We start from the raw sequence: 56,414 nt of genomic DNA on the forward strand, positions 1-56,414 counted from the left end.
AGATCAAGCCGGTCCAGTTCGGTTGCGAGCTTGGCGCTGCCTAGGAGCACGCCATTTGGCGTTGCGTCCTTGAGCTGCTGTACGCCGGGACGCAAGTTGCCCACGATGTGGTGGCTGTTGGCCCAAGGAAAGTCATTTCGCATCGATGACACCACGTACTTCCGCTTGGCCTGTAGTTTGACCGCCCATTCGCGCATCGCCGGCGGCGCCTCCATCTCGCCGCGGGCGACCGCTGGCCAGTAGCTTTCCATCATCTCGTAGGTGACGCGCCCCCACAGCATCGCCCCGCTCTCGTCCATGAGACGGGTGAAGAAGGCGTGTGTCTCGTCGTCGGCGATTCCTTCTTGGTGGTCGACGCAGCCGTCCAGTGTGAGGTTGATGCTGAAGGTCAGGATTCCCATGAAGTCCTCTGCCGGAGATACACGACAAGCTGCGCGCAGTCTAGCTGGAAGGGAGCGAGTGCAATTCGCAAAGTGCCCATGCTGAGTCGCGTGACTTTCCATCAATTATAAAGTGTCAGCTAACCATCGCAGCTTGTCTTTCAATACGAAGTCCGACCGCTGCTGCCCTAACTGGCGCGAGGGAAAGCGAAGTCAATCCAACTTTCGGCATGGCGACAAAAGTGCCTCGAGCGCCGCAGCCGTGCCAGAAGTTGCAATGTCTGGGTGCATTGCATGCGCGCAATGATCGTAGTTAGGTCAATGTCCGGCTGTGCTGCCAACTGACGCTGCGGAGATCGACGGGCACCCGGTTTCAGCGATCCGTCTAGCGCGGCCTGCAATGCATCCGCAATCCGCAAAGAAACTGACCGGCCGCGCACGACCAATCACGGCAAGCGGATCGGCAAATTTTCATCTTGCCTGGTTTGAAACTAGGACAGTTTGTCTCAGGGGTGAGAAAAAGCCCTCATGTAAAATGCCCTGGGACGTGCAGCAACATCATCTTCACATGGCAGTCGCTGACGTTTTCTGCGCTCTCAACTGCATTCGGCGATTCGCCATGCTGGATGCGATTGTTATTTGATGGGTAGATGTAATGAAAGATGCAAGCAGGATATAGGAACGCTTGGCCCCACTGACTAAGCCGGAACGCCCAATAGCACTCGACCATATTGCTCTGGCAATGCGTGTCTGCACCTACGCCATACACATGACGCGACTCGGTTCTGACCGCGTTCGTGATGAACTTGCCCTTTGCTCAAGAACCACACTCGATGTTGGCGAGCGAAATAACCAGGCAACTGGCTTCGCTGGTTTGCGCAAACAAGGAAGCTGGGGAAGCAGCGTTTCGGGGCAGTGCTCCTCACGATAGACAGTGTCAAGTAACAGCCTGGAAATACGCAAAAAATGGAATGGATTCCTATAGTCCTGGTGACATTCAAGGTACTGGTGTTGGCCATGGGCATGTTCTTCGCCATCAAGTGGCATTACGATCAGGGGAAGAAGCCGGATGAGGAGAGGCGCGCAGTGCTGCGCGCAGCCGGCAAGGTAGCCGCAGTCTTCGTGCTATCAGCCTTAGGCCTGGGCATCGCCACCTTCGTGCTTATTCGGATGCTCGGTTTGGACTGGATGCTTGGTTCAAGCTTTTAATCGGCAAGCGATCAGGCATTGCGTTCAGGTAATTCATGGCGCTTGTCTTACGCATTGGCAGATTGCCGCTGGATTTGCGTTGGCGCCCTGTTTTCGGCGCGGGTCTGCTCGGTGTCATTTAATTGACGGTGTCCGACATGAGGCGCGCTACCGGACACCGGATGTGGTGATAAATGAGACCGCAGCGGCGCCCGACCTTAGCGCGTATCAATGGCAGCAGCAGCCTGAAAGTCAGAATGCTGTGCGAACACGTCGCTCACCCACGCGATGAAGGCGCGCACCTTGGGCGCCGATGACCTGCCCTGCGGATAGAGCAGCGACACCGGCATTGCTGCGGGACGCCACTGCGGCAGCACTTCCACCAGCGCGCCGGACGCCAGGTGCGCCGCCACCTGATAGCGCGCCGCCTGGATCAGGCCCAGCCCCTGCAGGCCGCAGCTGACATAGGCGTCGGCATCGTCGACCGCGATGGGGCCTTTCATTTTGACCGGCACAACCCGGCCATCGACCACGAAGTCCAGGTCCAGCGCACGCCCGGTGCGGCCTGACAGGTGCACCACGGTCACATGCCGCTCCAGATCGTCGAGACCGGCCGGCGTGCCATGGCGCTGCAGATAGGACGGCGCCGCGCAGCTGGCAAATTGCATCGAGCCGATCCGGCGGCCGACCAGCGATGAGTTCAGCAGGTCGCCCACGCGCAGCGCGCAGTCCACGCCCTGGCTGGTCAGGTCAACCAGCCTGTCGCCCAGGCTCAGCACCAGTTCGATTCCCGGATACAGCGCCATGAAGCGGCCCAGTTGCGGCAGCACCAGATTTCTGCCCAGTGCGCCCGGCAGGTCCACCCGCAGCTTGCCGCTGGGGCCGTTTGCAGCCTGTAGACGGAATGCGTTTTCCGCATCGTCGATTTCGCCAAGGATACGCAGGCACGTGTCGAAGTATTCGGCGCCGTCGGGCGTCAGAGAGATACGCCGCGTCGTGCGATGCAGGAGCCGCGTGCCAAGGTAAGCCTCGAGGTTTTGCATGGTCGCGGTCAGCGACGCGCGTGGCAGGTTGAGGGTCTCTGCTGCCTTTGAAAAACTGTTCGCTTCAACAATCCGCACAAAAGTTTGCATCGCCTTGAGCCGGTCCACGGTCTTCCCCCGCCTAGCCTATTGTTCATAAAAACCGAATCGTAAATAGGCATTATGCAGTAATTATCTTTATTGCCAACCGACTTAGACTTGGCGCCATCAATCCGACAGTCACTTTTTTGAAAGGTCAGGCCATGTCACCATTACCCATCGCTACCGATACCAGCAGGCTGCTTTCACCGGTCCGGCTCTTCCTGTTCGCGTTGGCAGCCGGCGTCCTCGTCGCCAACCTGTATTACGTTCAGCCGCTGACGGCCATGCTGGCTGCGTCGTTTCATATCAGGCTCAGTTGGGCCGGTTACTTGGTCACGACGACCCAGATCGGCTACGTGCTGGGCGTGTTCCTGCTGGTGCCGTTGAGCGATGTCCTCAACCGCCGCTCCCTGCTTTCGATGATGCTGGGCGCGAACGTCGCCTCGCTGGCGCTCGCTGCGCTCAGCCCAAACTTCACGGTATTCGCCCTTGCCGGACTGTTCACCGGCATTTCATCCAGCGCGGTCATGGTCATCACGTCAATGGTCGCATCGTATGCGCCGGACCAGAGCCGCGGCCGCATGGTGGGCAGCGTCATGACCGGTCTGTTGCTCGGCATCCTGCTGGCGCGCACCGTCGCCGGCGCCGTCGCCACTGTTAGCGGCGGCTGGCGTTCGATGTACGTGATCGCCGCACTCGGTGTGGCCATATTGCTGGTCGTGCTGCGGCAGATCCTGCCGGCGGAAGCGCCGCGCGGCAAACTGGAATACGTCAAGCTACTGCATTCGCTTACCGACATCGTCCGCGCCGAGCCGCTGCTGCGCCAGCGTGCGCTGTTCTCCGCGCTCGGACTCGGCACCTTCAGCATTTTTTGGACCGGCTTGACCTTTCTGCTCTCCGGCGCGCCCTACCATTACGGCGAAGCGCAGATCGGCTTGTTTGGCCTGGTCGGCGCCGCCGGTGCGCTTGCCGCCAATACCGTCGGCCGGCTCACCGACCGGGGCCATGGCAATGCTGCGACCTGGGCGCTAGCCCTGCTGACGCTGGCGTCGTGGGTGTTCATTGGCTTTGGTGGCCACACGCTCGTCGCCTTGCTGGCTGGCGTGCTACTGCTGGACATCGGCGTGATGGGACTGCAGGTGGCTCATCAGTCCGTCATCTATCAGCTTGCGCCGCAGGCGCGCGCCCGCATCACTACCGTCTTCATCGGCTCAGGCTTCATCGGCGCGGCTGCCGGATCGGGCATTGCAAGCGCCAGCTTTGCCGCGGGCGGCTGGTTCGGGCTTACCCTCGCCGGCGCGGCAATGCCGCTGGCAACGCTGCTGCTTTGGGCGGGTTATAGGCTGCCGAAATTCCGCGGACTTAGCGTTGCGCGCCCCAGAGATCTTCCTTGATCCATATGTATCGCCAAATGCCCTTCTAAAGTCTGCTTCCAGTGTGAACTTTCGGTTTTCGGAAGCAGACAATCGCAGTGAGTGGTGGCAGGGTCTGCCGGACGTCAATAGCAGGATGGCGCTGTCGATTCTGCTGGCCTGCGCTGTTGTCCTGGGATTGATCAACATCGCGTCGAAATCGATGCGCACGCAGGTCGCGCCGATAGTTCAGCCAGAGCTTCCGGTTGCGCCTGTCATCCAGCCACCCCGATGCCGACGCGAGTGCCCGTCACGGCCATGCCTGTACCCCAAGTTCACTTGCCCGATGCGGGCCAGTCATCCCAAGTCTTTAAATGCACCGTCAATGGAAGGACCGTGTATGCCGACTCACCCTGCGGCGCGCCGACCCAGACCAGGCGCCTGGCCTTGTGCGATGCTTCATCAGGGTTTGCGAGCCCGCCTAGGAGAAGCCTGGAAGACTTGACGGCACGGCGCCTCGCCTCGGAGCAGGTATACCAGCGCAGCATGCAGGCCCTGCCAGTGCTGACACAGGTCGATATGCGGAAGATGGAATGCGACGATTTGGCCAGGCGCGTTCACTGGCTCGATGAGGTGTACTGTCAATAATGAACACTCTCGTGTCAGGTGGCCTGCAGATGTCTGAAGGTATTAGCAAACGCTGCAGGGGACAGGTAACCAAGGCGTGAATGACGCCGCTGGCAGTTATAAAAGATCTCGATATACTTCTGGACCGCTGCCTTGACATGGGCACACGTTTCGTAGTTCTGATGGTGTGTCAGCTCATTCTTGAGGCTGCCCAGAAGCTTTCCATCAGTGCGTTATCGCAGCAATTTCCCTTACGCGACATGGATGCCTGCATGCCAAACTGGTTCAGCAGCTTGCGATTGCCATGCGCACAATATTGCGATCCGCAAAGCCCATGGCAGCGGGGAACGAACGAAAATACGAATCGTCTGCTGCGTCAGCACTTTCCAAAAGGCACACCATTATCGGGTTTCTCTCAACTGGAGCTGAACAAAGTCGCGTTACAGTTAAATCAGCGCCCACGAAAAACGTTGGAATTTCGGACGCCCGCAGATAAACTTAATGAAGTATTGCAATGACCGGTTGAACTCACCGTCGCTTTTTTAGCACATCCTTTTCCATGCGCTCGACCGCCAACTCACGGCGCAATCTGGCGATCTCTTCTTCCAGCTCGGCCACGCTGTGGCTACCAGGAGCAGATGCCAGTGTCGTCCACCCACGATTGGCAGCTTTGCCCCAGTTTGCCAGCGTTCCCTTGTGCACTAACAACCGCTGCGCCGCTGCTTCCAGAGGTAGTCCCTGTTCCAGTACGACCTTGACCGCTTCCGCACGAAACTCGGCGTATAAGTCCTCACATCTGTTCTTGTCATGTGTCCTCCAATCGATTTAGTTTATCAAACGGGAGTGTCTACAAAAGTCAGGCTACCTCAGTACTGGTCGCGGTAGGTATCGATCAATGCGTACTTCACCGCGACCCCTTCGCGAAGTACGCCGTCGCCTTTCGAAGAATCTCGATATCGAGCTTGGCGCTAGCCAATTCCTTGCGCAAGCGGGTGATTTCAGCTTCCATCTCGCTTGCTGGACGCTTCGCCGACGTTGCTGGCATAGCACCATCCGTAGACGTTGCCTCTAGAGTGCGCTGCCGTCGCGTCCAATTGCCCAGGGTGGCTACCGGCACGCCTAGCCGGCGAGCGGCTTCGTGTTGACCGACCGACTGCGCCAGCCTAACCGCCTCGGTCTTGAACTCTTCCGTGTGGTGCCGTTTCGGCACGGATTTCTCTACCATTCGTTCCTCTATACATACAGAAAGCTATCAAATTTTTTGCTGTACGTGGAATCGGGGCAGGGTCACTCCACCTCACGCTCCGTCTGGATTGAGATGAACCACTTACCACATGCGTGGCTCATCGTCACGTTCTTCGGCGTGCCTAGAACTTTGCGGCTGTTGCGGTAACGGAGCCAGCCCAGCTTTGGGAGAAAAATGCGGCTGTTGGTCTGATCCAGCTTGGAGCCTTGCGGAAAGCGAAAGCTATCGTGCTAACCGCGTTTCCTAAAGGTAGGATGCTCACCAATCTTGTCGAAGAACCGCTGATAAGCCATATCGAGATTTTTAAGCGATTGCTGCAATGCTTGCGAAGGTGCCATTTGAAGCCAACGGGTCAGCGGATCCTTTTTCCATTCGACAAGATATCTGGCCAACTCCTCGTATCGGATGAACTTTCCGCCATCCTTAGAGTTCTGCTGCTGCAGCAATAGTGCTTTATTAAAGACGAAACGACAGGCTCCAGCGAAGCGGCGCGCATCGCGCTCCTGACAGCCGTTTGCCATCAATTCAAATTTGTATGCCTAGCGTAGTTTCATAAAAATATGTTAACAAAATTTACCGTGAAAGACATCGACCAAGTTTCGGCTGAAAAGTCGAAAAAAGCATAATTAAATCTGGAACTTTGCCAATCCTTCATCCTCATATACTGTACGTATAAACAGTAATTTGGAGAATCACATGGACAAGCACACTCAAGATCAAGCCGACCACAGCAATATGGTGAAGGACCCCAAGGACTGGACCACCGGCGACGAGCCGATGACCGGGGCGCAGAAATCCTATCTGAAAACCCTATCGGAAGAAGCCGGCGTGGAGATGGACGAAACGCTCAGCAAGGCCGAGGCGTCGAAGCGGATCGATGAACTGCAGCACAAGACCGGTCGCGGTCTGGAAGAAACGAAGTAAGTGTGGTAGCTAGGCGGGTATGTGATGCATTCTCTCCCGGGTTGCTGGGCAAGCAGCCGAGCCTGACAAACGCTCAGGCTTCATTAAGGGGGATTAAAGAGCAGGGCCTCCCTGCCCCCCTGGATCCTCACCTGTCCGCCAGGCAATTCCCCACGTTCCAGCCGTACAGCCATTCCATCGCGTCATAGAAACGTTCCGGCGTGCGGCCTTTCCACAGGTCGTTGCGCACCAGGCGCTCCACGCCCCTGGCGTGGAAGATGCGGCCCATTTCCCTTGCCGACAGCACCACCCGCGCGGTGCGCGCTACCCGCGAGCGCTGGTACAGATCGAAGGCCTGGCCGATGTCGTTGCCGTTCACGCGCAGCGCTTCGCCCAGCGTGACGGCGTCTTCCATCGCCATGCAGGCACCCTGGGCCAGGTATTGCAGCGTGGCGTGGGCGGCGTCTCCCAGCAGGGTCACGCGGCCGAAATTCCATTGGGCGATCGGCTCGCGGTCGGCGGTGGCCCAGCGCTTCCAGTCCTTGGGCAGGTCGATCAGTTGGCGCGCCCTGGGGCAGATGCCCTCGAAATAGCCTTGCACTTCCTCGCGGCTGCCCTCGCGCACGCTCCACTCCTCCTTCTCGCGGCTGTGGAAGGTCACCACCACGTTGTACTGCTCGCCGCCGCGCAGCGGATAGTGCACCAGGTGGCAGTTAGGGCCGACCCAGATGCTGGCCGCGTTCCAGCGCAGGTCGGCCGGGAAGTCTTCCCGGTCCACCACGGCGCGGTAGACCACGTGGCCCGATACCCGTGCCTCGTCGCCCACATACTGGCGCCGCACCGCCGACTTCACGCCGTCGGCGCCAATCAGCGCCAGGCCGCGGTGCTGCTTGCCGGCGCCGTCGAAGACAGTGACGCTCGCATCGTCCTGCTCCACCCGCTGCACCGCGCTGGACGTCGCCAGTTCCACCAAGCCAGACTCCAGCGCGCCTTCCAGCAGCGACTTGTGAACGTCGGCGCGGTGGATCACCGCATACGGATTGCCGAAGCGCTGCCGGAAGGCCTCGCCGGTGGGAATGCGACCGACCAGGGTTTCATCGAGCGCATCATGCATCACCATTTCGTCGGTATAGACGGCCCGGCTGCGCGCCTTCTCGCCGATGCCCAGCGCATCGAATGCGGAAAAGGCATTCGGCCCAAGCTGGATGCCGGCACCGATTTCCCCCAGCTGTGCCGCCTGTTCTAGCACCTTGACTGCAAAGCCCTGGCGCACCAGGGCCAGTGCGGCCGCCAGGCCACCAATGCCGCCGCCGGCAACCAGTACGGGAAGGGATTCGGATCTCTGCTGCATGCTGTCTCCAATTGCCGCGGTGGGCGGCTTCGTGTTCCGGGTTTGATGGGGAGCGAGTTTCGGCCTGACCTATTATTTCGTCAAGCGCGTGGCTTAATATGCCAGATTGCATTTTTAAATACTGGTGGCAGAAAGGAAGCGGCATGGCCAAGCTGGACCTGGAATGGCTGAACTTGTTTGACGAGATCTACAAGACGGGCAGCGTATCGCGCGCGGCCGAGCGGCGCGGCATGGCGCAGGGTACGGCCAGCATCGCGCTCAACAAGCTGCGCCAGCATTATGGCGACAAGCTGTTTTGCCGCACCTCACGTGGCATGGAGCCGACGCCCTTCGCCACCGGGATCTATCCGGCGCTGCGGGACGCGATGGCGATGCTGGAACGCACCCATGGCGCGCGCGAGGCATTCGACCCGGCCAGCGCGCACCGCGTCTTCCGGCTGCTGATCACCGACATCAGCGAGATCGTGCTGCTGCCGACGCTGCTCAATCACTTGCGCAAGACGGCACCCGGCGTGCATATCGAGATCGGGAAAATTTCCACCGACAGCCCGCGCCGGCTGGAAAGCGGCGAGGCCGACATCGCGGTGGGTTTCATGCCCGACCTGGAGGCGGGCTTTTATCAACAGACGCTGTTCACCCAGGACTTCGTCTGCCTGGCGGCAACGAACCATCCGCGCATCCGCGAAAGGCTGAGCAAGGCTGCCTTCCTGAAGGAAGCCCATATCGTCGTGAGCAGTTCCGGCACCGGCCACTCCATCGTCGACCGGATGCTGGACCAGCAGGGCCTGCAGCGGGAAGTGGTGCTGCGGCTGCCCAGCTATCTGGGTGTGGCCCGCATCGTGGCGCAGACCGAGCTGCTGGTGATCGTGCCCAGGCGGCTGGGCAACACCCTGGCGTCGCAGGAAACGATACGCCTGCTAGCGCCGCCGGTGGAGCTGCCTTCCTATGCGGTCAAGCAGCACTGGCATGAGCGGTTTCATGCGGATGCGGGGAACGTGTGGCTGCGGCGCACGCTGGCGGCGCTGTTTGGCGGGCCGGCGTAGGCAGTGCAGCGTTGGAGCGTTTTGGAAGCGGTATTGCCGGCGACGCCGGGAAGTCAGGGGATGTGGCAGGCACGGCTGCGGGCGGGTGAAAGTTGGCGTGGGCACTGTGTCTTGGAGTGCAATACCGGAAGGGGATTGCACCTTGGGTGCTTGCCGCGGTCTTATTGCCGACCGATTTACATGATCGACCAACGCGCAATGCCCCTGCGGGGGTATTGCACCCTACAGATTGCTGTGGGTGAGGCAGACACGGCGTTGGTAGGGTGCAATACCAGAAGGGCATTGCACCGTGGCCACTTGCTGGGGTCGTATTTTTGGATGGCCTACAGGAACATTCTGCGCGCAATGCCGCCTAGCGCATGCAGCGTGCGCAGCCGGCGGCTGGCTAGCTGCCTTAGCGCAACTAGGGCAGCAAGGAGGGCGTGACCAAGAACGAGTCCGGGAACGGCCTGGACGCTGCTTTGGACTAGGACAAACATCCCTGCCACTTCACCTCGGAAATAGCCTTGGCGAGCGTGGGTTGGCGCCAGGACGGGGAATGTCGGGATCGGCTTGACTGGCATGGTTTCCGCCGCTTGCCATTGCAAACCAACGCATGCCCCGCATAGGTTAAACCGCATGCGGCCACACCGGGCTGGCCCGGCGCGCGTGCGCTCGCTTAAGCAGGGTTAGCGGGAAAGCCGTCCCGAACGCAGCTTCAGCCCTGCGTTAGCGCGCCATCCTTCAGGCGCCACAATCCCTGCGGGTTGGCGTCGCGCAGCGCTTCCGGCAGCCATTCCTCTGGCAGGTTCTGGTAGCACACCGGGCGCAGGAAGCGGTTGATCGCGGTGGCGCCCACCGAGGTGCTGCGGCTGTCGGAAGTCGACGGGAACGGGCCACCATGGACCATCGCATTGCACACTTCCACGCCAGTCGGGAAGCCATTGACCAGCACCCGGCCGGCCTTGAGCTCCAGCAGCGACAGCAGGCGCTGCGCAAGCCCGGCATCTGCAGTGCGCTCGGCTTGCACGGTCGCCGTCAGCTGCCCTTCCAGGCTGTCCGCAACACGCAACAGCTCGGCTTCATCCTGGCACAGCACCAGCACCGACGACGGACCGAACACTTCGTTTTGGATCGCATGGTCGGCCAGGAAGGCCGCGCCAGTGGTCTCGAACACGACCGGCATGGCCTGGTGCGGCAGGCTGCCCTCAACGCCGCAGCCAAGCTGGTGCACGCCCTCAGCGGCCTTCAAATCGGCCACGCCGCGCTCGTAGGCAGCATGGATCTGCGAGGTCAGCATGGTGGCCGCCGCACGGCCCCTGATCTCTTCCGCCACAGTCGCTTTCCAGGCATCGGTGTCGGCGCCGGGCAGCGCCAGCACTAGGCCGGGGTTGGTGCACAGCTGGCCTACGCCCATGGTCAGCGAGTTCACATAGTCCACCGCCAGCTGGGGCGCGCGCGCCTTGAGCGCGCCGGGCAGCAGGAATACCGGGTTGATGCTGCTCATCTCGGCATAGACCGGAATCGGCTCGGGCCGGCTGTTGGCCACGTTTACCAGCGCCAATCCGCCGGCACGCGAGCCGGTGAAGCCCACCGCCTTGATCGCGGGATGGCTGACCAGTGCGGTGCCGATGCGGTTGCCGGCACCCACCAGCATCGAGAACACGCCTTCATGCAGGCCGCAGCGAGCCACCGCGCGCTGCACGGCGCGGCCGGCCAGCTCGGACGTGCCCAGATGCGCCGAATGCGCCTTGACCACCACCGGGCAGCCCGCCGCCAGCGCCGAGGCGGTGTCGCCGCCGGCCACCGAGAAAGCCAGCGGGAAGTTGGATGCGCCGAACACGGCCACCGGGCCGAGCGCCACCATGCGCATGCGCAGGTCGGGGCGGGCATCGCTGCCGCTGTCCAGCGTGGCATTGAGCCAGTGGCCACGGCGCACCACGTCGGCGAACATGCGCAGCTGCTTGCAGGTGCGGGCCCGCTCGCCTTCCAGCCGCGGTCGCGGCAGGGCGGTTTCCTGCATGGCGCGCACGATCAGCTCGTCGCCCAGCACTTCGATCTCTTCCGCCACCGCGTCGAGGAAGGCGGCGCGTTGCTGCGGGCTGGTGTTGCGGTAGTCGTCGAAGGCGTCCTCGGCCAGCGCGCAGGCGCGCTCGACATCCTGCTCGTTGCCGCCATGGAAAGGCGGCTCCAGGCTTTCATTGGTGGCGGGATTCATGCAGCGGAGAATGGCCTCGCTGCCCCTGACGGCGCTGGCGCCGATGAGCATTTCACCTGTAATGGTCATAGAGTATTTCTGGGTATACGTAATGAGAAAAGGCGCCACCCCGGAGGCTCTCCGGCGTGGCACGACATGTATCAGGAAATGGGAAAGAGCGCGCTGCCCGCAAGCCGGGAGCTTCAGGCAGCGGGCTGCGGGATCAGCGGCCGTTGGCGGCGCGCCAGGCGGCGAAGTCGACGCGGGTCTGCTCGTCGGTGGCCGGGTACAGGCCGATAATGCCGCGGCCCTTCTTGACTTCCTCCATCACGAAGTCCTCGAAGGCCGTCATCTCAACCGCTTCATCGGCAATCTCGTCGGCGATCGCCGCCGGGATCACGATCACGCCTTCGCGATCGCCCACCACCACGTCGCCCGGCCATACCGGCACGTCGCCGCAGCCAATCGGCACATTGATGTCCAAGGCCTGGTGCAGCGTCAGGTTGGTCGGCGCCGACGGCCGGTTGTGGTAGGCCGGCATGGCCAGCTCGGCGATCTCGGGCGAGTCGCGGAAGCCGCCGTCGGTCACCACGCCAGCCGCGCCGCGCACCATCAGCCGGGTGATCAGGATCGAGCCGGCCGAGGCCGCGCGGGCATCCTTGCGGCTATCGATCATCAGCACCGCGCCCGGCGGGCACTGCTCCACCGCCACCCGCTGCGGATGGTCGCGGTTCTGGAACACGGTGATCGGGTTCAGGTCCTCGCGCGCCGGGATGTAGCGCAGCGTGAAAGCCTCGCCCACCATGTTGGCCCCGTTCGGGTTCAGCGGACGCACGTCCTGGATGAATTGGTTCTTCAGGCCGCGCTTGTACAACGCGGTGCACAGGGTTGCGGTGCTGACGGTCTTCAGCTTGGCGCGGGTTTGCTCGTTCATGGTCATGCTGTCTCCTGGATGGGTTCGAATCAGAAAATGTCGGGTTCACGCACCGGCGCGCCAAAGTCGGTGCGCAGGAAATCAAAGTCGCAGCCTTCATCGGCCTGGCCGATGTGGCGCGAGAACATCCAGCCGTAGCCGCGCTCGAAATGGACCACGGGCGGCGTCCATGCCGCCTGGCGCTGCGCCAGTTCCTCGTCCGGTACTTCCATGCGGATGCTGCGGGCGTCGATGTCGACCGTGATCAGGTCGCCGGTCTTGAGCAGCGCCAGCGGCCCGCCCACATGCGACTCCGGCGACACATGCAGGATGCAGGCGCCATAGCTGGTGCCGCTCATGCGCGCATCCGACAGCCGCAGCATGTCGCGCACGCCCTGCTTGACCAGCTTGGCCGGAATCGGCAGCATGCCCCATTCCGGCATGCCGGGGCCACCCTGCGGGCCGGCATTGCGCAGCACCAGGATGTGGTTCTCGGTCACGTCCAGGTTCTCGTCCTCGACCGCGGCCTTCATCTCTGGATAGCTGTCAAACACCAGCGCCGGGCCGGTGTGCTTGTAGAACTTCGGCGCGCAGGCGCTGGGCTTGATCACGCAGCCGTTGGGCGCCAGATTGCCTTTCAGCACAGCCAGCGCACCTTCATGGTAAAGCGCGGTGGCTTCGGTACGGATCACGTCGTCGTTATAGACTTCCGCGCCCTCGATGTTCTGGCCCACGGTCTTGCCGGTGACAGTCAACGCATCCACATGCAGCTTGGCGCGGATGCGGTTCATCAGCGCCGGCAGGCCGCCGGCATAGTAGAAGTCTTCCATCAGGTAGGTGTCGCCGTTGGGCCGGATGTTGGCGATCACGGGGGTGGTGCGGCTGGCCTTCTCGAAGTCGTTCAGGCCGATGTCAAAGCCGGCGCGGCGGCCCATGGCGATCAGGTGGATCACCGCATTGGTGGAGCAGCCCATGGCCATGGCCACCGTAATGGCATTCTCGAAGGAAGCGCGCGATAGCATGCGCCTGGGCGTTAAGTCCTCCCACACCATTTCGACGATGCGGCGGCCGCATTCGGCGGCCATGCGGATATGGTTGGCGTCGGGCGCGGGAATCGACGAGGAACCCGGCAGCGCCATGCCGATCGATTCGGCGATCGCGGTCATTGTGCTGGCCGTGCCCATGGTCATGCAGGTGCCGTGGCTGCGGGCGATGCCGGCTTCCACCTCGACCCATTCCTCCTCGCTGATGTTGCCGGCGCGGCGCTCGTCCCAGAACTTCCAGGCGTCCGAGCCGGAGCCGAGCACCTTGCCCTTCCAGTTGCCGCGCAACATCGGGCCGGCCGGCAGGTAGATGGCCGGATAGCCGGCCGAGAGCGCGCCCATGATCAGGCCCGGCGTGGTCTTGTCGCAGCCGCCCATCAACACGACGCCATCGACCGGATGCGAGCGCAGCAGTTCCTCGGCTTCCATGGCCAGCATGTTCCGGTACATCATGGTCGTCGGCTTGACGAAGTTCTCCGACAGCGAGATGGCAGGCAGTTCCAGCGGCAGGCCGCCGGCCTGCAGCACGCCGCGCTTGACGTCTTCGACACGCTGCTTGAAGTGCGCATGGCAGGGGTTGATGTCGGACCAGGTGTTCAGGATGGCGATGACAGGCTTGCCCTCCCAGTCGCCGGGCGCATAGCCCATCTGCATGATGCGGGAGCGGTGGCCGAAGGAACGCAGGTCGTCCGGGGCAAACCAGCGGGCGCTGCGCAGTGTCTCGGGAGTTTTTCTGGGATGGGTCATGGCGGGTCCGGTGTATGGCATGCGGCGCCTGAAACGACCCGCACGGCCTGAAAACAAATTGTGGAAGGATTAAAACACTAAAATATTAGTGCGTCAAGCTGGCTGCGGCGGTGCTGCTCTGGTTTAATACGCCCTATCGCGCATTGCCGCTCCCAGACCAACAGATGAACGCTCAAATCACGCCTTTCCGCCTGGAGAAGTCCCGTCACGCCGCACCGCAGGTGTTTGAATACCTGCGCGAGCAGATCATGTCGCTGACACTGGCGCCGGGCACAGTGCTCTCGCGCGCCGACCTGGTGGACCAGTTCGGCGTGAGCCAGACCCCGATCCGCGACGCTCTGATGCGCCTAGCCGAGGAAGGCCTGGTCGATATCTATCCGCAGCATGCCACCGTGGTCTGCCCGATCAATATCGCCCTTGCCAAGCAGGCCCATTTCCTGCGCCGCTCGGTGGAGTTGGAAGTGGTGTACACCCTGGCCAGCCTGGCCGACGACAGCCGCACTGCGCTGGTGACACGGCTGGAAGCGGTGCTGGCGCGCCAGACCGCCATGCTCGGGCTGGCCGACTACATGGAATTCTCCGCTCAGGACCAGCGCTTTCACCGGGAAATGTATGAAGCCGCCGAAGTGCCGGACCTGTGGCCCCTGATCCGCCGCCAGAGCGGCCACCTGGACCGGCTGCGGCGCCTGCACCTGCCGATCGCCGGCAAGGCCGAAGCCATCCTGGCGGACCACCGCGCCATCCTCGACGCCATCGCCCTGGGCGATCCGGTACATGCGCAAAACATGCTGCGCGCCCACCTGTCGGGCACTCTCGCCAACATCGACGAGATCCGGGCGCGCTATCCAGAGTATTTCGACAAGGGCGCGATCGCGGCCTAAACCCGGCCGCCGGCAGTTAGTAGGGGACAATACCCGAAGGGCATTGCACCGCAGTCGGTCGAAAAGCGGCAAAGGTCGCACCTCAACAGGCTTGCCCGCGCGGTGGAATGCCCCTTCGGGTATTTCACTCGACGGTAGATGCCGCACTTTCCCCCCGCGCATGAAGGCAGATCAAGATCCACTGGATTTTCTCCTTTGCGCACGCCTGCGTTTTTGCCTATAACGGTTCAGCATCGCCCTTTTCCTTTCGCGCAGCGGACGGGTGTCTTTCTTGCGCAGCGGATTTCCGGCGATGCGCGAAAGGAAGGTCATGGGCAAATATCTGCTGGAAGCCGACTATGTCGGCCCGGGCATCGCCGGCCTGATCAGGGAGGGCGGCAGCCGGCGCCGCGCCGCTGTCGCCGAACTCTTCCAGTCCATGGGCGGCTCGCTGGAAGCTTTCTACTATGCGTTCGGCGAGCATGACGTGCTCACCATCGGCGAACTGCCCGACGACGCGACCGCGATGGCGCTGGCGCTCCAGATCAATGCCTCTGGCGCCGCGTCATGCCGGGTCACGGTGCTGGTGATGCCGGAAGCGCTGGACCACTCGGTCCGTAAAACCGGACGCTACCGCGCGCCGGGAGCGAATGCCGAGCAGGCGGCGCTGGCGAAGTGGGACGATGAAGGCGGCCATCCGGCACCCGACGACGCATCCGACGACATCCCCTGAGCAGCATCGCCACAGCGCTCTGCCGCCGGAACTTCAGCCCGGCCGTACAACTCCAATTTTCTGTCGCCACGGCAGAAATGCGGGCAGATGAAGGAGGAAGCGCCGCGCCCGCATCTAGGCGCTGCGCGGGCTGGCCATGAAGATTGCACAGGTTTCGCCGCTCTTTGAAAGCGTCCCTCCCAAGGCTTACGGCGGAACGGAACGGGTTGTGTCCTATCTCACCGAAGAGCTGGTCGGCATGGGCTGCGACGTGACCCTGTTCGCCAGCGCCGACTCCGCTACCCGCGCCAGGCTAGTTCCCGCCAGCGGCGCCAGCCTGCGCGCCACAGGACAAAGCGCCGCCGCGCTGGCCTGCCACACGATACAGCTGGGCATGCTGGCAAGCATGGCGCGCACCTTCGACGTGATCCATTTCCATACTGATTACCTACAGTTTCCGATGGCGCGCGGCCTTGCCACCGCGCATGTCAGCACGCTGCATGGCCGGCTGGACCTGCCCGAGCTGGCGCCGCTGTACCGGCAATTCATCGACATGCCGGTGGTATCGATTTCCAACAGCCAGCGCGCGCCGCTGCCCTGGATCAACTGGCAGGGCACGGTCTACCACGGCCTGCCGCAGGACCTCTACGACTTCAACCCAAGGCCCGCCAACTCCCTGCTCTTCCTTGGCCGCATCTCGCCAGAGAAGCGGCCCGACCGCGCCATCGAGATCGCGGTGCGCAGCGGCATGCCGCTGACCATCGCGGCCAAGGTGGACCCGGCCGATGGTGACTATTTCGATGCCCGCATCGCGCCGCTGCTGCGGCATCCGCTGGTGCATTTCATCGGCGAAGTCGGCGAGGCCGAGAAGCGGCGCCTGCTGGGCAGCGCCCGGGCGCTGCTGATGCCGATCGACTGGCCCGAACCATTCGGCCTGGTGATGATCGAAGCCTTCGCCTGCGGCACGCCGGTGATTGCCTATCGCCACGGCTCGGTGCCCGAGATCGTGGCCGACGGTGTAACGGGCTTCATCGTGGACAACCAGGAACAGGCGGTGCGGGCCGTGGCGCGCCTGGCCGGGCTGGACCGGCAACGCTGCCGCCAAGCCTTCCTGCAGCGCTTCACCGCCCGCCACATGGCGCAGGCCTATCTGCGACTGTATGAAACACTGCGAAAACAGGCGTTACGGAAACGCGCCGCGCACCCTGCCCGTCTGGCAGGCGCTGCCGGGGCGGCGGCAATGCATCAGGAGCATCATGGCTGACCGAATCAGACTGGGCGAAGAGTGGTACATCCTCGCCGCCTCCTCGCCACCCGATGAACGCCGGCGCGTTTTGAAGGAAGGCAAGGTGTTCGCCACTTTCAACCGCTTCGGCGACATCCAGCCGATCGGCCTGCACGAGGATGGCATCTATCATGGCGACACCCGCTTCCTGTCGCACCAGGAGCTGCGCCTCAATGGCGTGCGACCGATGTTCCTGAACTCCACCGTGCGCGACGACAACGGCCAGATGGTGGTGGAGCTGATGAACCCCGACCTGAATGTCGGCACCGAAGATCTGATCCAGAAAGGCCTGCTGCATGTATTTCGCGCCAAGCTGCTGTGGAACGATACGCTGCACGAGCATATCCGCGTCGCCAACTACGGCCTGGAGCCGGTCTGCGTGACGCTGTCGATGGACATGGATGCCGACTATGCCGACATCTTCGAGATCCGCGGTTTCGAGCGCAAGCGCCGTGGCGTCATGCTCGCGCCTGAACTGCAGGCCTCGGGACTGACGCTGGGTTACCGTGGGCTGGACCAGGTGGTGCGCCGCACCCGCATCCGCTACGACCCGGCGCCGGACACGCTGACCGCCGGGCGCGCCGAGTTCCGACTGTCGCTAGCGCCCAAGCAGGATGCGCATGTCTATCTGGCCGTCGCCTGCGAGCCGGACGCGGCGGAACCAACGGCCGTGCCGGCCGGGGAACCGTACCTCTCGGCCTATACCCGCATGAACGGCGCGCTGGACGCCCGCATGCACGACCTGTGCCGCATCGTCACTTCCAATACCCTGTTCAACAACTGGATAGACCGCTCCACCGCCGACCTGGTGATGCTGTCGACCGAGCTGCCCGGCGGCCGCTATCCGTATGCCGGCCTGCCCTGGTATGCCACCACCTTTGGCCGCGACGGCATCATCACCGCGCGCCAGGTGCTGTGGCTGGACCCCAGCCTGGCCAGGGGCGTGCTCGCGGTGCTGGCCGACACGCAGGCGGCCAGCCAAGACCCGGCGCGCGACGCCGAGCCCGGCAAGATTCTGCACGAGGCCCGGCTGGGCGAGCTGGCGGCGCTGGATGAAGTGCCGTTCAGGCGCTACTACGGCACGGTGGACGCCACGCCACTGTTCGTCGGCCTGGCCGGCGCCTACTTCGAGCGCACCGGCGACCTCGACTTCATCCGCCGCATCTGGAGCAACATCGAGCGCGCGCTGGACTGGATCGACCAGTACGGCGACCGCGACGGCGACGGCTTCGTCGAATACGCGCGCCGCACCGATGTCGGCCTGACGCAGCAGGGCTGGAAGGATTCGCACGACTCGGTATTCCACGGGGATGGCCGGCTGGCCGAGGCACCGATCGCGCTGTGCGAGGTCCAGGGCTATGTGTACGAAGCCAAGCTGCAGGCGGCCCGGCTGGCCGATTGCCTGGGCAAGCAGGCGATGGCGCAGGAACTGCGGCGCGCCGCCGAACGCCTGAAGCAGCGTTTCAACGAAGTGTTCTGGTGCGAGCGCATCGGCAGCTATGCGCTGGCGCTGGACGGCGACAAGCGCCAGTGCGCTGTGCCGTCCTCCAACGCCGGGCATACGCTGTGGAGCGGCATCGCGCTGCCGCAGCATGCCGAGCGCATTGCGGCGCAGCTGCTCTCCGAGGAATTCTTCTGCGGCTGGGGCGTGCGCACTTTGGGCTGCGGCGCGGTGCGCTACAACCCGATGGCGTATCACAACGGCTCGGTCTGGCCGCACGACAACGCCATCATCGCCACTGGCATGGCGCGCTACGGCAATACCGCCGGCGCGATGAAGATCTTCGAAGCGCTGTTCGACGTCAGCATGACCATGGACCAGCACAGGATGCCGGAGCTGTTCTGCGGCTTTGCCAAAAGGCCGGACGAAGGACCGACGCTCTACCCGGTCGCGTGCTCGCCGCAGGCCTGGGCCGCCGGCAGCGTGTTCTACCTGCTGCAAGCCTGCCTGGGCCTGTCGTTCTCGCCGGAAAAGCCCGAGATCCGCCTGCGCAACCCGCGCCTGCCGCCCTTCGTCGACCAGATCGAAATCCGCGCGCTGTCGATCTGCGGCAGCAGCGTCGACTTGCTGCTGCAGCGTTATCCCAACAATGTCGGCGTCAACATTTTGCGCAAGGATGGGCCGGTGGACGTGGTGGTGGTGGCATGATGACCGGCATGGCCAAACGGGTGCACTTCAAGGGGAGAGCAACATGGATGCGAAACTGGACGAACTGGAGCAGTTGCTGGCGGAACTGACGGATATCGGTGCGGCTGCCGAGGAGCGCGGCATCATCGCCGCGCCACCGCTGGAAGCCCTGGCACAAAGGGCGCGCGACCTGGGCGTGGCGGTGCCGCAAGGCGCCGGCCTGGATGCGTTGCGCGACGCGGTGGAGGCCGCCTGCGCCGAGCGGGGAAACGGGGCAGGCCATCAGGTCGCGCGCGAGATCCTGGGCAACGAGCGCGGCGTGCCGGGCGAAGGGCCCTGACCCCTGCCGCCGGGTTCCCGGCTACTCCACCACGACATGGAGTGCCTTGATGGCGGCGCCCCATTTCCGGATATCGTCGCCGACGGTGCGGGCGAACTGCCGCTGCGTCATCTTCTGGATGTCCAGCCCCTGCTGGCTCAATTTTTCCAGCGTGTCGGCATCGGCCAGCACCTTGTTCACCGCGGCATGCAGTTTATCCACCACGGGCGCTGGCGTGCCGCTTGGCGCAAACAGGCCGTACCACGGGGAATAATCAAAATCCCTGATGCCCGCCTCCTGCAGCGTCGGAAGATTGGGCAGGGTGCGCGAACGCGTCCTGCCCGACGTGGCGATCGCGCGCACCTTGCCTGACTGGATATAGGGCATCACCGCCGGTATGGTCTGCAGCATGGCCTGCACATGGCCGGCCGCCAGGTCGGCCATTGCCGGTCCGGCGCCGCGGTAGGGCACATGGCTCATCCGGGTTCCGGTCGCCGCTTCCAGCACTGCCATCGGTATGTGGCCGGCGCTGCCAATGCCGCCCGAGCCGTAATTGATTTCACCCGGCCTGGACCTCGCCAGCGCTAGGAATTCGTTGACCGTGCGGGCAGACAGGGCGTTGCTAGTGACAAGCACATTGGGTGTGGTGCCGATGTGGGCCACCGGCAGGATGTCGCGCGTCGTGTCGAACGGCGCTTTCTCGTACAACGAGGCATTGAAGGCCAGGCCCATGTGGTGCGCCAGCAGCGTGTAGCCGTCGGGATGCGCATGGGCCACCGCGGCTGTGGCGATGGTGCCGCCGGCGCCGGCACGGTTTTCGATGATGACGCTCTGGCCCAGTTCAGCACCCAGCTTCTGGCCGACCACGCGGGCGACGATATCCACCGTGCCGCCCGGCGCAAACGGCACCAGGATGGTGATGGGCCTGGCGGGCCAGTCGCCCGCGGCCACGGCCGGCAGGGTGACGGTGAAAAGCAGCAGGGACAGGCCGCGGCCGATAGTGGCAAGCGCTTTCATTCTCATGCCCCGGCAATGACCGCATCGCCCTTGATCTGGGTGCGGTGCATGATGCGGCGCGCATTGCCGTCGAAGGCGTCGCGGCGGTGCAGGGTGCAGCGGTTGTCCCACAGGATCAGGTCGTGGAGCTGCCATTGCTGCCGGAAGGCAAACTCGGATCTGGTCGCATGGGCCCATAACGCATCCAGCAGCGCTTCGCTGTCGAGCAGGTCGAGGCCGACGATGTAGCTGTTGCGGCGACGTCCCAGGAATAGCGCAAGCCGGCCGGTGTCGGGATGGCGGACCACCAGCGGATGATGGGCGCCAGGCGCCTCGCGCGGGTCGCTGATTTCCTTCATGCCCTTACGCAGCATGCCTGCGCTGTTGTAGCTCGCATCGTGGATCGCCCGCCTGCCAGCGATGCGTTGCTTCAACCCAGCCGGCAGAGTCTCATAGGCCAGGTACATGTTGGACCAGTAGGTGTCGCTGCCGCCGTCGGGCAGTTCGAGCGCATGCAGCAGGGCGGCACGCGGCGGCCGTTCCACGTAAGTCATGTCGCAATGCCATGAGGCCTCGCCATCGCCGAGATTGCCGATCGGCTGGCCGGCCACTTTCACGTTCGAGATCACATTGATTTCGGGAAAGTCGGCCAGAAAGGGCTTGCCGTAAGGATTGGGACCGGGCGGATCGAGCTCGCCGAACTGGCGGCTCAGCGCCAGCAGCTGCGGGTCGCTGAGCCGCTGACCACGAAAGCGCAGCACCAGGTGCTGGTGCCATGCCTGCTCGATTTCCAGAAAGGTTTGCCTGTTGATCGGCTCGCGCAGGTCCATGCCGGACACTTCGGCGCCGAGCGCCGGCGACAGCGCTTGTACGGTGATGCGGGACATTGTGACGGTTCCTTTGCTTGCCATGCTGAAGCGGCAAGATAGCAACCCGGCCCGGTGCGCGACAACGACAATTGCCGCATAAGCTTATGCACGGCCGGCAGCCCGCGAAAGATTTTCAGCCATCTGCAAACAGCGCGTTGCCCGGCACCCCCAGCCCATAGTGCTCGCGCAGCGTCGATCCGGCATACTCACGGCGGAACAGCCCGCGCCGCTGCAGCAGGGGAATCACCTGTTCGACGAAATCGTCGAGCAGGCCAGGCAGCACCGGCGGCATCACATTGAAGCCGTCGGCCGCGCCGGTGTCGAACCAGTCCTGTATTAGGTCGGCGACCTGCTCCGGCGTGCCGGCCACCGCTAGATGCCCGCGCGCGCCCGCCAGCTTGCGTAGCAACTGGCGCAACGTTGGCCTCTCGCGCGCCACGAGCGCGGTAATGACGCCGGCCCGGCTCTGCGCGGCCTGCACTTTGCCCGGATCGGGAAAATCGTCCGGCGACAGCGCCTGGTCCAGGTCGAGCCGGGAAAAATCATGGCCGCCGAAGCGATTGGACAGGTGGGCGAGCCCGGCCTGCGGCGCGGTCAGATCGTCGAGCTCTTCCTGGATGCGGCGTGCCTCGCTCTCGGTCGATCCGATCACCGGGCTGATGCCCGGCAGCACCAGCACGCGGCGCGGATTGCGGCCATAGCCTTCCGCGCCCTGCTTGATGTCGCGATAGAAGCGCGCCGCCGATTCCTTTTCCAGATGCGCGGTGAAAATCGCTTCGGCGTATTGCGCGGCGAAAGCCTTGCCGGTGGGTGACGATCCGGCCTGCACCAGCACCGGCCGGCCCTGGGGCGAGCGCGGAACGTTGAGCGGGCCGGCGACCTGGTGATACCGGCCGAGGTGATCGATGCTCCTGATGCGGCCAGGCCGAACGTAACGGCCTGCAGCGGCATCGTCGACGATGGCGTCGTCGGCCCAGCTGTCCCACAGCTTCAGCGCAACCTCGAGGAATTCGCGGGCACGCGCATAGCGCTCCGCATGATCGGGCATTTGCACATAGCCGAAGTTCTCCGCTGCGCCCTGCACCCAAGACGTGACGATGTTCCAGCCGACCCGGCCGCGGCTGATATGGTCGAGCGATGAAAACAGGCGTGCCAGATTGAACGGTTCGTAATACGTGGTTGAGGCGGTGGCAATGAGGCCAATGCGCGTGGTGGCGCGGGCCAGCGCGGCCAGCAGCGTCAACGGCTCCAGTCCGCCCTTGGCGACGAATTCCATCTGACCGCCGATGGCAAGCGCATCGGCGAAGAAGATCGAGTCGAAGCAGCCGGCCTCGGCCTTGCGGGCAAGGCTTTCGTAATAGTCGATGTCGGTCAGCGCCTGCGTCGACGCGCGCGGATGGCGCCAGGCGCCCTCATGATGGCCGCGGCCCATCACGAACAGGTTCAGGTGGAGTTGCCTTGTCATGTGTTTTTCCCCAGGTTCAGGTTGGTGGCGGTTGGCTCAGGCGTCGACCTCGACGCCGAGGGCAGCCAGGAGTTGCGCCCGCAGGCGGTCGAATGCGGCGCCGGTCTTCCGGCGCGGATGCGAAATGGACACCGGCACGTCCAGCGCGATGCGGCCGCCCTCGATTACCAGCACCCGGTCTGCCAGCAGCAGCGCCTCGTCGACGTCATGGGTCACCAGCATCACCGCCGGCCGGTGGATAGACACTAGCCTGCGCAGCAGCCCGTGCATGCGGATCCTGGTGAGCGCGTCGAGCGCGCCGAACGGTTCGTCCGCCAACAGCAGCGCCGGCTCGCGTGCCAGCGATCTTGCCAGCGCCACCCGTTGCTGCTCGCCGCCGGAGAGCGTGTTGGGCCATGCCTGTGCGCGCCCGGCAAGGCCGACATCGGCCAGCGCGTTGAGGGCGCGTTCCCGCGCATCGCCGCCGCGCAGCCCCAGCATCGCATTGGCCAGCACGGTTTCCCATGGCAGCAGGCGGGAGTCCTGGAACAGCACCGAGCGGTTGTCCGTCACGGCCAGCGTGCCGCCACCGTCGACGTCCTGGTCCAGCATGGCCAATGCGCGCAGCAACGTGCTCTTGCCCGAACCGCTTTTACCGAGCACCGCCACGAACTCGCCGGCGGCGATGGTCAGGTCGATGTCATCGAGCACCGTGCGCTCGCCGAATTTCCGGGTAAGGCGCCGCGCCCGGACCGCATCATCGCTAGGGTTCATGAGCCTATCGCCTTCCGGTAGACGAGCGTCCTGCGCTCCCATGCCCGAACCAGCGCATCCGAGGCCAGGCCGAGCAGCGCATAGAACACCAGGCCCACCACGATGACGTCGGTCTGGCCCATGTCGCGTGCGCGGCTCATCACATAGCCTATGCCCTCGGTGCTGTTGATCTGTTCCAGCACGACCAACGCGGTCCAGCAGGTGGTGACCGCCAGCCGCAGGCCGGTGAAGAAGCCCGGCAGCGCGCCGGGCAAGGCCACCCGGCGGATGAATTCGGCCCGCGACAGGCCAACCGTTTGCGCCAGTTCGACATGGCGCACGTCGATGCCGCGCAGCGCCGCATGCGTGTTGATGTAGATCGGCACCAGCACGCTGAGCGCAATCAGCGCCACCTTCATGCCGTCGCCGATGCCCAGCCACAGGATGGCCAGCGGTATCAGCGCCAGCGTCGGCACCGCGCGCTTGATCTGTATCAGGCTGTCGAAGGCGGCTTCGCCCCAGCGCGTCAGGCCGGCGGCCAGCGCCAGGCACAGGCCCAGGAACACGCCCAGTAGCAGGCCGGAATAGGCACGCAGCGCGGAAGCGGCGAGATCGCCGGCCAGGCCACCGTCGCGCAGCATTGCGTAGCCAGTAACAACCGCTGTCGCCGGCGAAGCCAGCAGCCGCGGCGACAGCCATCCCAACGTGGATGCCGCCTGCCACAGCGCCAGCAGCGCAATCGGCCCGGCATACAGCCCCAGTAGCCCCAGCCGGGCCGGCGCAAGCCGCGGCTGGCGACGAGATGGCGCAGCACGGCGCGTGTCAGCGGACTCGGGCGTGTCCTCCGTACGTGGAAAGGATGCGACGTAGTTGTTCATCTCGATCCTCCCGCAGAAGCATTGCGCTCAACGAACAGCGTATCGAAGCGGAGATCGAATTCCTCTTGCGCATCGAGGCGACGCGGCAACTGGCCGGCGCCATGGAGCAGGTCGATCAGTTCTTGCTGCCCGCGCACCGTATCGCGCAGCGGGGAAAAACGCAGCTCACCGTCAGCGGCGACGATGGCCGCGCCATCGGCTTCCTTCAGGCCCTGGCGCCTGACGTAATAGGCCCGGACCCAGTCCGCAGGATGGGCCTGGCTCCAGGCTACCGCCGACACCCATCCCGCCACCAGTTCCCGGATCGCGGCTGCCTTGGCCGGATCGGCCAGCGCCCTCCTGCTGGCATACAGATAGCGGGTGGAAGCGGGCAAGTCTTCATGCGCCGCCGCCGGCAGCGTCTGCGCCTTTTCCGCCGCATAGGCCTTCAGGTAACGGCTCAGATGAGGCTCGTTGAGCGGCGCCACGTCGACCTGGCCGGTCTTAATTGCTACTGGAAAATCGCCCACCTTCAAGGGAACCAGCTTCACCTCGTCCACCCTGAGGCCGGCGCGCTTGAGCGCGGCAAGGATGAAGGGCTGACGGGCAGTGCCTTCGGCCCATGCGATCTTCCTGCCTTTCAGATCCTGCAGCGAGTTCAGCGCCAGGCCGGGCCGCAGTGCCAGTCCGTAGGCTGGACGCGCGCTCTGCAAGGCAGCCACGATGGGAATCGGTTCACCGGCGGCATGCGCATGGATGGGCGGCGTGCTGCCTACCAAGGCGACATCGAGGGCGCCGGCGCGGAAGGCCTCGAAGATCTCGGGCCCGCCGAGAAAGTTGGCGAATGCCACCTGGGTAACAAGCCGGCTCCTGACGCCGGAAGCAATCAGGACGGTCTGCAGGTTTTCGTTTTGGTCGCCGACCACCAGCTTGCTGCCCGCGGGCACCGACAGCGGCAGTGATGCCGCATTCCAGGCTGGTTGTGCCGGTTGTGCCGGTTGTACCGGTTGTGCCTTGGCAACCGGCAGCATCGCGCACCATGCCATCACGCCGAGCAGGCTGCGGACCATCCATGTCCGACGAGTTCTTAATGCCATTGCCGACCGCCTTTCATCCAGTAATCATGGAGGTCGAGTATAGGAAGCAGCGCTAGCAGCGACAAAGAACCATTTCGGTTATGGATAGCAGGAATATGAATAAAAGGGCATGGCGGCCTGATTGTGGGAGATGCGCGCAGCGTAAGCACAAGAACGCATGGACATGTGGGCAAGCATGCCAGAGCTGATGTCCGGCGATCAAGCGTTGATGGCGCCCGCCACTTCAGGATGGGTGGCCGACAGAGGTTCGGGTTGATGTGTGAAGGGGAAGGAAAGAAGGTGAAAACAGGAAAGGGCCGATAGCGGCCCTCCCTGCAAAGGCCGCTACACGTCCATGCGCGTGATCTTGGTGCCTTCCAGCGTCAGGTTGGCCATCAACCCTGCATTGGTCATCACGAAGGCCGCCACCGGCGCGGTGACTGCGTTGACGTCGATCTGGCCATTGGCGCCAGCCCGCAGCACTGCCACCGAGGCATCGGCCCCGACGGACCAGCCCTTGGCGTTGCGGAACTGGTCCAGACTTTCCTGGGTCAGGAACAGGAACACAATGGCCTTGGACTGCGCGCCGATCTGCAGCCCCACCGATACCGATGCCAGGTTGTAGTAACCCAGCACCGACCGTCCCGAACGCAGCACGCCCTCGCCATACTGGCCGCCCACGCCAAAGCCTGCCGCAATCACCGATGGGAAGATCAGCATGCCGCGTGACTTAGCAACCAGTTCGCGCGCGCCCGGCGTCATGCCATACAGCCTGGTCAGGGTGTCGTTGGCACCGGCGTCGATCTTGTCGGTACGTGGCGCGTTTCCCTTGCCGGGGGTGGCGCTGGCGCTCGAGACTGCGCCGCAGCCGCTCAGTGCCAGCATGTTGGCCGCGCCGGCCGTAACGGTAATAAGAAATGCGCGTCGCTCCATGATGTTCTCCTCGATCAGGTGGGGATAGTGATATCAAATGCCAGCCGCACGTCCGTATATTGAGCCGCATTAATGCGCTGGCGCATGACGCAGAAAAACGTACAGCCAGCGATTAGGAACCGTTGCACCGGAACAATTGCATCCGTTTTTTTAACCCAAACACAAGCCATCCGCCGCTACTGCCTTGATAAGCCGGCGCGGCGCGTGATATGGATCCAGGAACGCGCCGCGCTTGTCATAAATGACAACACCGTTACAATGTGCGTCCTTTTTGCCCGCAAGGGCATGGCAACCTGACCCGCGAGGCATGCTGACCATGAAATTCGATGTCGCCATCATCGGCGCCGGCCTGGCCGGCCTTTCCGTTGCGCTCAGTCTGGCGCAGGGCCGCAAGGTCGTCGTCATTTGCAAGGGCGGCCTGCCCGACGGCGCCAGCAACTGGGCGCAGGGCGGCATCGCCGCGGTGCTCGACTCTGGCGACAGCACCGCCAGCCACCTGGCCGATACGCTCGATGCCGGCGCCGGCCTATGCGACGAGGCCATGACCCGCCACATCGTCGAACATGGCCGCGAGGCGATACTCTGGCTGATCGAACAGGGCGTGCCCTTCACCCGCGATGCTGATGCCGAACTCGGCTTCCACCTGACCCGCGAAGGCGGCCACAGCGCGCGCCGCATCATCCATGCCGCCGACGCCACCGGCCACGCGGTGCAGGCCACGCTGGAACAGAAGGTGCGCAGCCATCCCAACATCACCCTGCTGGAGCAGCATATCGCGGTGGATCTGATCCGCCAGCCCGATGCCCGCGGCCGCCAGCGCTGCGCCGGCCTGTATGCGCGTGACGCCGCCAGCGGCAGGGTGATCGCGATCGCCGCCAGCCACACTGTGCTGGCCACCGGCGGCGCCGGCAAGGTTTATCTCTATACCACCAATCCCGACAGTGCGACCGGCGACGGCATCGCGATGGCTTGGCGCGCCGGCTGCCGCGTGGCCAACATGGAATTCATCCAGTTCCACCCGACCTGCCTGTACCACCCGTATGCCAAGTCCTTCCTGATCAGCGAGGCGCTGCGCGGCGAAGGCGGCCTGCTCAAGCTGCCGGCTAGCGCCGGCGCGGCCGCCGGCCAGCGCTTCATGCCAGCACATGACGAGCGGGCCGAGCTGGCGCCGCGCGACATCGTGGCCCGCGCGATCGACTATGAAATCAAAAAGCGCGGCCTCGATCATGTGGACCTCGATATCAGCCACCAGCCGGCAGAATTCCTGAAGGAGCATTTCCCCACCATCCTGGCGCGCTGCCTGGAATTCGGCATCGACATCACGAAGCAGCCGATCCCGGTGGTGCCGGCGGCGCACTACACCTGTGGCGGCGTGGTGACCGACGGCGCCGGGCGCACCGATCTGCCCGGCCTGTACGCGGTGGGCGAAACGGCCTGCACCGGCCTGCATGGCGCCAACCGGCTGGCCAGCAATTCGCTGCTGGAATGCGTAGTGCTGGGCCGGGCGGCCGCGCAGGACATTGCCGCCCAGCCGCCGGCCGAGCCGGCGCCGGTGCCGCAATGGGACGAGACCCGGGTCACCGACGCCGACGAGGAAGTGGTGATCGCGCAGAACTGGGATGAGCTGCGCCGCTTCATGTGGAATTTCGTCGGCATCGTGCGCACCACCAAGCGGCTGCGCCGCGCGCGCGAACGCATCCGGCTCCTGAAGAGCGAGATCGACGAATACTACGCAAGCTTTCGCGTCACGCCCGACCTGCTGGAGTTGCGCAACCTGGTGGATGTGGCCGCGCTGATCGTCGATAGCGCGCTGCAGCGTCATGAAAGCCGCGGCCTGCATTACAGCCTCGATTATCCGGACACTCTGCCCAAGGCGCTGCCCACCGTGCTGTCGCCGGCGGCATGAGCCTTGCCCTTACACCTACTGACCTTTCGGATCCGCCATGCAGACTTCCGTGATCAAACCCGTTGAATTCGACGCCCCATCACAGGGTGGCGCCTGCTCGACCGCCTCCGCCTGGGCCCGCGTGCCCGACAGCCCGACGCAGGAGGAGCGCGCCGCGCTGAAGAACCGCGCCAAGGCGCTCCTGAAACAGCGCGGCGCGGTGCTGGTGGCGCACTACTATGTCGACGCCGACCTGCAGGACCTGGCCGAGGAAACCGGCGGCTGCGTGTCGGACTCGCTGGAGATGGCGCGCTTCGGCCGCGACCATGCGGCGCAGACCCTAGTGGTGGCCGGCGTGCGCTTCATGGGCGAGACGTCGAAGATCCTGAGCCCGCACAAGACCGTGCTGATGCCCGACCTCGACGCCACCTGCTCGCTTGACCTGGGCTGCCCGGCCGACGACTTCGCCGCCTTCTGCGACGCCCATCCCGACCGCACCGTGGTGGTCTATGCCAATACCAGCGCGGCGGTGAAGGCGCGCGCCGACTGGATGGTGACTTCGTCTATCGGACTAGACGTCGTGGCCCACCTGCATGCGCAGGGCAAGAAGATCCTGTGGGCGCCGGACCGCCACCTGGGCGGCTACATCCAGCGCGAGACCGGAGCCGACCTGCTGATGTGGCAAGGCTCCTGCCTGGTGCACGATGAATTTAAGGGTGTGGAATTGGAGCTGCTGAAGGCCGCGCATCCACAGGCGAAGGTGCTGGTGCATCCGGAGTCGCCGGCGGCGGTGGTGGCGCTGGCTGACATGGTGGGCTCCACTTCCCAGATGATCGCCGCCGCGCGCGACATGGATGCCGAGGAATTCATCGTCGCCACCGACAACGGCCTGCTGCACAAGATGCGGCTGGCCGCGCCCGGCAAGCGCTTCATCGAGGCGCCCACCGCCGGCAACAGCGCCACCTGCAAGAGCTGCGCCCATTGCCCATGGATGGCGATGAATGGCCTGCGCAACCTGGTGCGGGTACTGGAGCGGGGTGACAATGAAATCGTGGTGGATGCCGAGACCGGCCTCCTGGCCTATCGCTGCATCGACCGCATGCTGGCCTTTGCCGCCGCGAAGAAGGCCAATGTGCGGCCCGGACCGGACCTGGCGCGGGAACAGGCGCTGTTTGCCGGCGTGGGGCCGGCATGAACGGTCTGATTAATCCGCATGTGCCCTTCGACGCCGCGCTGCAGGCGGCGTTCGAGGCCAATATCGCCGCCGCGCTGGCCGAAGATATCGGCAGCGGCGACCTGACCGGCCTGCTGGTGCCGGCCGACCAGGAAGTGGAGGCCCGCGTCATCGTGCGCGAGCAAGCGGTGCTGTGCGGCGCGCCCTGGTTCGCGGGCGTGATGACGCGGGTCGATCCGCGCATCCGCATCCGCTGGCAGCACGCGGAGGGCGAGCTGATGCAGGCCAATGCCACAGTCTGCATGATTACCGGCCCGGCCCGCTCGCTGCTGACCGCCGAGCGCAGCGCGCTGAACTTCCTGCAACTGCTGTCCGGCGTGGCCAGCGCCACCCGGCGCCATGTGCAGGCGGTGGAAGGCACCGCGGCCCGCATCCTCGACACCCGCAAGACCCTGCCCGGCCTGCGCTTGGCGCAGAAATATGCGGTACGGGTCGGCGGCGGCGACAACCAGCGCCTGGCGCTGTATGACGGCATTCTGATCAAGGAAAACCATATCGGTGCGGCCGGCGGCGTGGTGGCCGCGCTGCGGGCGGCGCAGGCGCTGAACAGCGGCGCGCCAGTGCAGATCGAGGTCGAATCGCTGGACGAATTCAACGAGGCGCTCGACGCCGGCGCCACCTCTATCCTGCTGGACAACTTCAGCACCGCGCAAATGCGCGAGGCGGTGGCCATCAATGCCGGCCGGGCGCTGCTGGAAGCCTCTGGCGGCGTCAGCATGGCAACCCTGCGCGCCATCGCCGAAACCGGCGTGGACCGGATCTCGATCGGCGTGCTGACCAAGGATGTGCAGGCTACCGACTACTCCCTCAGGGTGATTGGATAGGGGGCTCGGTGCCGCTTGGTAGCTGGGCCATCTACCGGCGGTCGGTTTCTCGTATGGAGGCATGGTGAATTGCATTGATTGCAAGCAATCGATGCGAGGAAATTCCGTCTGTGCAGAAACAATGTGTCCCGAAATTTAGTAATGTGCGAAACACATGCGCTGATGCGCTCATGTGTTCTGCAACGGATCGGATCGATGGCCCAATACAGTCTGCGCACCCTGCTCGCCTTCTTCGCCACCGCGCTTGCGGTGGCGCTGACTGCCGTGCTGGGCGCCGTGATCCAGAATGCCGCCACCGCCGACCTCAAGCAGGGCATCGGCGAGCGCCTGGCGCAAACGTCAGCGGAACTGGCCGCCACGCTGGATCGCGCGATGTACGAGCGCTACCAGGACATTTCCCTGTATGCCGGCAGCCTGACCGACACCGCTCTGCTGGACCGTCCGACGGCGATCCGTGCCCACCTCAACGACCTGCTGCGTGCCCGCGAAGGCTATGCCTGGATTGGCTATGCCAACCCGGCGGGTACGGTAGTGGCCGCCACCGGCGCGCTGCTGGAAGGCCAGGATGTGACCAAACGTCCCTGGTTCGGCGAAGCCTCCAAAGCCGCCTTCGTGGGCGACCTGCATCGCGCCCTGCTGCTGGAAAAGAAGCTGCAGGCCGACGGTGGCGAGCCGCTGCGCTTTCTCGATGTCGCCATGCCGGTGAGCACGGGCGGGCGCTTCGCCGGCGTGCTGGGCGCGCATATCGACTGGCGCTGGATCATGGGCCTGACCCGTTCAATGGCGTCGGCCGCATCGTATGAAGCGCTGATCGTGGCCGCCGACGGCACCGTGCTGTTCGGCCCGGCCGCGTTGCAGGACAAAAAGCTGAGCCTGCACAGCGTACGGCGCGCGCAGCAGGGCCAGTCCGGCTACCTGACCGAGACCTGGCCGGATGGCAAGGCCTGGCTGACCGGCTATTCTCGCAGCAGGGGCTACCAGAACTATCCTGGCCTGGGCTGGATCATCATCGAGCGTCAGCAGATCGATGCCGCCTTCGCGCCGGTGGCCGCGCTGCAGCGGCAGGTGCTGCTATCGGGCGTGATCATCGCCGCGTTGTTTGCGTTGCTGGGCTGGTTGCTGGCCAGCCGCATCTCGCGCCCGCTCAATGCGATCACCCGCGAGGCCGAACGGCTGGACCGCGGCGAGGCCAGCACCGGCATGGCGCTGCAGCACGGCTACCATGAAGTGCAGGTGCTGTCGCGCACCCTGGCCCGCCTGATCGCCAACCTGCAGCAGCGGGAAGCCGAGCTGGAACACCAGGCCACCCATAACAGCCTAACGCGGCTGCCCAACCGGGCGCTGGTCAAGGCGCTGCTGGGACAGATGATGGCCGGCGGCGATGGCGAGGCGCCGCAGGTCGCGGTGCTGGCACTGGACCTGGACCGCTTCAAGACCATCAACGACACCCTGGGCTATGCCGCCGGCGATGCCGTGCTGCTCTGCGTGGCCGAGCGGCTGCAGAGCTGCATCGGTCCCGGCGCGGTGCTGGCGCACCTGGGCAAGGATGAATTCGTGATCGTGCTGGAACACCGCGAGTCCAAGCTGGCGCAGACCGAGCTGCTGGCCGCGCGCGCCAGGGAAAGCCTGGCCCAGCCCTTCCACAGTGACGGCACCGAGCTCTTCATCAGCGCCAGCATCGGCATCGCCTTCTTCCCCAGGGACGGACGCGACGCCGACGCCCTTCTCGGCCATGCGATCTTCGCGATGCAGCAGGCCAAGGCCGGCGGCGGCAACCGCATCGAGTTCTACCAGACCGAAACGAATGCGGCCGCGCTCGAAAAGCATGAAATGGAACGCGAGTTGCGCCATGCATTGGAAGCGCGCCAGTTCGAGCTGCACTACCAGCCGCAGGTGGCGCTGGCCAGCGGCGTGGTGGAGGGCGTGGAGGCGCTGATCCGCTGGCGCCATCCGCAGCGCGGCATGATCTCGCCGGACAAATTCATTCCGGTGGCGGAGGGCAGCGGCCTGATTGCCGCCATTGGCGACTGGGCGCTGAAGGAGGCCTGTGCCCAGGCCCGGGCCTGGCGCGAGCAGGGTCTGCCGCCGCTGGTCATGTCAGTCAACGTCGCCGCCCAGCAGTTCGAGGACGGCAGGCTGATCGACACGGTATCGGCGGCACTGGCTGCGAACCAGCTGGAGCCGGGCTGCCTGAAGCTGGAAATCACCGAAAGCACGCTAATGCGCGATATCGACAGCAGCGTCTCGATCATGGACGAGATCACCCGTCTGGGCGTGCATATCGCCATCGACGATTTCGGAACCGGCTATTCCAGCCTGGCCTATCTGAAGCGCTTCCCGCTGAGCGACCTGAAGATCGACCAGTCCTTCGTGCGCGACCTGTTCGGCCATGCCGGCGCCGGCGCCATCGTGCGCGCCATCATCGCGCTGGGCCGCAGCCTGCGCCTGTCCGTGATTGCCGAAGGCGTGGAGACCGAAGCGCAGGCGCACTTCCTGGCCGAGGCGGGCTGCGACGACATCCAAGGCTATTACGTCAGCATGGCCCTGCGCGCCGACAGGCTGGCGGCCTTCTTGCGCGAAGGCCAGCCGCTGTCGATGCGCCGCTGGCAGGACGAGGGCGCGAGGATAGCCGGGATAGAATGAGCGTCCGTTCATTTTCCTTCTTCGCATCATGGCCAGTTACCCTTTCCGCCTGCTGAACGTCTTTGCTGACACCACCTTCGGCGGCAATCCGCTGTGCGTGTTCGAGCATGCCGACGGCATGGACGACGCCACCATGCAGGCGCTGGCGCTGCAGTTCAACCTGTCGGAAACCACTTTTATCCTGCCGTCACAGCAGGCCAGCGCCCGGGTCAGGGTGTTCACCACCGGCTATGAGATGCGCTTCGCCGGGCATCCCACGCTGGGCACCGCTCACGTGGTGCGCGACCTGCTGGCCACTGGCGACGCGCTGACGCTGGAATTCCAGGCCGGCATCGTGCCGGTGACCGCACAGGGCGACGCCTGGACTTTCACCGCGCCGCATCGCGGCGCCCCGCGCACTGCCGATGCCGGCATGGCCGACGCCGAAGTGGCAGCGCTGCTGGGCCTGCGGGAAGAAGACCTGCTGTCGTCGCCGCTGTGGGTCGACATCGGCGCCGACCAGCTACTGGTGCCGCTGCGCACCCCGGAAGCGGTACGTCGCGCCTGCCCCGACGGCGCCCGCATCGCCGACTGGCCAGTCAGCAGCCTGGGCCGAAAGACCGCTTATGTGTTTGCCTTCGACCCGCAGCATGCAGGCCAGGTGGAAGCGCGCTACTTCTTCACCAAGCAGGGCGGCGGCGTAGCCGAAGACCCCGGCACCGGCTCGGCCTGTGCCAACCTGGGCGGCTGGCTGTGTGCCACTGGCAGGGCGCTGCCGGCGCGCTTCCAGGTCAGCCAGGGGGATGCCGTCGGCCGGCCAAACCGGCTGCATCTGGAAGTGGGGGCCGACGGCGCGATCCGGGTCGGCGGCCGGGTGCTTGAGATTGGCCGCGGCGTGGTGAATCTTTAGCAGGCTGGCCGGATTGGCGGGGCAAGTGTTGATTGGGATTTAGGTTGGCGATGCCGTTGCGGTTGCTTTGGCCATTGCAGTGGTCGTAGTTTTTGGAGCTATCTTTGACGTTGTCTTTGAAGTTGTCTTTGCCGTTGCCGTAAAGTCCCGTTGAGCGCGCCGTGTTAGCGGTGCCCGGAGCGGGAAAAGGTGCGGCGTCTGTTTGAAATTCTTTGTTCTGCGTCAAGCTGTTTTTCCAACAAATTGCGCATCGAAGCACTTCTGCGTCTTGTGCATGGCCAGGGCAATGCGCAGCATCTTGCGGGCAAAAATCACGATCGCTTCCGTCATCGTCCAGCCCCGTTCCCGGCAGTGCTCATAGGTCTGGGAATCACATGGTTGCGGATCCATGCCCGTAAAGGCCACCAAGGCATCGCTATTGGCGAACGGCACCCGGTCCAGCAGATTGGCCAGCCAGCATGCGGTTAGCGGTCCCACGCCCGGGATCGACTGCAGGCGCTCAAGTTGTTGGGCCCGCTCGGGCATGGCCTGCTGCAAGGTGGCCAGTTGCTGGTCGATCTGCTTGAGCAGGGCGGCAAAGCTCTTGAGCAGCCTGGCCGTTTCGGTGCGCAGGCAAGGCGCGTCGCTGCAGGTAAGTTGCAAGGCGGTCTTGAGCGTGACGATCTTGCTGCGCCGGCGCAGCAGCTGGTCGATCTGACGCTGCTCTGGCGTGGGAGGCTGGTAGGCACGCAGCCGTAGTCCTTCGTTAGCCAGGAAGCGGGCGATCATGGCGGCATCGACGCGCTCGGTCTTGGCGCGCAGACCCACGCCCTTGGCGTAGTGATACAGGTCCCTGGGTTGAGCACATACACGCGCAGGCGCTGCTGGTGGGCCGGGTTGGCCAGCGCCTGGTGGTAAGGGCCGGTGGCCTCCATGGCGATGCAGCACTGGGCTGGCAGGGAACGAAGAAAGGTTTTGAGCGCGGCCGTCTTGTTGGGATCAGCGGCACTTTTCAATGCTGCCGCACCGCTGCCTCCTGCCGGCTTTTCTTCCGAATCTGCAGCGCCCGGTCGCTCACCCCCCAGCCGCACGGCGGCGCGCTGGTTGTTATCGCCCTCCTCTTCCAGCACAAGCCGGATCGCAGTCTCAGCCGCCCCCTGGCTGATGCGCGTCAGCCCCAGGCCCAGCGCCAGCGCTGTGCGCAGTGCGAAAGGCCCAGCGACTCCTCGGGTGGCACGTCGCCGATCGTGATCGGCCCCAGCCCACAATGGCGGCACCAGATCCGTCCCACCGTCTGACGCAGCTTGAACGGCTGTATGGCCAGCACAGGGTGCTAGCGGTGGTGCCGTATTCAAGGGCGACCATGGGCTGCTGGCGCGCGGACAGTTCGATGGCGACACCGCGCGGCAGTACCGGGAGTCGTTGCGCGGGACGCCCAATCTGGCTGGCGCGGTGATGCGGGAAGTGCTAGGGCAATGGCTGGACAGGGAGCCGGCGGCGCAAGCAGATCTGCCGCGCGCCGCGCCGCCGCAGCCTGCGCGGGAACGGGAGCGCAGCCGCATGCGAGCACCCGGCCCGGCGCGTACCAGCCTGGACAAGCGCAGCCGGCAAGAGCCGTAGGAATGACGGGTGCGTCAACGTGTTGACACCGGCCAGCCAGCCGCACGACCCGCGTCAGCAGTACGGGTTCTGAGTAACAACTGCGCCGTGCCGGGGAGATTCAAACAATAGGTATCGAAGCGACATACCCAGGCACGCTGGAGCCGACTGTACCCGCGGCCATGCGGATGAGCACTTCCGTCGGCACAGCAGGCCGCTGCCGCAGCCCTTCAATGTGAGGCTCTGTCGCCAGCGGGCAGCCGTTATCTTCAGCATGGGCAATGCAGCACGACGGTTGCCTCCCACAGCCGCTCCCCCGGGCCGCCTCGGCGAGCGTGACGGCATTGCCCATGTCCCAACCGCTTGCTGTCCCTGACATAAGACGACGGTAGTGCTGACACCCGCGGCGTTTATGGTTTTGAAGACATACCGCGACAAGCTGGCCTCGCGCGCATAGAATGGCTAGTCCCATGGCTTCCCGCTTACCTTCCATGACGCTTCCCACGCACGCCGGCATCGACCTCGATCTTCCACCCGCCGCCCGGCCCGGCCAGTCACTGGCCGAGGTTGACACACCTTCGCTGATCCTCGACCTCGGTGTCTTCGAGCGCAACGTCGATCGCATGCAGGCGTTGGCCGACCGTGCCGGCATCCGCCTTCGGCCGCATGCCAAGGCCCACAAATGCCCTGACATCGCGCTGGCCCAGATGGCGCGGGGCGCGGTAGGCATCTGCTGCCAGAAGGCCAGCGAGGCCCTGCCCTTCGTGCGCGCCGGCATTGCCGACATCCATATCAGCAATGAGCTTGCCGGCCCGGCCAAGGCCCGCATTCTGGCGGCGCTAGCGCGGCATGCGCGCATCAGCGTCTGCGTCGACGATGCGCGGCAGGTCGCGGCGCTGGCGCAGGCCTGCGCCGAGGCGCAAGTGATGGTCACCGTGTTCGTTGAAATTGATGTCGGCCAGGGCCGCTGCGGCGTGACCGATGCCGACGCGGCGCTGCGCCTGGTTGAAGAGATTGCCCTGCACCCCGGCCTGCGTTTCGGCGGCCTGCAGGCTTACCATGGCGGCGCGCAGCATCGGCGCAGCAGGGTCGAGCGGCGCGAGGCCGCTGCCCAGGCTGCGGCCAAGGCCGGCGCGGTGGTGGCGCGGCTGCAGGCGGCTGGCATGGCATGCGAGGTGGTGACGGGCGGCGGCACCGGCAGCGTCGAGTTTGATCTTGCCAGCGGTGTCTATACCGAGATCCAGCCCGGCTCCTATGTGTTCATGGATGGCGACTATGGCCGCAATGAATGGAACCCGGCCACCGGCTTTGGCCACAGCCTGTTCATCGCCTCCGCGGTGATGAGCGTGGCGCCGCCGACGCGGGTGGTGCTGGACGCCGGCCTGAAATCGATGGCGGTGGACTCAGGCCTGCCGCTGATCAAACAGCCCGACGGCGGCGCACTGCGCTATGTCGCTGCCAACGACGAGCACGGCATTGTCGAATGCGGCGAAGGCACCGCCCGGCCTGGCCTGGGCGAGCAGTTGCTGCTGATACCGGGCCACTGCGATCCGACCCTGAACCTGTACGACGAACTGGTGGGCATACGCAATGGCCAGGTCGAATGCGTGTGGCCGGTGGCGGCGCGCGGCCTGAGCCGCTAAGTTGCTGAGCCGCTGAGCCGCCAAGCGCGGCGGCCCCTTGGCCCGCTTAGCCGATATCGACGAACACCCGGCCATCCTCGATCTTCACCGGGTAGACCTTGATGTCTTCCGTCACAGGCGCGCACATGGCGTGGCCGTTGCGGATGTCGAACTTGCCCTGGTGTAGCGGGCACTCGATCTCGAAGCCGTCGAGGAAGCCGTCGCACAGGCGGGCATGGCCATGGGTGCAGATGCCGTCGCTGGCATACACCTGGCCTTCCACGCTGTAGAGCGCAATGTCCTGGCCCTGCGCCTCCACACCGATCACATCTTCCTGCGGCACCTCGTCTTCTGCGCTTACATCAATCCAGTTTTCTGCCATGGCGACCTCAGATCGGATAAATCAGTGAATTGGGAATCATCTCGGTATCGAAAATGCATAGCCGCGATGCGAATTTCAGGCCAGCCGGCGTGACCCGTATGCGGTCGATGTAGCGGCCGACATTGAATACCGTGGTTTCCTGCCCGAGCTTGGTGCGAAACACTGAATAGTTGGTCTCGGCCTCGATGACCTCGCCATCGGCCTTCAGGATGCGCGGCAGGCCCACCACATGCCGCTGGTAATACGGATCGTGGAACAGGGTCTCCTTGATGCCGTAGGCGCGGTCCCTGAGCATGTTGCGGCTCAGGAGCGACAGCGTGGCCAGCGGAAAGCCCCGCTCATGGTTTTCACGCGGCTGCACCTTGTAGACGCAATCCTCGGTAAAGAAGTCCACCCAGGCGTCCCAGTCCTCGCGGTCCACGGCAGCGGCATAATCAGCATGGAGCTGGACTAGGGCCAGCCAGGCCTGCATCGTGATCGTCGGGTTTTCCATCGTCAGACCTCCATCACCTTGCGCCAGTAGTGGTACATGCCACGGATCAGCGTCTCGGTCACCATGTGGTCGGTGTTGCTGCAGTCATAGCCACCCAGTTCCGCCAGCGCCCGGTGAAAGGGCTTCTGCTCGAAGCCGCTCTGCGAGAACTCGATTACCTCGCCGTCGTCGGCCGACACGAAGCCGGCGGGGCCGAACAGGTTGGCTTGGATCAGCCGGCGCTCGGTCATTTCCGGGGTATCGTCCTCAAAGCCGAAATGGGTCCAGACGAAGTCGAAGGAGCCGGTGCCGCTGGGCTGGATGTGGCGGGTCGATACGCTGTTGACCTGTTGCTGGAAGATCACACTGGGAAACAGCGTCATCATCACCGCCGTCGGGCCTTGCCACCACGGCTCGGGCACGATGTCGAGCAGGCGCTTATCCTGGATCTCCATGCTTTCCTTGAAGCTGGTGACGCCGGCCGTGACCTCGGACTTCGCGCCCCTATTGCCACGGGTCGAGATCATCGCCGCATGGCGGAACTGCGCGTCCATCACCAGCTGCGACTTGTTATCGGCGCGCCACAGGCCATAGGTGATGAACCAGGTATGCAGCAGGCCGGGATGATAAGGGTCCTTGATGTTCTCCTGCATCAGCTTCCAGTTGCCGGGTATGCGCTGGCGATTGTAGCCGAGCAGGGTCAGCTTGCGGCCGTTGAACAGGCGGTCGAAGTAATGCAGGATGTCCGGCCCCAGGAAGTCTTCCAGCGACTCGATGCCATGGTCGAAGGAGGCGAACACCACGCCGCCGCGGGTGGCCACCTTCAGTTTGGTCAGGCCATGCTCCCCGGTGTTGAATTCCTTGGGCATGCCGCCCTGCACCTTGCCGTCCTGCTTCACGCCGCGCCGGAACGGCACGCCCTGCAGGTCGCCCTTCAGGCTGTAGTTCCACTGGTGATAGGGGCAGACGAACTCGGTCTGGTTGCCGTGGCGCTTGCGGCAGAACTGCATGCCGCGATGGGCGCAAACGTTTTCCACTACATTGATGGCGCCGTCTGCATCGCGCACCATGATCACCGAGCGCTCGCCGACCACGGTGCGCTTGAAGTCGCCCGGGTTGGGGATTTCGGCTTCCAGGCCGACATAGCACCAGTGGCCCTGGTAAAAGAATCGCTCCAGTTCCTTTTTGTACAGCGCCTCGTCGGTGTAGGCCCAGAACGGGATGCGGCTGCTGCCGTCGCCTTCCCAGGTGGGGTTCGTTGGAAATACCGCCGGCATGTCGCCCATGCTGTCTCCTTGTTGATTGTTTGATATGGGGCCTGATCGATGGCGCCTAATCCATCGCCGGATAGAACGCGTCGGCATGCAGCTGGTCCGGTGTCACGCCGCGGGCTCTCACCAGCAGCGCTGCCGCTTCCACCATGGCCGGCGCGCCGCACAGGTAGGCGCGAAAGCCCGCCAGGCTGGTCCAGTCCTGCGCCAGCGCCTCGGTCAGCAGGCCGTGCCGCCATCCACTGCCGCCGCTGCCGTTGGCAACCACGATATGCACATGCAGGTTGTCGTGTGCATGTGCCAGTTCAGCCAGCCGGTCGGCGTAATACACGTCCTGCGGCGTACGCACGCCGAAATACAGATGGATCGGATTGCGCATGCCCGCAGCGATTGCGCCACGCACGATGGACAAGACCGGCGCCAGGCCCGTGCCGCCTGCCACGCACAGCATCGGCCCCTCGTGCTTCGCGCGCAGGTAGGCGGTGCCGAGCGGGCCGCTCACACGCACCGCGTCGCCGAGCCTGAGTTCGTTGGCGATATACCGGGTGACCCGTCCGCCCGGCACCAGCCGCACATGAAATTCGAGTTCGTCATCCTGCGCCAGGCCTGCCATCGAATAGGGTCGCACATGCGCCGGCGTGAACTGCAGGCTGGCGTACTGGCCGGGCGAGAACGCCAGCGGCTTGGCGGGTTTCAGGCGCAGCCGCAGGATGTCATGGGACAGCGCGTCGATTGCCAGCACGATCGCCTTCAGGATGCGGGCCGGATGGATGACGATTTCATCCGACTCAGGTATCTCGATCGTGCAGTCTTCGGTCAGTACGCTGGTGCAGGCTAGCACGTACTCGCCATCGCCGGGATGGGTGATCTTGGCCTGGCGTCCGGTGTCCTGCACGCTGCCGGCGCTGACCCTGCAGCGGCAGGTGCCGCAGCGCCCAGCGGTGCAGCTGTACGACATCGCAATGCCATGCTCGCGCAGCGTGGCCAGCAGATTGGCGCCGGGAGCGGCTTCGATGAAGCGGTTGGCAGGCTGCACGCGCAGTTTCATGGCGGGTCCTCTGGCTTACGTTGGGCGATTATAGGTAAGCAAGCAAAATAAAAGAATAAAATCTGGTGAATCCACCGTATTGATTTCATGAATACCCATGCAACTCAAAGATGTCGACCTGAACCTGCTGATCGTGTTCCACCAGCTTTTCACGGAAAAGAGCGTCTCGGCCGTCGCCGCGCAACTGGGGCTGACCCAGCCGGCGGTCAGCAATGCGCTGGCGCGGCTGCGCCGGCTGATGAATGACGAACTGTTCCTGCGCACCTCGCGCGGCATGGAACCCACGCCGTACGCAATCGAGCTGTCCGAGCCGGTGGCCTATGCGCTGGGGGCGCTGCATGACGCCCTGAACCGCAAGACCGATTTCGAACCGGCCGCCAGCAACCGCAAATTCACGGTGGCGATGACGGATATCGGCGAGATCTACTTCCTGCCGCGCCTGATGACCCGGCTGGCCCAACTGGCGCCAGGCGTCACCGTGAGCACGGTGCGCAACCGGGAAACCAACCTGGCCGATGCGCTGCAGGCCGGGCATGTCGACCTTGCACTGGGCCTGCTGCCACAGCTGAAGTCGGGTTTTTTTCAGCGCGGCCTGTTCCGGCAGCGTTATGTCTGCATGTTCCGGCAAGGCCATGCGCTGGACCGGAATGCGATTTCAGTTGCCGAGTTCGCCACGGCCAGCCACGTGGTCGTGGTGGCCGAGGGCACCGGGCATGCCACGGTGGACGAGTCGGTACAGCGCCGCGGCATCGCCCGCAAGGTGGTGCTGACCGTGCCGCACTTCGTTGCACTGGGCCACATCCTTTCCAGCACCGACATGGTGGCCACCGTTCCCGAGCGTTATGCGCAGGCCTGTCTGGCACCGTTCAATCTGCGCTACCTGCCGCATCCGGTGCCGCTGCCGGATATCGGCATTAATCTCTTCTGGCATGCCAGGTTCCACAAGGACCCGGCAAGCATCTGGCTGCGCAAGGTACTCTTCGACCTGTTCTCGGACCAGGCGCAGCCATAGGAGGCTGCCAGTTTTCAGACCGCGCCCGCCATGTCTTCGTTGCTCAGCAGCGGCGCGGACATGGCGGCTACGAAAGCCGCTGAATTGTTGTACTGCTCGAAACGGGCGATCTTCCCGTTTTTCATCGTGAAAATATGCACCCAGGCATCATCGAACTTGGCGCCGTTTTCCAGCACCCTGGCACGCGAGATGCCGCTTACGGCTACCTTGTCGCCATCGGCAATGAAGCACTGCGGCTCAAAGCGTTCGAATTCGATGGTTTCGGACATCAGGTGAAAAAACCGCGCGACTTCCGCCTTGCCGTGGAAGCTGCCTGAAAAGGAAATCGGTTCCGTCTTCGGGCTGGCCCAGGCAATGTCGTCGGCGCACAGGCCGATCACGCCTTCGATATCGCCCTTCATGAACAGGTCGTAGCCACGCCTGGCGAATTGCCGGTTTGCTTCGGTGCTCATCATCGTCTCCTTGCGCCGCGTCGACAAATCGGGCAATCGGCCAGGTTCGCCGCGACGTGGATAGACATTAGTCGGGCATGGGGCGCAGGGGCTGAGAGATGTCAAACTTGCCGCTGGTTGAGGAGCAGGCCCCGGCTCGCGGCTTTCGCCGCCAAGCCACTCAGGGGCTTCTCTGATTGTGCTGCAGGGTGACTTCCTGCTGCGCCTGCAAGGCTTCCTCCGGCCAGCCGTGCTTGATATAGGCCAGCACGGCCAACACGTCGGCATCCGACAGCACCCGTTCATAGGCTGGCATGTCGCTCACGTACGCATCGGGTGCAGTCCTGCCCGGCACTAGGCCATGCTTGACGATATCCACCAGCACCGCGTCGGGGTGATGCCAGGTATGGCCGCTCACATCATGCGGCGGCGCCGGCAGGCGGCCGTCGGGCTGGCGCTCGCGCCAGTTCGGCTGCCCTTCCAGATTAACGCCATGACAGGCGGCGCAGTGCTGGGTGTAGATAGGCTTGCCACGCGCGACCAGCGCCGCGTCGGACGGGTCGATGTAGGCAGTGGCGCCGGGCCGGCCGGTGAAAAATAAAGCGCCCGCCGCCAGGGCCAGCCCAGCCGCCGCTGCAATCAAAATCCCCTTGTTCAACTTCCCCTCCCCCGCCGGCAATGCCAGTCCGGTCCAGCACCGTCCGGATTTCCGAATGACTTCAGCCGGCATTATCCGGGAATCCGGACACTGCTGCGCCAGCCCATTTTTTTTTCTTTTAAATCAGCTACTTGCATTTCCACTTTGGCATGCATGACTGGCACGCGTCGTGCTGCATGGAAGGGCGGTTGGCGTATGGCCTCGATGGCCCAGACGCAGCCCATCCGTCCCAATCAGTCAGAAGCAAAAGGAACCCTCCGATGAAAAGGAACAAACTTACCAGCTGGATCGCCATTGCCATGGTGTCCGGCGTTGCAGTCGGCTATCTCTGCCACTCGCTTGCCGCGGATGCGGCGGCAGCCAAGGAGATTGCCAGTTATTTCACGATGGTCACCGACATCTTCCTTCGGCTGATCAAGATGATCATTGCGCCGCTGGTGCTGGCCACGCTGGTCGGCGGCCTGGCCGGTATGGGCGATGCAAGCGCCGTGGGCCGCATTGGCGGCAAGGCGCTGGGCTGGTTCATTACGGCTTCGCTCTGTTCCCTGATGATCGGTCTGGTGATGTCCAACCTGCTCCAGCCCGGCCATGCGGTGAATGTGCCGCTGCCGGACGCCGGCACGGCCACCGACCTCAAGACCAACGCATTGAACCTGAAGCAGTTCGTGACCCACGTCTTCCCCAAGAGCATCGTGGAGTCGATGGCCAACAATGAAATTCTGCAGATCTTGGTGTTTGCGCTGTTCTTCGGCGTAGCGCTGGGCAAGCTGCATGACAGCACCGCCCGCAGCCTGCTGAAAACCACGCAGGAGATCGGCCACGTGATGCTGCAGGTAACCGACTATGTGATGCGCTTTGCGCCGGTGGGCGTATTCGCCGCCGTGGCCGCCATCATCACTACCCAGGGTCTGGGCGTGCTGCTAGTGTATGGCCGCTACATGGCCAGCTTCTTTGCCGCGCTGGCGGTGCTGTGGGTGGTGCTGATCTTCGCCGGCTATTGCGTGCTGGGCCGCGAGGTGTTCCGCCTGCTGAAGCTGATCCGCAATCCGATGCTGATCGGCTTTTCCACCGCCTCCAGCGAGTCGGCCTATCCGAAGCTGATGGAACAGCTGGACAAATTCGGCGTGCAAAAGAAAGTAACCAGCTTCGTGCTGCCGCTGGGCTATTCCTTTAACCTCGACGGCTCGATGATGTACACCGCCTTCGCCGCGCTGTTCATTTCCCAGGCCTACAACATCCCGCTGACGCTGGGCCAGCAGATCACCATGCTGCTAGTGCTGATGGTGTCGTCCAAGGGCATCGCCGGCGTGCCGCGCGCCTCGCTAGTGGTGGTGGCCGCGGTGCTGCCGATGTTCAACCTGCCGGAAGCCGGCCTGCTGCTGGTGATGGGCGTGGATCACTTCCTTGACATGGGCCGTACTGTTACCAATGTGCTGGGCAATGCGATCGCCACGACCGTCGTGGCCAAGTGGGAAAACGCGATCGACCGGATCGATCCCGAGTTGGCCGAGTCCGAAGACGTTCTGCCATTGCCCGAGGAAGAACGGGAAACCACCCCGGCATAGCAGCCAGGGGCCGGCAAAGGAGCAACATGCGCAAACCCAGAATGGTGCAGCAGGGTTTTTCCGGAAGAGATGACGCTGCAATAGCGGCGGACCGGCATAATCCGGAAATCCGAACGACTGCCGACGTCATGCTCCCTGCCCTGTCCCTGTCCCGCGTCACCACGCTGCTGCTGCTGTTTGCCGCGCTGACGCTGGCCGCGTCGCAACTCGCTTTCCGCTACAGTCTGTCAGCCGGCATGGCCGAACTGGAATCGACCGGCCGCCACCGGCTCGACTTGTATGCCGCCAGCCTGGAACGGGAAATCGACAAGTATGGCTATTTCCCGGCGCTGCTGGGTCTGGACCAGAGCGTACTGGACATGCTGACCGCGCCCGACGCCAACCGCGTGGCGCGGATGAACCATTATCTAGAACAGCTCAATGCCCGCGCCGGCAGCCTCTCGATCTACATCCTCGACCGTGAAGGCCGGGTGATTGCCAGCAGCAACTGGCGCCAGCGCGACAGCTTCATTGGTGAAAACCTGTTTTTCAGGCCCTATTTCCGGCAGGCGCTGGAGACCGGCGCCGGCCGTTTCTTCGGCATCGGTACCACCCAGGGCGAGCCCGGCTATTACCTGTCCTCCGCGCTCGCCACCGGGCAGGAAGTGGCCGGGGTGGCGGTGGTTAAGGTCGGACTGCGCCAGCTGGAACAGTCCTGGGGCGCGGTCGAGGCGCCGGCGCTGGTGTCGGATGAAAACGGCGTGGTGATCCTGTCCTCGGTTCCGGACTGGAAATTCACCACCATCAAGCCATTGGACAAGGCTGCGATGGAAGCCTTCGAGCGCACCCAGCAGTACAACCGCCAGGCACTGGCGCCGCTGGGCGTGAAGGAGCTGGCCGTGCTGGAAGATGGTGCCCGCTTGGTGCGCCTGCCGGCAACGACGACATCAGCGCCGATGTTTCCACTGGCTGGCAACTTCCTGGCCCAGACCCGCAACCTGCCCGGCACGCCATGGAACATCACCGTGTATTCACCGCAAGCACAGGTGCACACCATGGCCGTCAACCGGGCCGCGCTGGCCGGTGCCTTTGCTGCCTTCCTGTTTATCCTGGCGCTGCTGCTGAACCAGCGCCGGCATCATCTGAAAGACCAGGTTGCGGCGCAGGCCGCGCTGCAGCGGGCGCATGACGAGCTGGAGCGCAATGTCATCGAGCGCACCGCCGATCTGTCTTCGGCCAATGAACGGCTGCAAAAGGAAGTGGCCGAGCGTACCCAGGCCGAGCGCACGCTGCGCTCGGCGCAGGACGAGCTGGTGCAAGCCGGCAAGCTGGCCGTGATCGGCCAGCTCTCGGCCGGCATCGCGCATGAACTGAACCAGCCGCTGGCCGCGCTGCGTACCTTGTCCGGCAATGCCCGCAAATTCCTGGCACGTGGCAACCAGGAGACCGCCAGCAGCAACCTCGAACGCATCGACCAGTTGGTCGACCGCATGGGCCTGCTCACATCGCAGTTGAAGTCCTTCGCCCGCAAGTCATCCGGCAGGCCGCAGGCGGTGCCGGTGCGGCGCGCCATCGAGAATGCGCTGTTCCTACTAGAGCAGCGGCTGAAACAGGCCGACACGGTGGTGCGCGTCGACTTGGTGCCGGAGGAACTGGAAGCCTGGTGCGATGCGAACCGGCTGGAGCAGGTACTGGTGAACCTGGCCGGCAATGCGCTCGACGCAATGGAGGGCCAGCATGCGCCGGTGGTGGAGATTGCCGCCAGCCGGCGCGACGGCCGCATCCTGATCCAGGTGCGCGACCGTGGCCCCGGCATCAGCAAGGAAGTCAGCGGCCGGCTGTTCGAACCCTTCTTTACCACCAAGGAAGCCGGAGGCGGCCTTGGCCTGGGACTGGCGATTTCCGCCGGTATCGTCGCCGACTTTGGCGGCGCGCTGTCCGCCGACAACCTGCCCGAAGGCGGCGCGGTGTTTACCGTCGACCTTCCCGCCGCACCGCAAAGGCCCGCGTCATGACCGACAAACTGCAGGTACTGATCGTCGAGGACGATCCCGACGTTCGGTTGGGATGCACCCAGGCGCTGGAACTGGAAGACATTCCGGTGATGGCGGTCGACAACGCCGAGCTGGCGTGCCGGCGCATCGCCCGCGAATTCGCTGGTGTGATCGTCAGCGATATCCGCCTGCCCGGCATGGATGGCATGGCCCTGCTCGCCGAGGTACGCGCCGTCGATGCCGATCTGCCGGTGGTGCTCATCACTGGGCATGGTGATGTGTCGCTGGCGGTGCAGGCAATGAAGAACGGCGCCCATGACTTCATCGAGAAACCGTTTTCGCCGGACTACCTGGTGGAGGTAGTGCGGCGCGCGCTCGACAAGCGCCGCCTGACGCTGGAAGTGCGCCGTCTGCAGGCCAGGCTCGAAGGCCGCGACCGCCTGGAGAACCTGCTGATCGGTCGATCGAGCGCGATAGTGCGAGTGCGGCAACTGGTGGCCGAACTGGGCAACAGCGCTGCCGACATCCTGATCGAGGGCGAGACCGGCACCGGCAAGGAACTGGTGGCGCGCAGCCTGCACGATGCCGGCCCGCGCCGCAGCGGCAACTTCGTCGCCCTCAATTGCGGCGGCCTGCCCGAGACCCTGTTCGAGAGCGAGATCTTTGGCCATGAAGCCGGCGCCTACACCGGCGCCGGCAAGCGCCGCATCGGCAAGATCGAGTATGCCAGCGGCGGCACCCTGTTTCTGGACGAGATTGAATCGATGCCGATGGCAATGCAGATCAAGCTGCTGCGGGTACTGCAGGAACGCTCGCTGGAGCGGCTGGGCAGCAACACGCCGGTGGCGGTGGACTGCCGGGTGGTGGCTGCTACCAAGGCCGATCTGAAGCAGCTGTCCGACCAGGGCCTGTTCCGCGCCGACCTCTATTACCGACTCAATGTCGCTACCCTACCGCTGCCTCCGCTGCGTGAGCGGCGCGAGGACATTCCGCTGTTGTTCGAGCACTTTCTGCTGCAAGGCGCCGCGCGCCACCAGCGGCCGGTGCCTGAACTGGCGCCGGCGCAGATGAACCGACTGATGGCCTATGACTGGCCAGGCAATGTGCGCGAGCTGCGCAACGTGGCCGAGCGCTGCGTGCTCGGCATTGCGGCAGGCTTTGCACCCTTCGCCGACCATGCCCAAGCCTCCGGCCCGACGCCGTTGCCGGAAGCGGTGGCTGCCTACGAGCGCGCTTTGATCGTCGATGCCCTGGCTCGTAACGCCAACAGCCTAGCACGGGCAGCAGAAGCCCTGGGCCTGGCCAAGACCACCCTGCATGACAAGATCAGGAAGTACCGGCTGGGGGAGCAGACGTAAGTCCATGGACTGGTCGCGCAAAAATAATGTTCGTCCTAGTTAATAAAGTTTGTCCAATCTAATAAAAGCTGTCTAATACTTCCCATCACCGCATGCAAGGCACCGAGTCATTCGAACGATTTATGCACCTGCAACAAGCGTCCATACGGGCTCGCCCAACTTCCCGAAAAATTGAAAAAGAAAAAAGAAGGTCCTCAGGCTTGTCGTTATGCATCATGTTGCACCTCTAAAAGGCCATAAGCTCCCTGTTGTGGCTTTGTTGCACAAATAAGGTAAAGACAGAGTTTGGCTTTCTACCGGCCGAGTTATGGCATCGTGACCGTTATGGACGTGCCAAAACGCGTAAAGCGATTTAACACGGCGGCACGGACCTGCAGCTCAGCGACCAGGCGGTCGAAGTCACGCGCCATGATGTGCTCACCAAGCAGCTTGAAGCAGCGCATTTTGGTCGCGACCAAACTTCGTCGGTGGTAGCCACTCCATTTTTTCCAAATCGTTCGAGCCAGTCGGCGTGTCGTTTGTAGGTCCGGTTCGTCTTCCATGGCTTAGCCTTCTTCCGGGTCGGAATGATGGCATCCGCATGGCGTAACGCGATGGCCTCATGGCAGCGTTTCGTATCGTAGGCGCCATCGCCGCTGACGCTGGCAACGGCCTCTTCCAGAGGAATCTGATTCAACAGATTGGGCAGCATGGGCGCATCACCGATGCTGTTGTCAGTTACTTCCATGACCGTATCTCAAGCATGGCGGCATCGATGCCGAGATAAACCTTGCGCCATTGACGGCAGTAATCGGCGCCATGCTTCTTTGTCTTCCATTACCTTCGCCTAGCATCTTGATGCCGGTGCTGTCGACTAGCAGATGCAGGCCGGTCGTGGTCGGCACGACTTCAATGCCGACGCGCAATGTCTTTTGCCGCCGGCTCACGGTGCTGTAGTCGGGGACAGGCCAGTCCAGGCCTGCCAATTGCAGCAAACTTTGGGTCATACCCATGGCCTGGCGCAGCGGCAAACTGAACAGGCACTTGATGCTCACATAGAACTGGATGGCTTCGTCACTCAAGCTCGGACTGCGGCCACGCTTACCGCTTGTCAGTTCATGCTGGAATCGAGCCAGATGAGTAGCGAGCCGCGTGCCTTCAGCGCTACGTTGTACGCCTTCCAGTTCGTCGTTCGATACTTCTGCGGAGCGGGTTTCATGCCATCAGCCTATCCGAGTTGCCGCTGCTGCGCTCGACGGCCTGATTTGTGCAACAAAGCCGTCCAGCGTGCCCGAACATATTCGCCTGCGAGCTGAAATTTTGCTAAAACATTAGCCCGACCTTGATAACATGGAATTAGCATACATGGTCTGCCCATGCCGGTTTGGAAACCCTGAAAAATGAAGCAGGGCTTTTTGTCCCACCTCGATTCTCGAGTTCAAATTTTTGGGGCCAGCACTCTCTATATCGGAAATCTCTTAGGGTCAGTCTCACTTGGTTTTGAGTACCTGGCCGGCTAAAGCGAAGTGTCCTTCGGCGTGGGCTGTGTTTTCAGCCATTCTATTAGCTGTGCCCGCACGTGTTCATTGTAGATGCCGGTCTCAGAGTCGCAGACTATGATTTTTGGCGTATCCGGCGCAAACCAGTCAGGTCGGTCATCGATAATCACATAGTCTTCAATTTCATTGTCTGCTATGTAAGCGGCAACGCCATCACCGCGGTCGTAGTTTCGCGAAATTACATGGACTACTCGCTCGGCCAAAGGACCAAGGAGAAACTTCACTCGTTCTTCAGGATGCAGTAGGCGCCAGCTGGAGTGGACAACGATGCGTACATCTGGGTACGGGGTAAGCATCTCGTGCAATATCGCCGCCCAACGGAAGAGGCGCCCGCGCTCTATGCACGTATCAACTGGAAGCCCCATGCTGAACCAGTGTAGGTCACTCACTGGATGAAATACGCCGTCATAATCGGCAAAAATCACTCTCATTTTGCACCTTCATAGCTCTGCCTCCAAAACTGCACCGGCTCCCTCGGCGCTCTCATTCTTTCACCTTACCCCAAGGTTTGTACTCATTTGTTTTTATCTCACAATCGTTGCAAGAACGACCACGAAGAAATTTCGAAAACTTTCTAAAGCCGTGTTCAATTTTTCCTTTTGCTTGCTACACGTTTTTGGCACCGCGAGGTGCCAACCCCGTCTAGTCCAAATACAGAGGATTACTATGTTGAGCAAAGAGTATTTTAAGCGTTGTGAGCAGGAACGAGCGGAAGCAAAAGCTGCGCTCAGAGCGCGTGAGAAAGCCTTCAGTGCGGCTGTCGCTGCTAACCCAGACATGTACAGGTCTCTCAAGCGAGTTGCAGGGCAGGCCCGGATGGCGTTCAATGACGTTGAATCCGAACATCGGAAGCTAAGCCGGCTGCAAACGGCGGGTCGAGAACTGAAGGTTGCACTTCAAGATTTCAGGGCCGACGCGAGGGATTTCATTGAAGTCGGCGGATTGCTTACTTTGGTCGGCATACACCTGCAGCCAGTCGACAAACAACGAAACGCGGTAATTGAGACATACGATTCGGCCGAGGCTACCCTCAATGAGCACTTCCCGGACCTGAACCAGCTTAGCTGATTATTAGGAGTAGCTGAGCCTTCGGAACTTTCCGGTGTGAACGATTAACTGGCTAGTTGGTATTGGACCGAGGAAGCTGACGCGGAACGTCGTACCCGAAAGCTCATCGAATTTGGCGGAAATGGTGGCAACAGAAAATTCATCGGTACATATTTGCGGCGTTCATCCCTGAATGCGACCAATTAATTATAGAAGTAACCACCAGTATTCCCGGCCAAGCGCGAGAAGTAGACATTGTGATACCTCTAGTAGTTTCCCCATCGCAATATACGCAGGCACCCACGCGCTCTTCGATCGTATTGAACGGGAGTTGGGTCAATGGAAAAAAGGCATTTTGAGCGGCGCTTGGCTGGATATTTCCCAGGAAAAATATTCTAAGAAAGTAGACGAGAATTCGAGTCACCTACGCTCTCCCGCAATGGCATCGACGATTTCGTCGCTTTTGCAAGGCTAAGTGTGCAAAATAGATTTTTATCGATAAAGAAGAGTCCTGCATGTGCCCTTCGTTGCTACTATCCTTTGATATGTCTAATGAACATTTACGGTTTTTTTGCCGCTCAACGAAAGTGATATTAGAATTTTGTGCCATAATTTTCCGGTTCGCCATGAGGGGCGGGGCAGACTTCGATAGCACACGACTAATAGAAAAACTATCTCTCCATTCCAAAAGTACTCTGCAGCAGTGCCGCGCACAAACGAGATTACGATGAAATCGTCCAATTTCACAGCTTTTTCAGTACGCCCACAAGTCTCCGAGCGGAATTTTGAGCATCATTCTAATTTTCAAAACGATTTGAATCGAATTTAACCTATTTGGCAAAATCTGGATAACTCAGCCATACATAATCTCTTTTGTAGTTACACAAACACTTAACCCGCACGAGAATTTTCTTGATGCTATATGAATAGATTGGCAGGCGACATACTTTCCGGAAGCTTTTTGGAAAAACTCCGTTTTACTCGGCAATTGCTTTCAACGTTAATAACTTGGTTTCTGATTGCATTGATAATTGCGGCCCTTGGATGGGGTGCATTTTTTGCGATAGAAGATACAGCCAAGAAAAATGCTGAAGCTCGTGTGCTTCGCGATACTGCGTCATTTGCACACAGTCATGCTGATCGCCTCAAACGTAGTCTCGATTCTATCGACCAGATGATGCGACATGTTCAGCTCGAATGGGAATTATCAGACGGAAAATTGCTCATCCAACATCTTAATAAATACAGTCTGTTTCCTTCTCCATCTAGTTATTACGTCACCGTTTTTGGTCAGGACGGAATGCCGGTCCTTACGACACTTCCAAAGCTCGAAGTTGTGTCAGTTGCTGACCGGCCTTATTTTTTAACACAAAAGTCGGCGAAGTCGGATTCATTGTATATCAGCCGCCCCTCTGTCGGCCGCGCATCCGGGATGAACGTGATTCAACTCTCCCGACGTTTGACAGATAAAAATGGGGATTTCAACGGAGTCGTTGTCGTGTCGGCCGCGGCAGCCCTTTTTACAGCCAATTACGATTCTACTGTATTGGGGAATGGTGGCCTTATAGGTTTCGTCAGCGACGACCAGAGAGTTATGGTAACCCGTATTGGTGAGACCCTTTCTTCGCCTAATACGCCTAGGCTCTTTACCAATCCTGCTTTTACAACGCCACATGGAAGTGCGTTTTTTGATGGCAAACTTTTCGGAGATAAACGAAGCAGATTTGTTGGCTGGGAGAAAATTCAGGGATATGCGTTAACAGCGTTCGCCGGCTTGGATGGCCGAGAAGCGCTCAAAAATTACCAGGACCAATACGACTATTCAATGCAATATGCCCTTTGGATAAGCTTGGGATTTGCGCTCCTCACGCTGACCGCCATGGTCCTTAGCGTTGAAATGGCATGGAGGAAACACCAGCTTTTTCTTACCTACGCTACTTACAGATTGGCCACTGAAGATGCTAGCGAGGGTATTTACATCTATCAGCCAATTTTTGAAATAACTGGCTTAATTACGGACTTTAAACTTATAGATTGCAATCAGCGTGCCGCTGAGTTTTTCAAAGTTAAAAGGGAATCGGTCATTAACAGAAAAGTTTCCTCTTTTCGAAGCGGCATCAATGTCAAAAATCTCATGTCTTGGTTAAATGAAGCATGGGACAAAGGCTTCTATGAAAGGGAAATGGAAACGCCGGTAGGCAGTTCACTTCAGCTTCGATGGGTAGAAATCAAGATTCTTCGTTCCGACAAACTTCTTGCAGTGCGCCTGCGTGATATTAGCGAAACGAAAGAGCACCTGACAGAACTAAAGCGACGTAGTGATGAGGACGTCCTTACGGGCCTACCTAATCGTCATTGGATACAAAATTATTTACCAAAAGCAATCATGAAAGCGGAACAAGCTGACGAAAGCTTAGCCGTCCTCTTTATTGACCTCGACGGATTTAAGAAAGTGAATGACACCGCCGGGCATGCCGCAGGCGACGAAGTGCTGCAGCATGCCGCCCATCGCCTTCGGGAGGCGATACGTCCGCACGACAAGGTAGTTCGATTCGGTGGAGACGAATTCGTGGTCATTCTCGAGAACGTGGAGTACAGAATTGATGCTGCACATGTGGCCGAGCGGGTTCAGCGAGCGTTTGAGCAGCCTTTTCGCCTGACCCAAGGCGTGCACGCGGTCGGAACGTCGATTGGTATTGCATTGTTTCCGACAGATGGCGAGGATGCATCCGCAGTGCTGGAAAAAGCCGATATCGCGATGTACTCCGTTAAAACCAATGGCAAACGAGGCTACCAGTTTTACGAGGCCAAGTTTTACAATGCGCTAAGGGATCGGCTCGCGAAAGAAACTGAATTACGAGAAGCGATTTCGAGAGACGAGTTCATTATGTACTATCAGCCGCGTGTGGATGTCACTACCGGTGCAATAGTCAGTCTGGAAGCGCTTATACGTTGGAAGCATCCCTCTAAAGGCCTTCTTGAGCCTGTTCACTTCGTACCGCTTGCAGAAGAAACTGGCCTGATTGTGGCAATAGGTGAACTGGTTATTGACAAGGTATGCGCCCAGCTTTCCCATTGGACTCGCCAGCAAAACGGAACTGTCCCAGTTTCCGTCAACGTGTCGCCTCGGCAAGTCAATAACCCAGGCATCGTGGACGTCCTTACATCTGCGCTAGCACGTCATGCTGTCCCCGCTCATTTGATTGAGTTGGAAATTACCGAGTCTTCTATGGTGGCCGAAAGCGGCGAAATTTTGAAGATGCTTTCAATGCTACAGAGACGAGGCATCAAAATATTAGTCGACGATTTCGGTACCGGTTATTCATCATTGTCCCAGTTGCAGCGGCTGAATTTTGATGTTCTCAAAGTAGACCAGACTTTTACTGCAGAGATTCAAAACTCAGAAGAAGGCAAAGTATTTTTCACTGCAATTGTGACCATGGCACATGCTTTGCATATGCGGGTTGTTGCTGAGGGTGTAGAAACATTGAGTCAAGCGCTAATTTTGCGTGAACTCCAATGTGATGAAATGCAGGGCTTCTATATTTCCAAGCCCGTACCTCCTGGTGAGACTCCACCTATTCTCTCGAAACCAGTTTTCCCAAATGGAAGTTAGTAACAATGCGGCTATGCGCAGACAGTAGGGTTGTCTGGTTGATGAATTACACCGGACACTCAGCAATACAGGGGCTGATTCCCAACAATACCCTCGCTGTCCTGACAGACGTCAACGCCGACGCTATCTTCATCTCTACAGGTAAGGAACTTATGTCAATTGCCACTTACCTTCCGGCCCTGATGAAGCCTTGCCGCAAATTTCAGACTTTAAAACTGAAGGAAAGCCTGTACGGTGCGGCGACTCCTCTTTTCGCCTTGCCCGCTATCGTCCTCGCGACTAAAAACCGAATTTCGGTAACGTTAATACGGGTGTCGCGAATTAGCGAATCTTCGTACTGGAAGACGGGAGCACTTGCATATTGGGACTTAGGACACCCAGTATCGCGAAAGCATCAACATTTTTAGACTTGCCTCTTGCGGGAAGCGTGGCTGAAAAATATACTGAACAAACATACAGTATTTCTCAAGGCCAATGCCTGATGCCTGACATAGTCAACCTCGCCGAGCTCCACACGCTAGTACCGGTCATTTGGCCGGTAAATCCCTCGCCAAAGGGAAAGGAGCCACCCCTATTCTTGGTGAAGTGTCCAGCGGGATTCCCATCACCAGCAGCAGACTATGTTGAATCGGGCCTAGACCTGAACGATTATTTGGTAAAACACAGGGCCGCGACATTCATATTCGACGTATGCGGCGACTCTATGTGCGGCGTCGGTATCTTTGATGGCGACAAAATAGTTGTTGACCGGTCTATGGAAGCCCGTCACGGCATGATTATCGTTGCTGTCTTGAATGGAGAGCACACTATCAAACGACTTCATATCACTCAGGATAGCGTTGAGCTCCGGCCGGAAAATCCCTGCTACTCGCCAATTCGCTTGAAAGAGCATGAAGAACTCGTCGTTTTTGGCGTGGTCGTTGGCGTCGTACGCAAGCTTCAGGGGTGACCATGGTTGCGCCGGCCAGTCCCATCTACGCGCTGGTTGACTGCAACAACTTCTATGTCTCAGCTGAGCGGGTTTTCAACCCCAAGCTTGAAAACCGTCCAGTAGTCGTTCTGTCAAACAACGACGGCTGCGCAGTTGCGCGAAGCGCTGAAGCCAAGGCATTGGGCATCCAAATGGGTGCGCTGTGGTTCCAATTACAGCCGCTTGTCAAACGCCATGGCCTCATAGGGTTGTCGTCAAACTATACCCTCTATGGCGACATGAGCGCGCGCGTCATGCAAGTCCTACGTAACTTCACCCCTGACGTCGAGGTTTATTCAATTGACGAGTCTTTTCTTCGCTTGGAGCGGATGCGTCATCTGTGGCCGTGTTTAGTGGTCATGGGACAATCTATCCGGGTGGAGGTCAGAAAATGGACTGGCATTCCTGTCTGCGTAGGTATTGGGCCGACCAAGACGTTGGCCAAGCTTGCAAATCACATCGCCAAAAAGAATGCACAGTTTGGTGGGGTTTTTGACATGACGACCTACCCAGAGAGCGAACTTGCTCGCCTTCTGTCGACCATTGATGTGGGAGAAGTCTGGGGCGTTGGCCGCCGCATTGCTGCAAAGCTCGACGCAATGAACATCCGTACTGTAGAGAACTTGCGCCGAGCATCACCCAAAGCATTACAGCTGCATTTTTCTGTTGTGCTGGAACGCACCGTCGCGGAACTTCAAGGCATTTCTTGCCTAGCGCTGGAAGAGGTCGCGCCACCGAAAAAGCAAATCGTTTCCTCCAAGAGCTTCGGCCGGGTGGTCATGAAATTGGAAGAGCTTGGAGAAGCTCTCTCGAGTTATGTATCGCGCGCGGCAGAAAAGCTTAGGGTACAGAGAAGCGTTGCCGGCGCTCTACAGGTTTTCGTGATGACGGATGTTTTCCGAGAGAACGACCCGCAATACACCAATGGCGTGGTGATTCCTTTGCCCAATCCTACGAACGATACATTGAAGCTGGTGGCTGCTGCACTCTACGGCCTGAAGCGCATCTATAAGCCTGGGTATGCCTACAAGAAGTGCGGTGTTATGTTATTGGACCTTTCGCCGCAGCACCAGCGTCAGGGTTCCCTCTTCTCCCAAGTAGAAGACGTGGCCCACCATTCAGATGCTTTAATGTCGGCCCTAGACCGTATCAACGCTAGATACGGTCGGAACACGCTTACTGTTGCTGCTTCCGGGACGCGGAGAGACTGGGTAGCTCGCGCTGAAAATAAGACACCTCGTTATACGACGCGCTGGACCGAGTTGCCCAAGGCATGGGCGTATTGACCACGTTCAACCAATCCTTGACTCCCGTAAATAGCAGTTTCAGTAAGGGTTTGGCACAACGTTGCCGCTCACAACGAAAGTCGTTATCTGCTCTGCGGATACATCAACTCGACGGTAAACGGGCACCCCGTTCCAAGTTCTCAAATTAAACGCAGGGGTTCACTTTCTTCAACTTTCGGACTTGGACTATGGACATGGTCAACGGTTTGCCTGATGCACAGGTACCGGGAAGTAGTTGACTGTACAAAATAGGCAGCCGGGGAAGAGGCTAGTGTCACGTTTGTCTCCATCTTCGCCATATAGGCATTCTTTTGTGCATCGAACCCGACCAATAAAGCAGCCTCGACCCCAATGCCAATACCTCTTACTGTATTAGGCAAATCGGTTCCTGCTGTCAATATTCCCCGGGGCAGCCGATATTTAGGTCATTAAACTTAACAAGTCTGCCGGTAAAGGCGATAAGCCGTCCCATTCGGTCCCGAGCGTCTAGGTGCGAATCCAAAATCGTGTAATCCAGCGCGGGTGGATTGATAAAGCCTGTCGTTGTCAACAAAGGGTTCTGGTCCAGTGTCATATATTTGTTGTATGGATTCTCCAAGGCCTGAGGTGACGTGACTCCGCCAGTGCACTCTCACCGGCCTAAAAGGCCCGTGCTTCGGGCCTTACGGCCTTTATTTTTTGCTTCGTCGCAGCGTGCGACGACAAATTTTTTAGGCTTGCCGTCGTCTTATTTGACCGCTGCACAGACGTGTTGGAGCATCCCGCCCGCCCCAGTAACATTTAGATT

At 61.9% G+C, this 56,414-nt stretch carries 48 protein-coding genes and 5 pseudogenes (1 of these 53 running past the window's edge); 26 read left to right on the plus strand and 27 right to left on the minus strand.

Annotated features, from left to right (window positions below; genetic code table 11):
- On the minus strand, nucleotides 1–401 hold a 401-nt coding region (locus tag KTQ42_RS21500), incomplete at its 3' end, for a dihydrofolate reductase family protein (protein ID WP_217347674.1).
- 945 nt (nucleotides 402–1,346) lie between these two features.
- Here KTQ42_RS21500 and KTQ42_RS21505 point away from each other — a divergent pair.
- Entirely contained in the window at nucleotides 1,347–1,589 is a 243-nt protein-coding gene (locus KTQ42_RS21505; RefSeq protein WP_217347675.1) for a hypothetical protein, read from the plus strand.
- A gap of 197 nt (nucleotides 1,590–1,786) precedes the next feature.
- Here the strand turns inward: KTQ42_RS21505 and KTQ42_RS21510 are convergent, their stop codons facing one another.
- Nucleotides 1,787–2,701 carry a LysR family transcriptional regulator gene (locus tag KTQ42_RS21510; protein WP_249223050.1) on the minus strand — a complete coding sequence of 305 codons (915 nt, stop codon included), beginning with the start codon at nucleotides 2,699–2,701 and terminating at the stop codon, nucleotides 1,787–1,789.
- A gap of 137 nt (nucleotides 2,702–2,838) precedes the next feature.
- Between KTQ42_RS21510 and KTQ42_RS21515 the strand changes: the two genes are divergently transcribed.
- Nucleotides 2,839–4,086: an MFS transporter gene (locus tag KTQ42_RS21515; protein ID WP_217347677.1), complete on the plus strand. Its 1,248-nt coding sequence runs from the start codon at nucleotides 2,839–2,841 to the stop codon at nucleotides 4,084–4,086.
- 620 nt (nucleotides 4,087–4,706) lie between these two features.
- Here the strand turns inward: KTQ42_RS21515 and KTQ42_RS21520 are convergent.
- Nucleotides 4,707–4,996: pseudogene (locus KTQ42_RS21520) on the minus strand (integrase core domain-containing protein); the annotation flags it as partial.
- On the opposite strand from KTQ42_RS21520, the pseudogene KTQ42_RS21525 reads away from it, so the two are divergent.
- A pseudogene (locus tag KTQ42_RS21525) lies at nucleotides 4,986–5,189 on the plus strand (IS30 family transposase); the annotation flags it as partial. The pseudogenes KTQ42_RS21520 and KTQ42_RS21525 sit on opposite strands and share 11 nt — an antisense overlap.
- A gap of 351 nt (nucleotides 5,190–5,540) precedes the next feature.
- On the opposite strand, the pseudogene KTQ42_RS21535 reads toward KTQ42_RS21525, so the two are convergent.
- A pseudogene (locus tag KTQ42_RS21535) lies at nucleotides 5,541–5,908 on the minus strand (transposase); the annotation flags it as partial.
- Nucleotides 5,909–6,147: 239 nt separating this feature from the next.
- Nucleotides 6,148–6,444 (minus strand): annotated as a pseudogene (locus KTQ42_RS21540) (transposase); the annotation flags it as partial.
- 169 nt (nucleotides 6,445–6,613) lie between these two features.
- Between KTQ42_RS21540 and KTQ42_RS21545 the strand changes: the two are divergent.
- Complete coding sequence (locus KTQ42_RS21545) at nucleotides 6,614–6,841, plus strand: DUF3072 domain-containing protein (RefSeq protein ID WP_217347679.1); 228 nt, start codon at nucleotides 6,614–6,616, stop codon at nucleotides 6,839–6,841.
- A gap of 127 nt (nucleotides 6,842–6,968) precedes the next feature.
- On the opposite strand, the gene KTQ42_RS21550 is transcribed toward KTQ42_RS21545, so the two are convergent.
- On the minus strand, nucleotides 6,969–8,171 hold the full coding sequence (locus KTQ42_RS21550; RefSeq protein ID WP_217347680.1) for a 3-hydroxybenzoate 6-monooxygenase: 1,203 nt from the start codon (nucleotides 8,169–8,171) through the stop codon (nucleotides 6,969–6,971).
- Between the two features lie 143 nt (nucleotides 8,172–8,314).
- Here KTQ42_RS21550 and KTQ42_RS21555 point away from each other — a divergent pair, with 143 nt between their 5' ends.
- A complete protein-coding gene (locus tag KTQ42_RS21555; RefSeq protein ID WP_217347681.1) occupies nucleotides 8,315–9,214 on the plus strand; it encodes a LysR family transcriptional regulator in 900 nt (299 codons plus the stop codon).
- Nucleotides 9,215–9,911: 697 nt separating this feature from the next.
- Here the strand turns inward: KTQ42_RS21555 and KTQ42_RS21560 are convergent.
- From KTQ42_RS21560 to araD, 3 genes are all read right to left on the minus strand, one after another.
- Nucleotides 9,912–11,480, minus strand: coding sequence for an aldehyde dehydrogenase (NADP(+)) (locus tag KTQ42_RS21560; protein ID WP_217347682.1), 1,569 nt, complete (start codon nucleotides 11,478–11,480; stop codon nucleotides 9,912–9,914).
- Between the two features lie 133 nt (nucleotides 11,481–11,613).
- Entirely contained in the window at nucleotides 11,614–12,324 is a 711-nt protein-coding gene (locus tag KTQ42_RS21565) for a ribonuclease activity regulator RraA (RefSeq protein ID WP_217348080.1), read from the minus strand.
- A 29-nt stretch (nucleotides 12,325–12,353) separates the two neighbouring features.
- Nucleotides 12,354–14,093, minus strand: coding sequence for an L-arabinonate dehydratase (gene araD, locus KTQ42_RS21570; protein WP_217347683.1), 1,740 nt, complete (start codon nucleotides 14,091–14,093; stop codon nucleotides 12,354–12,356).
- A gap of 164 nt (nucleotides 14,094–14,257) precedes the next feature.
- Here araD and KTQ42_RS21575 point away from each other — a divergent pair, with 164 nt between their 5' ends.
- The gene (locus tag KTQ42_RS21575) at nucleotides 14,258–14,974 is read left to right on the plus strand and encodes a GntR family transcriptional regulator (protein WP_217347684.1); all 717 of its coding nucleotides are present in this window, start codon (nucleotides 14,258–14,260) and stop codon (nucleotides 14,972–14,974) included.
- A gap of 171 nt (nucleotides 14,975–15,145) precedes the next feature.
- Here KTQ42_RS21575 and KTQ42_RS21580 read toward each other — a convergent pair whose 3' ends face one another.
- On the minus strand, nucleotides 15,146–15,286 hold the full coding sequence (locus KTQ42_RS21580) for a hypothetical protein (protein WP_217347685.1): 141 nt from the start codon (nucleotides 15,284–15,286) through the stop codon (nucleotides 15,146–15,148).
- On the opposite strand from KTQ42_RS21580, the gene KTQ42_RS21585 reads away from it, so the two are divergent.
- The 4 genes from KTQ42_RS21585 to KTQ42_RS21600 all read left to right on the plus strand — a co-directional run bounded on the left by KTQ42_RS21585 (nucleotide 15,285) and on the right by KTQ42_RS21600 (nucleotide 19,418).
- Nucleotides 15,285–15,686, plus strand: coding sequence for a GYD domain-containing protein (locus KTQ42_RS21585; RefSeq protein WP_217347686.1), 402 nt, complete (start codon nucleotides 15,285–15,287; stop codon nucleotides 15,684–15,686). The genes KTQ42_RS21580 and KTQ42_RS21585 overlap by 2 nt on opposite strands.
- Nucleotides 15,687–15,822: 136 nt before the next feature.
- Nucleotides 15,823–16,929, plus strand: coding sequence for a glycosyltransferase family 4 protein (locus tag KTQ42_RS21590; RefSeq protein WP_217347687.1), 1,107 nt, complete (start codon nucleotides 15,823–15,825; stop codon nucleotides 16,927–16,929).
- On the plus strand, nucleotides 16,922–19,099 hold the full coding sequence (locus tag KTQ42_RS21595; protein ID WP_217347688.1) for an amylo-alpha-1,6-glucosidase: 2,178 nt from the start codon (nucleotides 16,922–16,924) through the stop codon (nucleotides 19,097–19,099). Before KTQ42_RS21590 ends, KTQ42_RS21595 begins: the two co-directional genes overlap by 8 nt.
- A gap of 43 nt (nucleotides 19,100–19,142) precedes the next feature.
- Entirely contained in the window at nucleotides 19,143–19,418 is a 276-nt protein-coding gene (locus KTQ42_RS21600; protein ID WP_217347689.1) for a hypothetical protein, read from the plus strand.
- Nucleotides 19,419–19,439: 21 nt separating this feature from the next.
- On the opposite strand, the gene KTQ42_RS21605 is transcribed toward KTQ42_RS21600, so the two are convergent.
- The 7 genes from KTQ42_RS21605 to KTQ42_RS21635 form a co-directional block, all read right to left on the minus strand.
- Nucleotides 19,440–20,414 carry a tripartite tricarboxylate transporter substrate binding protein gene (locus KTQ42_RS21605; protein ID WP_217347690.1) on the minus strand — a complete coding sequence of 325 codons (975 nt, stop codon included), beginning with the start codon at nucleotides 20,412–20,414 and terminating at the stop codon, nucleotides 19,440–19,442.
- 2 nt (nucleotides 20,415–20,416) lie between these two features.
- A complete protein-coding gene (locus KTQ42_RS21610; protein WP_217347691.1) occupies nucleotides 20,417–21,280 on the minus strand; it encodes a TauD/TfdA family dioxygenase in 864 nt (287 codons plus the stop codon).
- A gap of 115 nt (nucleotides 21,281–21,395) precedes the next feature.
- The gene (locus KTQ42_RS21615) at nucleotides 21,396–22,727 is read right to left on the minus strand and encodes an LLM class flavin-dependent oxidoreductase (RefSeq protein WP_217347692.1); all 1,332 of its coding nucleotides are present in this window, start codon (nucleotides 22,725–22,727) and stop codon (nucleotides 21,396–21,398) included.
- A 36-nt stretch (nucleotides 22,728–22,763) separates the two neighbouring features.
- Nucleotides 22,764–23,480, minus strand: coding sequence for an ABC transporter ATP-binding protein (locus KTQ42_RS21620; protein ID WP_217347693.1), 717 nt, complete (start codon nucleotides 23,478–23,480; stop codon nucleotides 22,764–22,766).
- On the minus strand, nucleotides 23,477–24,337 hold the full coding sequence (locus KTQ42_RS21625) for an ABC transporter permease (RefSeq protein WP_217347694.1): 861 nt from the start codon (nucleotides 24,335–24,337) through the stop codon (nucleotides 23,477–23,479). Before KTQ42_RS21625 ends, KTQ42_RS21620 begins: the two co-directional genes overlap by 4 nt.
- Nucleotides 24,334–25,386 carry an ABC transporter substrate-binding protein gene (locus KTQ42_RS21630; RefSeq protein WP_217347695.1) on the minus strand — a complete coding sequence of 351 codons (1,053 nt, stop codon included), beginning with the start codon at nucleotides 25,384–25,386 and terminating at the stop codon, nucleotides 24,334–24,336. The genes KTQ42_RS21625 and KTQ42_RS21630 overlap by 4 nt, the downstream gene beginning before the upstream one ends.
- 351 nt (nucleotides 25,387–25,737) lie before the next feature.
- Nucleotides 25,738–26,325 (minus strand): YSC84-related protein, encoded by a 588-nt coding sequence (locus tag KTQ42_RS21635; RefSeq protein ID WP_217347696.1) that lies wholly within the window; start codon nucleotides 26,323–26,325, stop codon nucleotides 25,738–25,740.
- 84 nt (nucleotides 26,326–26,409) lie between these two features.
- On the opposite strand from KTQ42_RS21635, the gene KTQ42_RS21640 reads away from it, so the two are divergent.
- From KTQ42_RS21640 to KTQ42_RS21665, 6 genes are all read left to right on the plus strand, one after another.
- A complete protein-coding gene (locus tag KTQ42_RS21640; protein WP_217347697.1) occupies nucleotides 26,410–26,622 on the plus strand; it encodes a hypothetical protein in 213 nt (70 codons plus the stop codon).
- A 19-nt stretch (nucleotides 26,623–26,641) separates the two neighbouring features.
- Nucleotides 26,642–28,231 (plus strand): L-aspartate oxidase, encoded by a 1,590-nt coding sequence (gene nadB, locus KTQ42_RS21645; protein ID WP_217347698.1) that lies wholly within the window; start codon nucleotides 26,642–26,644, stop codon nucleotides 28,229–28,231.
- Between the two features lie 37 nt (nucleotides 28,232–28,268).
- On the plus strand, nucleotides 28,269–29,405 hold the full coding sequence (gene nadA / locus KTQ42_RS21650; RefSeq protein ID WP_217347699.1) for a quinolinate synthase NadA: 1,137 nt from the start codon (nucleotides 28,269–28,271) through the stop codon (nucleotides 29,403–29,405).
- Nucleotides 29,402–30,268 (plus strand): carboxylating nicotinate-nucleotide diphosphorylase, encoded by an 867-nt coding sequence (nadC, locus tag KTQ42_RS21655; protein WP_217347700.1) that lies wholly within the window; start codon nucleotides 29,402–29,404, stop codon nucleotides 30,266–30,268. Before nadA ends, nadC begins: the two co-directional genes overlap by 4 nt.
- Nucleotides 30,269–30,463: 195 nt before the next feature.
- Nucleotides 30,464–32,911: an EAL domain-containing protein gene (locus KTQ42_RS21660; protein ID WP_217347701.1), complete on the plus strand. Its 2,448-nt coding sequence runs from the start codon at nucleotides 30,464–30,466 to the stop codon at nucleotides 32,909–32,911.
- A 28-nt stretch (nucleotides 32,912–32,939) separates the two neighbouring features.
- Nucleotides 32,940–33,800, plus strand: coding sequence for a PhzF family phenazine biosynthesis protein (locus tag KTQ42_RS21665; protein WP_217347702.1), 861 nt, complete (start codon nucleotides 32,940–32,942; stop codon nucleotides 33,798–33,800).
- 222 nt (nucleotides 33,801–34,022) lie between these two features.
- Here the strand turns inward: KTQ42_RS21665 and KTQ42_RS21670 are convergent, their stop codons facing one another.
- Complete coding sequence (locus KTQ42_RS21670) at nucleotides 34,023–34,568, minus strand: transposase (protein WP_217347703.1); 546 nt, start codon at nucleotides 34,566–34,568, stop codon at nucleotides 34,023–34,025.
- A 633-nt stretch (nucleotides 34,569–35,201) separates the two neighbouring features.
- Between KTQ42_RS21670 and KTQ42_RS21675 the strand changes: the two genes are divergently transcribed.
- Together KTQ42_RS21675 and KTQ42_RS21680 are read left to right on the plus strand one after the other, a co-directional pair.
- On the plus strand, nucleotides 35,202–35,399 hold the full coding sequence (locus KTQ42_RS21675) for a hypothetical protein (RefSeq protein ID WP_217347704.1): 198 nt from the start codon (nucleotides 35,202–35,204) through the stop codon (nucleotides 35,397–35,399).
- 449 nt (nucleotides 35,400–35,848) lie between these two features.
- A complete protein-coding gene (locus KTQ42_RS21680) occupies nucleotides 35,849–37,021 on the plus strand; it encodes a DSD1 family PLP-dependent enzyme (RefSeq protein WP_249223051.1) in 1,173 nt (390 codons plus the stop codon).
- 46 nt (nucleotides 37,022–37,067) lie between these two features.
- On the opposite strand, the gene KTQ42_RS21685 is transcribed toward KTQ42_RS21680, so the two are convergent.
- The 4 genes from KTQ42_RS21685 to KTQ42_RS21700 are packed head-to-tail and all read right to left on the minus strand — an operon-like array spanning nucleotide 37,068 to nucleotide 40,173.
- A complete protein-coding gene (locus KTQ42_RS21685; RefSeq protein WP_217347705.1) occupies nucleotides 37,068–37,382 on the minus strand; it encodes a non-heme iron oxygenase ferredoxin subunit in 315 nt (104 codons plus the stop codon).
- A 7-nt stretch (nucleotides 37,383–37,389) separates the two neighbouring features.
- A complete protein-coding gene (locus KTQ42_RS21690; RefSeq protein ID WP_217347706.1) occupies nucleotides 37,390–37,875 on the minus strand; it encodes an aromatic-ring-hydroxylating dioxygenase subunit beta in 486 nt (161 codons plus the stop codon).
- A gap of 2 nt (nucleotides 37,876–37,877) precedes the next feature.
- Nucleotides 37,878–39,140 carry an aromatic ring-hydroxylating dioxygenase subunit alpha gene (locus KTQ42_RS21695; protein WP_217347707.1) on the minus strand — a complete coding sequence of 421 codons (1,263 nt, stop codon included), beginning with the start codon at nucleotides 39,138–39,140 and terminating at the stop codon, nucleotides 37,878–37,880.
- A gap of 46 nt (nucleotides 39,141–39,186) precedes the next feature.
- On the minus strand, nucleotides 39,187–40,173 hold the full coding sequence (locus KTQ42_RS21700; RefSeq protein ID WP_217347708.1) for a 2Fe-2S iron-sulfur cluster-binding protein: 987 nt from the start codon (nucleotides 40,171–40,173) through the stop codon (nucleotides 39,187–39,189).
- Between the two features lie 97 nt (nucleotides 40,174–40,270).
- On the opposite strand from KTQ42_RS21700, the gene KTQ42_RS21705 reads away from it, so the two are divergent.
- Nucleotides 40,271–41,185: a LysR family transcriptional regulator gene (locus tag KTQ42_RS21705; protein ID WP_217347709.1), complete on the plus strand. Its 915-nt coding sequence runs from the start codon at nucleotides 40,271–40,273 to the stop codon at nucleotides 41,183–41,185.
- A 14-nt stretch (nucleotides 41,186–41,199) separates the two neighbouring features.
- On the opposite strand, the gene KTQ42_RS21710 is transcribed toward KTQ42_RS21705, so the two are convergent.
- Together KTQ42_RS21710 and KTQ42_RS21715 are read right to left on the minus strand one after the other, a co-directional pair.
- The gene (locus KTQ42_RS21710; RefSeq protein WP_217347710.1) at nucleotides 41,200–41,637 is read right to left on the minus strand and encodes a nuclear transport factor 2 family protein; all 438 of its coding nucleotides are present in this window, start codon (nucleotides 41,635–41,637) and stop codon (nucleotides 41,200–41,202) included.
- A 160-nt stretch (nucleotides 41,638–41,797) separates the two neighbouring features.
- Nucleotides 41,798–42,238: a cytochrome c gene (locus KTQ42_RS21715; protein ID WP_249223080.1), complete on the minus strand. Its 441-nt coding sequence runs from the start codon at nucleotides 42,236–42,238 to the stop codon at nucleotides 41,798–41,800.
- Between the two features lie 296 nt (nucleotides 42,239–42,534).
- On the opposite strand from KTQ42_RS21715, the gene KTQ42_RS21720 reads away from it, so the two are divergent.
- The 3 genes from KTQ42_RS21720 to KTQ42_RS21730 are packed head-to-tail and all read left to right on the plus strand — an operon-like array spanning nucleotide 42,535 to nucleotide 47,170.
- On the plus strand, nucleotides 42,535–43,839 hold the full coding sequence (locus KTQ42_RS21720) for a dicarboxylate/amino acid:cation symporter (RefSeq protein ID WP_217347712.1): 1,305 nt from the start codon (nucleotides 42,535–42,537) through the stop codon (nucleotides 43,837–43,839).
- 26 nt (nucleotides 43,840–43,865) lie between these two features.
- Nucleotides 43,866–45,833: an ATP-binding protein gene (locus tag KTQ42_RS21725; protein ID WP_249223052.1), complete on the plus strand. Its 1,968-nt coding sequence runs from the start codon at nucleotides 43,866–43,868 to the stop codon at nucleotides 45,831–45,833.
- The gene (locus KTQ42_RS21730; RefSeq protein ID WP_217347713.1) at nucleotides 45,830–47,170 is read left to right on the plus strand and encodes a sigma-54 dependent transcriptional regulator; all 1,341 of its coding nucleotides are present in this window, start codon (nucleotides 45,830–45,832) and stop codon (nucleotides 47,168–47,170) included. Before KTQ42_RS21725 ends, KTQ42_RS21730 begins: the two co-directional genes overlap by 4 nt.
- Nucleotides 47,171–47,475: 305 nt before the next feature.
- Here KTQ42_RS21730 and KTQ42_RS21735 read toward each other — a convergent pair.
- Both KTQ42_RS21735 and KTQ42_RS21740 read right to left on the minus strand, forming a co-directional pair.
- Nucleotides 47,476–48,368 (minus strand): annotated as a pseudogene (locus tag KTQ42_RS21735) (IS5 family transposase).
- 297 nt (nucleotides 48,369–48,665) lie between these two features.
- The gene (locus tag KTQ42_RS21740) at nucleotides 48,666–49,139 is read right to left on the minus strand and encodes an HAD domain-containing protein (RefSeq protein ID WP_217347714.1); all 474 of its coding nucleotides are present in this window, start codon (nucleotides 49,137–49,139) and stop codon (nucleotides 48,666–48,668) included.
- A gap of 235 nt (nucleotides 49,140–49,374) precedes the next feature.
- Here KTQ42_RS21740 and KTQ42_RS21745 point away from each other — a divergent pair, with 235 nt between their 5' ends.
- The 4 genes from KTQ42_RS21745 to KTQ42_RS21760 all read left to right on the plus strand — a co-directional run bounded on the left by KTQ42_RS21745 (nucleotide 49,375) and on the right by KTQ42_RS21760 (nucleotide 55,627).
- Nucleotides 49,375–49,776: a hypothetical protein gene (locus KTQ42_RS21745; RefSeq protein ID WP_217347715.1), complete on the plus strand. Its 402-nt coding sequence runs from the start codon at nucleotides 49,375–49,377 to the stop codon at nucleotides 49,774–49,776.
- A gap of 901 nt (nucleotides 49,777–50,677) precedes the next feature.
- The gene (locus KTQ42_RS21750) at nucleotides 50,678–53,371 is read left to right on the plus strand and encodes an EAL domain-containing protein (RefSeq protein WP_217347716.1); all 2,694 of its coding nucleotides are present in this window, start codon (nucleotides 50,678–50,680) and stop codon (nucleotides 53,369–53,371) included.
- A gap of 481 nt (nucleotides 53,372–53,852) precedes the next feature.
- Nucleotides 53,853–54,320, plus strand: a complete 468-nt coding sequence (gene umuD, locus KTQ42_RS21755; protein WP_217347717.1) for a translesion error-prone DNA polymerase V autoproteolytic subunit — start codon at nucleotides 53,853–53,855, stop codon at nucleotides 54,318–54,320.
- 2 nt (nucleotides 54,321–54,322) lie between these two features.
- Complete coding sequence (locus KTQ42_RS21760) at nucleotides 54,323–55,627, plus strand: Y-family DNA polymerase (RefSeq protein ID WP_249223053.1); 1,305 nt, start codon at nucleotides 54,323–54,325, stop codon at nucleotides 55,625–55,627.
- Between the two features lie 727 nt (nucleotides 55,628–56,354).
- On the opposite strand, the gene KTQ42_RS21765 is transcribed toward KTQ42_RS21760, so the two are convergent.
- Nucleotides 56,355–56,414: the 3' end of a hypothetical protein gene (locus KTQ42_RS21765; RefSeq protein ID WP_217348114.1), read on the minus strand. The gene runs 381 nt beyond the window's last position; the window shows 60 of its 441 coding nt (coding positions 382–441); its start codon lies off the right edge, out of view; the stop codon is at nucleotides 56,355–56,357.

It is taken from the genome of Noviherbaspirillum sp. L7-7A (assembly GCF_019052805.1).
Taxonomy (GTDB): domain Bacteria; phylum Pseudomonadota; class Gammaproteobacteria; order Burkholderiales; family Burkholderiaceae_D; genus Noviherbaspirillum_A.

Bases quoted from the DNA above. Each gene is read 5' to 3' on its own strand.
- KTQ42_RS21505 (WP_217347675.1), top strand. From the start codon at position 1,347: ATGGAATGGATTCCTATAGTCCTGGTGACATTCAAGGTACTGGTGTTG.
- KTQ42_RS21510 (WP_249223050.1), bottom strand. From the start codon at position 2,701: ATGCAAACTTTTGTGCGGATTGTTGAAGCGAACAGTTTTTCAAAGGCA.
- KTQ42_RS21545 (WP_217347679.1), top strand. From the start codon at position 6,614: ATGGACAAGCACACTCAAGATCAAGCCGACCACAGCAATATGGTGAAG.
- KTQ42_RS21550 (WP_217347680.1), bottom strand. From the start codon at position 8,171: ATGCAGCAGAGATCCGAATCCCTTCCCGTACTGGTTGCCGGCGGCGGC.
- KTQ42_RS21555 (WP_217347681.1), top strand. From the start codon at position 8,315: ATGGCCAAGCTGGACCTGGAATGGCTGAACTTGTTTGACGAGATCTAC.
- KTQ42_RS21560 (WP_217347682.1), bottom strand. From the start codon at position 11,480: ATGACCATTACAGGTGAAATGCTCATCGGCGCCAGCGCCGTCAGGGGC.
- KTQ42_RS21565 (WP_217348080.1), bottom strand. From the start codon at position 12,324: ATGAACGAGCAAACCCGCGCCAAGCTGAAGACCGTCAGCACCGCAACC.
- araD (WP_217347683.1), bottom strand. From the start codon at position 14,093: ATGACCCATCCCAGAAAAACTCCCGAGACACTGCGCAGCGCCCGCTGG.
- KTQ42_RS21575 (WP_217347684.1), top strand. From the start codon at position 14,258: ATGAACGCTCAAATCACGCCTTTCCGCCTGGAGAAGTCCCGTCACGCC.
- KTQ42_RS21585 (WP_217347686.1), top strand. From the start codon at position 15,285: ATGGGCAAATATCTGCTGGAAGCCGACTATGTCGGCCCGGGCATCGCC.
- KTQ42_RS21580 (WP_217347685.1), bottom strand. From the start codon at position 15,286: ATGACCTTCCTTTCGCGCATCGCCGGAAATCCGCTGCGCAAGAAAGAC.
- KTQ42_RS21590 (WP_217347687.1), top strand. From the start codon at position 15,823: ATGAAGATTGCACAGGTTTCGCCGCTCTTTGAAAGCGTCCCTCCCAAG.
- KTQ42_RS21595 (WP_217347688.1), top strand. From the start codon at position 16,922: ATGGCTGACCGAATCAGACTGGGCGAAGAGTGGTACATCCTCGCCGCC.
- KTQ42_RS21600 (WP_217347689.1), top strand. From the start codon at position 19,143: ATGGATGCGAAACTGGACGAACTGGAGCAGTTGCTGGCGGAACTGACG.
- KTQ42_RS21605 (WP_217347690.1), bottom strand. From the start codon at position 20,414: ATGAAAGCGCTTGCCACTATCGGCCGCGGCCTGTCCCTGCTGCTTTTC.
- KTQ42_RS21610 (WP_217347691.1), bottom strand. From the start codon at position 21,280: ATGTCCCGCATCACCGTACAAGCGCTGTCGCCGGCGCTCGGCGCCGAA.
- KTQ42_RS21615 (WP_217347692.1), bottom strand. From the start codon at position 22,727: ATGACAAGGCAACTCCACCTGAACCTGTTCGTGATGGGCCGCGGCCAT.
- KTQ42_RS21620 (WP_217347693.1), bottom strand. From the start codon at position 23,480: ATGAACCCTAGCGATGATGCGGTCCGGGCGCGGCGCCTTACCCGGAAA.
- KTQ42_RS21625 (WP_217347694.1), bottom strand. From the start codon at position 24,337: ATGAACAACTACGTCGCATCCTTTCCACGTACGGAGGACACGCCCGAG.
- KTQ42_RS21630 (WP_217347695.1), bottom strand. From the start codon at position 25,386: ATGGTCCGCAGCCTGCTCGGCGTGATGGCATGGTGCGCGATGCTGCCG.
- KTQ42_RS21635 (WP_217347696.1), bottom strand. From the start codon at position 26,325: ATGGAGCGACGCGCATTTCTTATTACCGTTACGGCCGGCGCGGCCAAC.
- KTQ42_RS21640 (WP_217347697.1), top strand. From the start codon at position 26,410: ATGACGCAGAAAAACGTACAGCCAGCGATTAGGAACCGTTGCACCGGA.
- nadB (WP_217347698.1), top strand. From the start codon at position 26,642: ATGAAATTCGATGTCGCCATCATCGGCGCCGGCCTGGCCGGCCTTTCC.
- nadA (WP_217347699.1), top strand. From the start codon at position 28,269: ATGCAGACTTCCGTGATCAAACCCGTTGAATTCGACGCCCCATCACAG.
- nadC (WP_217347700.1), top strand. From the start codon at position 29,402: ATGAACGGTCTGATTAATCCGCATGTGCCCTTCGACGCCGCGCTGCAG.
- KTQ42_RS21660 (WP_217347701.1), top strand. From the start codon at position 30,464: ATGGCCCAATACAGTCTGCGCACCCTGCTCGCCTTCTTCGCCACCGCG.
- KTQ42_RS21665 (WP_217347702.1), top strand. From the start codon at position 32,940: ATGGCCAGTTACCCTTTCCGCCTGCTGAACGTCTTTGCTGACACCACC.
- KTQ42_RS21670 (WP_217347703.1), bottom strand. From the start codon at position 34,568: ATGATCGCCCGCTTCCTGGCTAACGAAGGACTACGGCTGCGTGCCTAC.
- KTQ42_RS21680 (WP_249223051.1), top strand. From the start codon at position 35,849: ATGGCTTCCCGCTTACCTTCCATGACGCTTCCCACGCACGCCGGCATC.
- KTQ42_RS21685 (WP_217347705.1), bottom strand. From the start codon at position 37,382: ATGGCAGAAAACTGGATTGATGTAAGCGCAGAAGACGAGGTGCCGCAG.
- KTQ42_RS21690 (WP_217347706.1), bottom strand. From the start codon at position 37,875: ATGGAAAACCCGACGATCACGATGCAGGCCTGGCTGGCCCTAGTCCAG.
- KTQ42_RS21695 (WP_217347707.1), bottom strand. From the start codon at position 39,140: ATGGGCGACATGCCGGCGGTATTTCCAACGAACCCCACCTGGGAAGGC.
- KTQ42_RS21700 (WP_217347708.1), bottom strand. From the start codon at position 40,173: ATGAAACTGCGCGTGCAGCCTGCCAACCGCTTCATCGAAGCCGCTCCC.
- KTQ42_RS21705 (WP_217347709.1), top strand. From the start codon at position 40,271: ATGCAACTCAAAGATGTCGACCTGAACCTGCTGATCGTGTTCCACCAG.
- KTQ42_RS21710 (WP_217347710.1), bottom strand. From the start codon at position 41,637: ATGAGCACCGAAGCAAACCGGCAATTCGCCAGGCGTGGCTACGACCTG.
- KTQ42_RS21720 (WP_217347712.1), top strand. From the start codon at position 42,535: ATGAAAAGGAACAAACTTACCAGCTGGATCGCCATTGCCATGGTGTCC.
- KTQ42_RS21725 (WP_249223052.1), top strand. From the start codon at position 43,866: ATGCGCAAACCCAGAATGGTGCAGCAGGGTTTTTCCGGAAGAGATGAC.
- KTQ42_RS21730 (WP_217347713.1), top strand. From the start codon at position 45,830: ATGACCGACAAACTGCAGGTACTGATCGTCGAGGACGATCCCGACGTT.
- KTQ42_RS21740 (WP_217347714.1), bottom strand. From the start codon at position 49,139: ATGAGAGTGATTTTTGCCGATTATGACGGCGTATTTCATCCAGTGAGT.
- KTQ42_RS21745 (WP_217347715.1), top strand. From the start codon at position 49,375: ATGTTGAGCAAAGAGTATTTTAAGCGTTGTGAGCAGGAACGAGCGGAA.
- KTQ42_RS21750 (WP_217347716.1), top strand. From the start codon at position 50,678: ATGAATAGATTGGCAGGCGACATACTTTCCGGAAGCTTTTTGGAAAAA.
- umuD (WP_217347717.1), top strand. From the start codon at position 53,853: ATGCCTGACATAGTCAACCTCGCCGAGCTCCACACGCTAGTACCGGTC.
- KTQ42_RS21760 (WP_249223053.1), top strand. From the start codon at position 54,323: ATGGTTGCGCCGGCCAGTCCCATCTACGCGCTGGTTGACTGCAACAAC.